The organism is Microbacterium sp. 10M-3C3 (assembly GCF_003931875.1).
Classification (GTDB): Bacteria; Actinomycetota; Actinomycetes; order Actinomycetales; family Microbacteriaceae; genus Microbacterium.
In genome coordinates, this window is record NZ_CP034245.1 from 2,435,841 (window position 1) to 2,489,557 (window position 53,717).

General features: G+C 72.2%; 63 protein-coding genes, 1 tRNA gene and 1 pseudogene (2 of these 65 cut by a window edge). 26 read left to right on the forward strand and 39 right to left on the reverse strand.

The window, feature by feature from the left end:
• The 8 genes from rho to EI169_RS11855 all read right to left on the reverse strand — a co-directional run.
• Positions 1-393, reverse strand: the beginning of a protein-coding gene (rho, locus tag EI169_RS11820) for a transcription termination factor Rho (protein WP_240640426.1). It extends 1,635 nt beyond the left edge of the window; the window shows 393 of its 2,028 coding nt (coding positions 1-393); the start codon lies at positions 391-393; its stop codon lies beyond the left edge, outside the window.
• Positions 394-564: 171 nt separating this feature from the next.
• Positions 565-1,521, reverse strand: a complete 957-nt coding sequence (thrB, locus tag EI169_RS11825) for a homoserine kinase (RefSeq protein WP_125132507.1) — start codon at positions 1,519-1,521, stop codon at positions 565-567.
• Positions 1,518-2,603: a threonine synthase gene (thrC, locus tag EI169_RS11830; RefSeq protein WP_125132508.1), complete on the reverse strand. Its 1,086-nt coding sequence runs from the start codon at positions 2,601-2,603 to the stop codon at positions 1,518-1,520. The genes thrB and thrC overlap by 4 nt, the downstream gene beginning before the upstream one ends.
• 1 nt (position 2,604) lies before the next feature.
• Entirely contained in the window at positions 2,605-3,945 is a 1,341-nt protein-coding gene (locus EI169_RS11835) for a homoserine dehydrogenase (protein WP_125132509.1), read from the reverse strand.
• Positions 3,942-5,387: a diaminopimelate decarboxylase gene (lysA, locus tag EI169_RS11840; protein WP_125132510.1), complete on the reverse strand. Its 1,446-nt coding sequence runs from the start codon at positions 5,385-5,387 to the stop codon at positions 3,942-3,944. The genes EI169_RS11835 and lysA overlap by 4 nt, the downstream gene beginning before the upstream one ends.
• A gap of 126 nt (positions 5,388-5,513) precedes the next feature.
• Positions 5,514-6,317 carry an LmeA family phospholipid-binding protein gene (locus EI169_RS11845; RefSeq protein WP_125132511.1) on the reverse strand — a complete coding sequence of 268 codons (804 nt, stop codon included), beginning with the start codon at positions 6,315-6,317 and terminating at the stop codon, positions 5,514-5,516.
• A gap of 2 nt (positions 6,318-6,319) precedes the next feature.
• Positions 6,320-7,984, reverse strand: a complete 1,665-nt coding sequence (argS, locus tag EI169_RS11850) for an arginine--tRNA ligase (protein ID WP_125132512.1) — start codon at positions 7,982-7,984, stop codon at positions 6,320-6,322.
• A gap of 44 nt (positions 7,985-8,028) precedes the next feature.
• Positions 8,029-8,841 carry a transglutaminase family protein gene (locus EI169_RS11855; RefSeq protein ID WP_125132513.1) on the reverse strand — a complete coding sequence of 271 codons (813 nt, stop codon included), beginning with the start codon at positions 8,839-8,841 and terminating at the stop codon, positions 8,029-8,031.
• A gap of 113 nt (positions 8,842-8,954) precedes the next feature.
• Between EI169_RS11855 and EI169_RS11860 the strand changes: the two genes are divergently transcribed.
• Complete coding sequence (locus EI169_RS11860) at positions 8,955-9,797, forward strand: SGNH/GDSL hydrolase family protein (RefSeq protein WP_240640428.1); 843 nt, start codon at positions 8,955-8,957, stop codon at positions 9,795-9,797.
• Here EI169_RS11860 and EI169_RS16625 read toward each other — a convergent pair.
• The 3 genes from EI169_RS16625 to EI169_RS11870 form a co-directional block, all read right to left on the reverse strand.
• Positions 9,778-9,936, reverse strand: coding sequence for a hypothetical protein (locus EI169_RS16625; RefSeq protein ID WP_164515493.1), 159 nt, complete (start codon positions 9,934-9,936; stop codon positions 9,778-9,780). The two genes, EI169_RS11860 and EI169_RS16625, sit on opposite strands and share 20 nt — an antisense overlap.
• 61 nt (positions 9,937-9,997) lie before the next feature.
• Positions 9,998-11,179, reverse strand: coding sequence for a GAF domain-containing sensor histidine kinase (locus EI169_RS11865; RefSeq protein WP_125132515.1), 1,182 nt, complete (start codon positions 11,177-11,179; stop codon positions 9,998-10,000).
• A 90-nt stretch (positions 11,180-11,269) separates the two neighbouring features.
• Positions 11,270-11,794, reverse strand: coding sequence for a MarR family transcriptional regulator (locus EI169_RS11870; protein WP_125132516.1), 525 nt, complete (start codon positions 11,792-11,794; stop codon positions 11,270-11,272).
• A gap of 85 nt (positions 11,795-11,879) precedes the next feature.
• Between EI169_RS11870 and EI169_RS11875 the strand changes: the two genes are divergently transcribed.
• The 3 genes from EI169_RS11875 (at position 11,880) to EI169_RS11885 (ending at position 12,823) form a co-directional block, all read left to right on the forward strand.
• Positions 11,880-12,209 carry a hypothetical protein gene (locus EI169_RS11875; RefSeq protein ID WP_125132517.1) on the forward strand — a complete coding sequence of 110 codons (330 nt, stop codon included), beginning with the start codon at positions 11,880-11,882 and terminating at the stop codon, positions 12,207-12,209.
• A complete protein-coding gene (locus EI169_RS11880) occupies positions 12,209-12,544 on the forward strand; it encodes a peptide ABC transporter permease (RefSeq protein WP_125132518.1) in 336 nt (111 codons plus the stop codon). Before EI169_RS11875 ends, EI169_RS11880 begins: the two co-directional genes overlap by 1 nt.
• Before the next feature lie 87 nt (positions 12,545-12,631).
• Entirely contained in the window at positions 12,632-12,823 is a 192-nt protein-coding gene (locus tag EI169_RS11885) for a hypothetical protein (RefSeq protein WP_125132519.1), read from the forward strand.
• Positions 12,824-12,831: 8 nt separating this feature from the next.
• Here EI169_RS11885 and EI169_RS11890 read toward each other — a convergent pair whose 3' ends face one another.
• Both EI169_RS11890 and EI169_RS11895 read right to left on the reverse strand, forming a co-directional pair.
• Positions 12,832-13,905 carry a crosslink repair DNA glycosylase YcaQ family protein gene (locus tag EI169_RS11890; protein WP_125133456.1) on the reverse strand — a complete coding sequence of 358 codons (1,074 nt, stop codon included), beginning with the start codon at positions 13,903-13,905 and terminating at the stop codon, positions 12,832-12,834.
• Positions 13,906-13,959: 54 nt separating this feature from the next.
• The gene (locus EI169_RS11895; RefSeq protein WP_125132520.1) at positions 13,960-14,295 is read right to left on the reverse strand and encodes a sugar ABC transporter ATPase; all 336 of its coding nucleotides are present in this window, start codon (positions 14,293-14,295) and stop codon (positions 13,960-13,962) included.
• Positions 14,296-14,493: 198 nt separating this feature from the next.
• Between EI169_RS11895 and EI169_RS11900 the strand changes: the two genes are divergently transcribed.
• On the forward strand, positions 14,494-15,285 hold the full coding sequence (locus EI169_RS11900) for an SDR family oxidoreductase (protein ID WP_125132521.1): 792 nt from the start codon (positions 14,494-14,496) through the stop codon (positions 15,283-15,285).
• Positions 15,286-15,333: 48 nt separating this feature from the next.
• Here EI169_RS11900 and EI169_RS11905 read toward each other — a convergent pair whose 3' ends face one another.
• The 3 genes from EI169_RS11905 to EI169_RS11915 all read right to left on the reverse strand — a co-directional run bounded on the left by EI169_RS11905 (position 15,334) and on the right by EI169_RS11915 (position 17,630).
• On the reverse strand, positions 15,334-15,771 hold the full coding sequence (locus tag EI169_RS11905; RefSeq protein WP_125132522.1) for a hypothetical protein: 438 nt from the start codon (positions 15,769-15,771) through the stop codon (positions 15,334-15,336).
• 75 nt (positions 15,772-15,846) lie between these two features.
• Positions 15,847-17,160 (reverse strand): hemolysin family protein, encoded by a 1,314-nt coding sequence (locus tag EI169_RS11910; protein ID WP_125132523.1) that lies wholly within the window; start codon positions 17,158-17,160, stop codon positions 15,847-15,849.
• Positions 17,161-17,318: 158 nt separating this feature from the next.
• On the reverse strand, positions 17,319-17,630 hold the full coding sequence (locus EI169_RS11915; RefSeq protein WP_240640430.1) for a hypothetical protein: 312 nt from the start codon (positions 17,628-17,630) through the stop codon (positions 17,319-17,321).
• Between the two features lie 116 nt (positions 17,631-17,746).
• On the opposite strand from EI169_RS11915, the gene EI169_RS16630 reads away from it, so the two are divergent.
• The 4 genes from EI169_RS16630 (at position 17,747) to EI169_RS11930 (ending at position 19,731) form a co-directional block, all read left to right on the forward strand.
• Positions 17,747-17,914, forward strand: a complete 168-nt coding sequence (locus tag EI169_RS16630; protein ID WP_164515494.1) for a hypothetical protein — start codon at positions 17,747-17,749, stop codon at positions 17,912-17,914.
• Between the two features lie 131 nt (positions 17,915-18,045).
• The gene (locus tag EI169_RS11920) at positions 18,046-18,765 is read left to right on the forward strand and encodes a hypothetical protein (protein WP_125132524.1); all 720 of its coding nucleotides are present in this window, start codon (positions 18,046-18,048) and stop codon (positions 18,763-18,765) included.
• Positions 18,743-19,156 carry a phage holin family protein gene (locus tag EI169_RS11925; RefSeq protein WP_125132525.1) on the forward strand — a complete coding sequence of 138 codons (414 nt, stop codon included), beginning with the start codon at positions 18,743-18,745 and terminating at the stop codon, positions 19,154-19,156. Before EI169_RS11920 ends, EI169_RS11925 begins: the two co-directional genes overlap by 23 nt.
• A complete protein-coding gene (locus EI169_RS11930; protein WP_125132526.1) occupies positions 19,153-19,731 on the forward strand; it encodes a DUF3618 domain-containing protein in 579 nt (192 codons plus the stop codon). Before EI169_RS11925 ends, EI169_RS11930 begins: the two co-directional genes overlap by 4 nt.
• 98 nt (positions 19,732-19,829) lie before the next feature.
• On the opposite strand, the gene EI169_RS11935 is transcribed toward EI169_RS11930, so the two are convergent.
• Complete coding sequence (locus EI169_RS11935; protein ID WP_125132527.1) at positions 19,830-21,131, reverse strand: cytochrome P450; 1,302 nt, start codon at positions 21,129-21,131, stop codon at positions 19,830-19,832.
• Positions 21,132-21,368: 237 nt separating this feature from the next.
• Between EI169_RS11935 and EI169_RS11940 the strand changes: the two genes are divergently transcribed.
• A complete protein-coding gene (locus tag EI169_RS11940) occupies positions 21,369-21,662 on the forward strand; it encodes a hypothetical protein (protein WP_125132528.1) in 294 nt (97 codons plus the stop codon).
• Positions 21,663-21,729: 67 nt separating this feature from the next.
• On the opposite strand, the gene EI169_RS11945 is transcribed toward EI169_RS11940, so the two are convergent.
• Positions 21,730-22,266, reverse strand: a complete 537-nt coding sequence (locus EI169_RS11945) for a G5 domain-containing protein (protein WP_125132529.1) — start codon at positions 22,264-22,266, stop codon at positions 21,730-21,732.
• Between the two features lie 283 nt (positions 22,267-22,549).
• On the opposite strand from EI169_RS11945, the gene EI169_RS11950 reads away from it, so the two are divergent.
• Both EI169_RS11950 and EI169_RS11955 read left to right on the forward strand, forming a co-directional pair.
• Positions 22,550-23,230, forward strand: a complete 681-nt coding sequence (locus EI169_RS11950; RefSeq protein WP_125132530.1) for a helix-turn-helix domain-containing protein — start codon at positions 22,550-22,552, stop codon at positions 23,228-23,230.
• Between the two features lie 11 nt (positions 23,231-23,241).
• A complete protein-coding gene (locus EI169_RS11955; RefSeq protein ID WP_125132531.1) occupies positions 23,242-23,637 on the forward strand; it encodes an arsenate reductase ArsC in 396 nt (131 codons plus the stop codon).
• Positions 23,638-23,699: 62 nt separating this feature from the next.
• Here the strand turns inward: EI169_RS11955 and EI169_RS11960 are convergent, their stop codons facing one another.
• From EI169_RS11960 to EI169_RS11970, 3 genes are read right to left on the reverse strand one after another with little or no spacing between them, the layout of a single operon-like run.
• Positions 23,700-24,869: a zinc-dependent alcohol dehydrogenase gene (locus tag EI169_RS11960; RefSeq protein WP_125132532.1), complete on the reverse strand. Its 1,170-nt coding sequence runs from the start codon at positions 24,867-24,869 to the stop codon at positions 23,700-23,702.
• Positions 24,866-25,333, reverse strand: a complete 468-nt coding sequence (locus tag EI169_RS11965) for a hypothetical protein (RefSeq protein WP_125132533.1) — start codon at positions 25,331-25,333, stop codon at positions 24,866-24,868. Before EI169_RS11965 ends, EI169_RS11960 begins: the two co-directional genes overlap by 4 nt.
• Complete coding sequence (locus EI169_RS11970; protein ID WP_240640431.1) at positions 25,330-26,394, reverse strand: glutathione-independent formaldehyde dehydrogenase; 1,065 nt, start codon at positions 26,392-26,394, stop codon at positions 25,330-25,332. The genes EI169_RS11965 and EI169_RS11970 overlap by 4 nt, the downstream gene beginning before the upstream one ends.
• A gap of 313 nt (positions 26,395-26,707) precedes the next feature.
• Here EI169_RS11970 and EI169_RS11975 point away from each other — a divergent pair, with 313 nt between their 5' ends.
• A complete protein-coding gene (locus EI169_RS11975; protein ID WP_125132535.1) occupies positions 26,708-27,718 on the forward strand; it encodes a helix-turn-helix transcriptional regulator in 1,011 nt (336 codons plus the stop codon).
• A 308-nt stretch (positions 27,719-28,026) separates the two neighbouring features.
• Here EI169_RS11975 and EI169_RS11980 read toward each other — a convergent pair whose 3' ends face one another.
• The 11 genes and pseudogenes from EI169_RS11980 to EI169_RS12035 all read right to left on the reverse strand — a co-directional run bounded on the left by EI169_RS11980 (position 28,027) and on the right by EI169_RS12035 (position 36,097).
• On the reverse strand, positions 28,027-28,425 hold the full coding sequence (locus EI169_RS11980) for a hypothetical protein (protein ID WP_125132536.1): 399 nt from the start codon (positions 28,423-28,425) through the stop codon (positions 28,027-28,029).
• 112 nt (positions 28,426-28,537) lie between these two features.
• Positions 28,538-28,954: a hypothetical protein gene (locus EI169_RS11985; protein ID WP_125132537.1), complete on the reverse strand. Its 417-nt coding sequence runs from the start codon at positions 28,952-28,954 to the stop codon at positions 28,538-28,540.
• Positions 28,951-29,265: a type II toxin-antitoxin system HicB family antitoxin gene (locus EI169_RS11990; RefSeq protein ID WP_125132538.1), complete on the reverse strand. Its 315-nt coding sequence runs from the start codon at positions 29,263-29,265 to the stop codon at positions 28,951-28,953. The genes EI169_RS11985 and EI169_RS11990 overlap by 4 nt, the downstream gene beginning before the upstream one ends.
• A 468-nt stretch (positions 29,266-29,733) precedes the next feature.
• On the reverse strand, positions 29,734-29,916 hold the full coding sequence (locus EI169_RS12000) for a hypothetical protein (RefSeq protein WP_125132540.1): 183 nt from the start codon (positions 29,914-29,916) through the stop codon (positions 29,734-29,736).
• Between the two features lie 21 nt (positions 29,917-29,937).
• Positions 29,938-30,417, reverse strand: a complete 480-nt coding sequence (locus EI169_RS12005) for a hypothetical protein (protein WP_125132541.1) — start codon at positions 30,415-30,417, stop codon at positions 29,938-29,940.
• 187 nt (positions 30,418-30,604) lie between these two features.
• Positions 30,605-30,680: transfer RNA gene (locus EI169_RS12010), tRNA-Arg, on the reverse strand.
• Positions 30,681-30,753: 73 nt separating this feature from the next.
• Positions 30,754-31,845: a hypothetical protein gene (locus EI169_RS12015; RefSeq protein WP_125132542.1), complete on the reverse strand. Its 1,092-nt coding sequence runs from the start codon at positions 31,843-31,845 to the stop codon at positions 30,754-30,756.
• Between the two features lie 73 nt (positions 31,846-31,918).
• Complete coding sequence (locus tag EI169_RS12020; RefSeq protein ID WP_125132543.1) at positions 31,919-33,205, reverse strand: hypothetical protein; 1,287 nt, start codon at positions 33,203-33,205, stop codon at positions 31,919-31,921.
• Between the two features lie 378 nt (positions 33,206-33,583).
• Positions 33,584-34,451 (reverse strand): annotated as a pseudogene (locus EI169_RS12025) (CPBP family intramembrane glutamic endopeptidase).
• On the reverse strand, positions 34,448-35,200 hold the full coding sequence (gene trmB, locus EI169_RS12030) for a tRNA (guanosine(46)-N7)-methyltransferase TrmB (RefSeq protein ID WP_125132544.1): 753 nt from the start codon (positions 35,198-35,200) through the stop codon (positions 34,448-34,450). The pseudogene EI169_RS12025 and the gene trmB overlap by 4 nt, the downstream one beginning before the upstream one ends.
• Positions 35,201-35,263: 63 nt before the next feature.
• Positions 35,264-36,097, reverse strand: a complete 834-nt coding sequence (locus EI169_RS12035; protein ID WP_125132545.1) for a DUF3097 family protein — start codon at positions 36,095-36,097, stop codon at positions 35,264-35,266.
• 115 nt (positions 36,098-36,212) lie between these two features.
• Here EI169_RS12035 and EI169_RS16930 point away from each other — a divergent pair, with 115 nt between their 5' ends.
• The 4 genes from EI169_RS16930 to EI169_RS12055 all read left to right on the forward strand — a co-directional run bounded on the left by EI169_RS16930 (position 36,213) and on the right by EI169_RS12055 (position 40,568).
• On the forward strand, positions 36,213-38,330 hold the full coding sequence (locus EI169_RS16930) for a TPM domain-containing protein (protein WP_164515495.1): 2,118 nt from the start codon (positions 36,213-36,215) through the stop codon (positions 38,328-38,330).
• A gap of 84 nt (positions 38,331-38,414) precedes the next feature.
• A complete protein-coding gene (locus EI169_RS12045) occupies positions 38,415-39,200 on the forward strand; it encodes a PspA/IM30 family protein (protein ID WP_125132546.1) in 786 nt (261 codons plus the stop codon).
• Between the two features lie 97 nt (positions 39,201-39,297).
• Entirely contained in the window at positions 39,298-40,119 is an 822-nt protein-coding gene (locus tag EI169_RS12050) for an arginase family protein (protein WP_125132547.1), read from the forward strand.
• Entirely contained in the window at positions 40,116-40,568 is a 453-nt protein-coding gene (locus EI169_RS12055) for a Fe-S oxidoreductase (RefSeq protein WP_125132548.1), read from the forward strand. Before EI169_RS12050 ends, EI169_RS12055 begins: the two co-directional genes overlap by 4 nt.
• Before the next feature lie 10 nt (positions 40,569-40,578).
• On the opposite strand, the gene EI169_RS12060 is transcribed toward EI169_RS12055, so the two are convergent.
• From EI169_RS12060 to EI169_RS12070, 3 genes are all read right to left on the reverse strand, one after another.
• Complete coding sequence (locus EI169_RS12060; RefSeq protein ID WP_125132549.1) at positions 40,579-41,040, reverse strand: SIP domain-containing protein; 462 nt, start codon at positions 41,038-41,040, stop codon at positions 40,579-40,581.
• A gap of 83 nt (positions 41,041-41,123) precedes the next feature.
• Positions 41,124-41,849: a tyrosine-protein phosphatase gene (locus EI169_RS12065; protein WP_125132550.1), complete on the reverse strand. Its 726-nt coding sequence runs from the start codon at positions 41,847-41,849 to the stop codon at positions 41,124-41,126.
• Positions 41,846-42,319 carry a carboxymuconolactone decarboxylase family protein gene (locus EI169_RS12070; RefSeq protein WP_125132551.1) on the reverse strand — a complete coding sequence of 158 codons (474 nt, stop codon included), beginning with the start codon at positions 42,317-42,319 and terminating at the stop codon, positions 41,846-41,848. The genes EI169_RS12065 and EI169_RS12070 overlap by 4 nt, the downstream gene beginning before the upstream one ends.
• A gap of 82 nt (positions 42,320-42,401) precedes the next feature.
• Between EI169_RS12070 and EI169_RS12075 the strand changes: the two genes are divergently transcribed.
• From EI169_RS12075 to EI169_RS12110, 8 genes are all read left to right on the forward strand, one after another.
• Positions 42,402-43,379: an alpha/beta hydrolase gene (locus EI169_RS12075; protein ID WP_240640432.1), complete on the forward strand. Its 978-nt coding sequence runs from the start codon at positions 42,402-42,404 to the stop codon at positions 43,377-43,379.
• Positions 43,380-43,531: 152 nt separating this feature from the next.
• Positions 43,532-45,049: an ABC transporter substrate-binding protein gene (locus EI169_RS12080; RefSeq protein WP_125132552.1), complete on the forward strand. Its 1,518-nt coding sequence runs from the start codon at positions 43,532-43,534 to the stop codon at positions 45,047-45,049.
• Positions 45,046-45,996: an ABC transporter permease gene (locus EI169_RS12085; protein ID WP_125132553.1), complete on the forward strand. Its 951-nt coding sequence runs from the start codon at positions 45,046-45,048 to the stop codon at positions 45,994-45,996. The genes EI169_RS12080 and EI169_RS12085 overlap by 4 nt, the downstream gene beginning before the upstream one ends.
• Positions 45,993-46,892: an ABC transporter permease gene (locus EI169_RS12090; RefSeq protein WP_125132554.1), complete on the forward strand. Its 900-nt coding sequence runs from the start codon at positions 45,993-45,995 to the stop codon at positions 46,890-46,892. The genes EI169_RS12085 and EI169_RS12090 overlap by 4 nt, the downstream gene beginning before the upstream one ends.
• Positions 46,889-47,692 (forward strand): ABC transporter ATP-binding protein, encoded by an 804-nt coding sequence (locus EI169_RS12095; RefSeq protein WP_125132555.1) that lies wholly within the window; start codon positions 46,889-46,891, stop codon positions 47,690-47,692. The genes EI169_RS12090 and EI169_RS12095 overlap by 4 nt, the downstream gene beginning before the upstream one ends.
• Positions 47,689-48,480, forward strand: coding sequence for an ATP-binding cassette domain-containing protein (locus EI169_RS12100; RefSeq protein ID WP_125132556.1), 792 nt, complete (start codon positions 47,689-47,691; stop codon positions 48,478-48,480). Before EI169_RS12095 ends, EI169_RS12100 begins: the two co-directional genes overlap by 4 nt.
• Before the next feature lie 82 nt (positions 48,481-48,562).
• Entirely contained in the window at positions 48,563-49,627 is a 1,065-nt protein-coding gene (locus EI169_RS12105) for a M4 family metallopeptidase (RefSeq protein ID WP_125132557.1), read from the forward strand.
• The gene (locus EI169_RS12110) at positions 49,608-49,964 is read left to right on the forward strand and encodes a protealysin inhibitor emfourin (protein WP_125132558.1); all 357 of its coding nucleotides are present in this window, start codon (positions 49,608-49,610) and stop codon (positions 49,962-49,964) included. The genes EI169_RS12105 and EI169_RS12110 overlap by 20 nt, the downstream gene beginning before the upstream one ends.
• Here the strand turns inward: EI169_RS12110 and EI169_RS12115 are convergent.
• The 3 genes from EI169_RS12115 to EI169_RS12125 form a co-directional block, all read right to left on the reverse strand.
• A complete protein-coding gene (locus EI169_RS12115; RefSeq protein ID WP_125132559.1) occupies positions 49,936-50,547 on the reverse strand; it encodes a GNAT family N-acetyltransferase in 612 nt (203 codons plus the stop codon). The genes EI169_RS12110 and EI169_RS12115 overlap by 29 nt on opposite strands.
• A gap of 94 nt (positions 50,548-50,641) precedes the next feature.
• Positions 50,642-51,334: a uracil-DNA glycosylase gene (locus EI169_RS12120; protein WP_125132560.1), complete on the reverse strand. Its 693-nt coding sequence runs from the start codon at positions 51,332-51,334 to the stop codon at positions 50,642-50,644.
• Between the two features lies 1 nt (position 51,335).
• Positions 51,336-51,830 carry a phosphoribosyltransferase gene (locus tag EI169_RS12125; protein WP_240640433.1) on the reverse strand — a complete coding sequence of 165 codons (495 nt, stop codon included), beginning with the start codon at positions 51,828-51,830 and terminating at the stop codon, positions 51,336-51,338.
• Positions 51,831-51,906: 76 nt separating this feature from the next.
• Here EI169_RS12125 and EI169_RS12130 point away from each other — a divergent pair, with 76 nt between their 5' ends.
• Positions 51,907-53,415: an MFS transporter gene (locus tag EI169_RS12130; protein ID WP_240640434.1), complete on the forward strand. Its 1,509-nt coding sequence runs from the start codon at positions 51,907-51,909 to the stop codon at positions 53,413-53,415.
• Between the two features lie 7 nt (positions 53,416-53,422).
• On the opposite strand, the gene EI169_RS12135 is transcribed toward EI169_RS12130, so the two are convergent.
• Positions 53,423-53,717: the 3' end of an SDR family oxidoreductase gene (locus tag EI169_RS12135; protein WP_205783796.1), read on the reverse strand. It continues 488 nt past the right edge of the window; the window shows 295 of its 783 coding nt (coding positions 489-783); its start codon lies beyond the right edge, outside the window; its stop codon occupies positions 53,423-53,425.

The following is a 53,717-nucleotide window of genomic DNA, read 5'->3' on the forward strand; positions in this document are numbered from 1 at the left end:
CGTCTCAGCGGCGGGGGCCTCGGCCGGCGCCTCGGCGGCGACGTCGGAGCTCTTGGCGCGGCGCGGCGCGCGCTTGCGCGGCGCCTTGGCGGGCTTCTCCGCCTCGGCCGGAGCGGTCTCGACCGCCGGCGTCTCAGCGGCGGAAGCGGCCGCCGGCTCGTCGGCGCGAGCCGCCTCGACGGCGTCGGCGGGCGCGTCGGCGGCCGGCGCGGCGTCGCCGGACGCGGCGGCGTCTTGGGGCGGAGCGGTGTCGCCCGCCGCGACGGCGTCGTCGGCCGGGGCGGCGTCCTCGGCCGCGGCGGCGTCGGCGACGGGCGCGGTCGTGTCGGTGGTGGTGGTGGCGTCGTCGCTGTCGGACGGCGCGTCGGTGTGGACCTCGGAGATGGACTCCACGAGTACTCCCTTGTGAAACGGATGATCAGACCCGCGCACGACGCTGTGGTGGATCGGGCGTCGTCCCGTCGACAGGCTTCGGGTTACGCACCGCGATTCACCGGCCGGACGGGCCGTGCGGGTTGCGGATGCGTGCGCTGGTGGTTCGCAGATTTGCGGCGGAGGCCAGACTCACGTTCGGAACGTGGAACCCCCCGCGTTGCCCCTCACTGTACCACCCCGCACATCGACGGCGAGCATGTGCGCCTCCCACGGGGTGTCGACGACAGACGCCGCCAGCCGCGCGGCCTCCAGGCGCCGACCCGGGCCGTCGGCGAGCACGAGGACGCTCGGCCCCGCCCCCGACACGACGGCGGCGAACCCCTCGGCCCGCAGGGCGCGCACGAGCCGATCGGTCTCGGGCATGGCCTGCGCACGGTAGCTCTGGTGCAGCTTGTCCTCGGTGGCGGCCATGAGCAGCTCGGGGCTCTGGGTGAGCGCGGCGATGAGCAGCGCCGACCGCGACACGTTGAACACCGCGTCCTCGCGGGGCACGTGCAGCGGCTGGAGGCTGCGCGCGACGGAGGTCGACATCGTGAACTCCGGGACGAAGACGAGCGGCGCGACACCGCGGTGCACGATGAGCTGCTTGTGCTGCGGCCCGGTCTCGTCCATCCACGCGATCGTCAGGCCGCCGAACAGGGCGGGCGCGACGTTGTCGGGGTGCCCCTCCATCTCGGTCGCCAGGCGCAGGAGCGTCTCGTCGCCGAGCTCGACCTCGGGGGCGAGGAGGCCCTTCGCGGCGAGCAGCCCCGACACGACGGCCGCGCCGGAGGAGCCCATGCCGCGCCCGTGCGGGATGACGTTGTGCGCCCGCAGCCGCAGGCCCGGGAGCGGTCGCCCCACGGCGGCGTAGGCGTGCGCGATCGCGCGCACGACGAGGTTCGACTCGTCGCGCGCGACGGATGCGGCGCCCTCGCCCTCGACGTCGACCTCGACGCCCGGCTCGGCACGCAGCGTCGCCTCGAGCTCGTCGTACACGCTCAGGGCGAGCCCGAGCGTGTCGAAGCCCGGTCCGAGGTTCGCGCTCGTGGCGGGCACGCGCACGACGACCGAGCGCTCGCTCCCGCTGCGGTCGTGTCCGGTCATGCCGCGGTGACGGGGACGAGTCCCAGCACGGAGGCGACCTCGGAGGTCGCCGCATCCACGACCGTCGGCTGCACGTCGGTGCCGTCGGCGTTGCGCAGGGCCCACTGCGGGTCCTTCAGGCCATGACCGGTGACGGTGAGGACGACGCGCGCGCCGGCGGGGATGACGCCCGCCTCGGCGCGGTCGAGCAGGCCCGCCACCGAGATCGCCGACGCCGGCTCGACGAAGATGCCGACCTCGCCCGCGAGGAGCTTCTGCGCGGCGAGGATGCGGGCGTCGTCGATGGCGCCGAAGTAGCCGTCGGTGGCGGCCTGCGCCTCGAGCGCGAGCTCCCACGAGGCGGGGTTGCCGATGCGGATGGCGCTGGCGACCGTCTCGGGGTTGCGCACGACCTCGCCGCGCACGAGCGGGGCGGACCCCTCGGCCTGGAAGCCGAACATGCGGGGAACGCGCGTGGCGACGCCGCGCTCGGCCTCCTCGCGGTAGCCGCGCGAGTAGGCGGTGTAGTTGCCCGCGTTGCCCACGGGGATGATGTGGAAGTCGGGCGCGTCGCCGAGCACCTCCACGACCTCGTACGCCGCCGTCTTCTGGCCCTCGATGCGGTCGGGGTTGACCGAGTTCACGAGGTGCACCGGATAGTGGTCGGCGAGCTCCCGCGCGATCTCGAGGCAGTCGTCGAAATTGCCGCGGATCTGGATCAGGCGGCCGTCGTGGGCGACGGCCTGGCTGAGCTTGCCCATCGCGATCTTGCCCTCGGGCACGAGCACGGCCGCGGTGATGCCCGCGTGCGCGGCATAGGCGGCGGCCGACGCCGACGTGTTGCCCGTCGACGCACAGATGACCGCCTTCGCGCCGTGCTCGACGGCCCGCGAGAGCGCGACGGTCATGCCGCGGTCCTTGAAGGATCCGGTCGGATTCATGCCCTCGAACTTCACCCACACGTCGGCGCCGGTGCGGCGCGAGAGCGCGGGCGCGGGCAGCAGCGGCGTGCCACCCTCGCCGAGGGTGACGACCGTCGAGGCGTCGGTGACCCCGAGCCGATCGGCGTATTCGCGGAGCACTCCGCGCCAGAGGTGGGCCATGTCAGTCTCCTTCCACGCGCAGCACCGACACGACGCGCTCGACGACGCCGCTGTCGGCGAGCCGCTGCACGGTCTCGCTCAGGTCTTGTTCGCGGGCGCGGTGCGTGCCGATGACCAGCCGCGCCGTGCCCTCCTCGTCGGGCCGGACGGCCCCGGCCGCGTCGCTCGATCCCACGACGGTCTGCTCGAGCGTCGCGATCGAGACGCGCCCGTCGCTCAGGATGCCCGCGACCGTCGCGAGCACGCCGGGCCGGTCATCCACTTCGAGGGTGATCTGGTAGCGCGTCGTCACGTGCCCGATCGTCACGATCGGCAGGTTCGCCCGCGTCGACTCCGCCACGCCGAGCCCGCCCGCGATGTGCCGGCGGGCCGCCGACACGACATCGCCGAGCACCGCCGACGCGGTCTGCACTCCCCCGGCTCCGGCGCCGTAGAACATCAGGTCGCCCGCGGCCTCGGCCTCGACGAAGACGGCGTTGTTCGCGCCGTGGACGCTCGCGAGCGGGTGCGAGCGGTCGACGAGCGCCGGGTACACGCGCACCGAGATCGCGTCGCCGCCCTCGCCCGCGCCCTCCAGGCGCTCGCACACCGCGAGCAGCTTGATGACGTAGCCGGCGTGGCGCGCGTCCTCGATCATCTGCGCGTCGATCGCGGTGATGCCCTCGCGGTGGACGGCCTCGAGGGGCACCGTCGTGTGGAACGCGAGGCTCGCGAGGATCGCTGCCTTCTGCGCCGCGTCGTACCCCTCGACGTCCGCGGTCGGGTCGGCCTCCGCGTAGCCGAGGCGCTGAGCGTCGGCGAGGACGTCGGCGAACTCCGCGCCCTCCCGGTCCATGCGGTCGAGGATGTAGTTCGTCGTGCCGTTGACGATGCCCATGATGCGGCGCACGCGGTCGCCGGCGAGCGAGTCGCGGAGGGGGCGGATGATCGGGATCGCGCCGGCGGCGGCGGCCTCGTAGTAGACCTGGGCGCCGACCTGGTCGGCCGCCTCGAAGATCTCGGGGCCGTGCGTGGCCAGGAGAGCCTTGTTGGCCGTGACGACGTCGGCCCCGGCGTTGATGGCCTGGAGCAGCCACGTGCGCGCGGGCTCGATGCCGCCCATGAGCTCGATGACGATGTCGGCACCGACGAGGAGCGGCTCGGGATCGGTCGTGAGCAGTTCGCGGGGCAGCTCGACGTCGCGGGGCGCGTCGAGGTCGCGCACCGCGATGCCGGCGAGTTCGAGCGACGCGCCGGCGCGGTCGGCGAGCTCGGCGCCGTGCTTGAGCAGGAGGGCGGCCACTTGCGAGCCGACCGCGCCGGCGCCCAGGAGCGCGACGCGGAGGCGGCGGTAATCGGTCACGGATGCTCCTGGAATCGCTCGGTCGGCACGGGGGTCGTCGTCCCTTCGATCGGTGCGGCGCCGGTGTCGCGCGCCAGCAGGTCGTCGATGCTCTCGCGGCGGATGAGCACGCGGGCGTCGCCGTCGCGCACGGCCACGAGGGCGGGCCGGGGCGTGTAGTTGTAGGTGCTCGCGAGCGACAGGCAGTACGCGCCGGTGGCGGGGACCGCCAGCAGGTCGCCTGGCGCGACATCGCCCGGAAGGTACTCGGCGTCGACCACGATGTCGCCGGACTCGCAGTGATGGCCGACGACGCGGGCGAGGGCGGGCGCCGCATCCGAGACGCGCGACGCGATGCGCGCGGAGTACTGCGCGCCGTACAGGGCCGGCCGGGCGTTGTCGCTCATGCCGCCGTCGACGCTGACGTACACGCGCGACAGGTCGTCGGAGACGCGGACGGGCTTGACGGTGCCCACCTCGTAGAGCGTGACCCCGGCGGGGCCGACGATCACCCGCCCCGGCTCGAACGCCAGCTCGGGCAGCGGGATGCCGCGGACGGCGCACTGGTCGGCCACGGCGTCGACGATCCCCGCGGCGATCTCCTCGATCGCGCGCGGCGCATCCGCCGCGGTGTAGGCGATGCCGAATCCGCCGCCGAGGTTCAGCAGCGGGATGTCGCCGCCGGCCAGGAGCTCGGCGTGGAGCTCGACCAGCCGTGCCGCCGACGCGCGGAAGCCGTCGGCCTCGAAGATCTGCGAGCCGATGTGGGCGTGCAGGCCCGCGAAGCGCAGGCCCGGGAGGGCCCGGATGCGGGCGACCGCCGCCGGCACGTCGTCGAGCGCGAACCCGAACTTCTGATCCTCGTGCGCCGTGGCCAGGAACGCGTGGGTCTCGGCGTGCACGCCCGTACGGACGCGCACGAGCACCGACTGCACGGCCCCGCGCCGGTCGGCGATCGCGGCGAGGCGCTCGATCTCGATCGGGCTGTCGACGATGACCGTGCCGACGCCGACCTCGACGGCCCTCTCGAGGGCGGGGACGGACTTGTTGTTCCCGTGGTAGCCGAGCGGACGCGCATCCACGCCGGCGGCGAGCGCGACGGCCAGCTCGCCGGCGCTGCACACGTCCACGCGCAGCCCTTCCTCCACCATCCAGCGGACGATGTCGGTGGTCAGGAGCGCCTTGCCCGCGTAGTAGACGCGCGCTCGGCCGCCGTGGCGGGCGGCGGCGGCTTCGAACGCCGCGCGTGTGCGGCGCGCCCGCGCGCGGACCTCGTCCTCGTCCAGCACGTACAGCGGCGTGCCGAACCGGGCGCGCAGCCGCTGCACGTCGACGCCGCCGATCGCGAGCACGCCGTCGCCGTCCCGCTCGGCGCCCGACGGCCACACACCGGCCTGCAGCGCATTGGCGTCGTCGGGGACGACGAGCCCCTCGGGCACGGGCGGAGCGGTCGAGGCGGACACGGGCGGGGACCAATCGGGTGGAGGCGGGTGCCGCGGAGCGGCGACGCCGTCGGCGGAGGGCTCACGCCGGGCGTGGTTGCAGTCTAGCCGGACGCCCTCACCCGCATTCCCGCGTGTGACGCGGCGTCAGCCGCACGTCCCGTTCGCCCGCAGCGCGGGGTCGACGACGACGGCCCCGTCGATGTCGAAGTCCGCGACCACGTGCGGGCCGTCGACCCGCGCGCCGGTGAGAGTGAGCGCGGCCGGCAGGTCGGAGGCGACGCACACGCTCCACGTGCGCAGGACTGCATCCGCGATGCCGCCGAACCGGGCCCGCAGCGCGTCGGCGTCCACGCGTGCTCCCGCCACGTCGAAGGACGCCGGTGTGAGCGTCAGCGCACCGCCCTCCGCGCCGGGAGCGAGCGCGAGGCCGACCGGCACGGCGGCGCCGAAGACGGACAGCTCCGTGGACACGGTGACGTCGGGGGCGGCGAGGCCGACGGTGTCGGCCGGGAAGCCGTCGATCCCCGCCAGCAGCGCACGCAGCTGATCCTGATCGAGCCGCACGGTCGCCGTGCCGGGGCCTGCGGCCGCGTCGGCGGAGAGCGGCACCTGCGCGAGCCGCACCGACACGTCGCCCGCGACCGGCCCGAGGGCGACGTCGTCCGATGCCACCTCGACGGCGTCGAGGCGCCCCGACAGCAGCTGCGGGATGACGAGCCCGGGCACCTCGACATCCACCTGCTGGTCGGCGGGGAGACCGAGCTGCGAGACCACGAGCTGGCGGACGCCGACCTGCACGACGGCGCGCGCGACGGCCTCCGCGCCGACGGCCGCACCCAGGATGAGCACGACGACGAACACGAGCGTGACGATCCACGGCCACGCCCGGCGGCGGCGCGGCTCGGGCCGGTACTCGGTGAACCCGAAGGGCAGCGCGTCGCCGGCCATGGTCACATCCGCTCGGGCGCGCCGACGCCGAGCAGTGTCAGTCCGTTGCGCAGCACCTGCCCGGTCGCGTCGTTGAGCCACAGGCGCGTGCGGTGCAGGTTCGTGACCGGCTCGTCCCCGAGCGGGATCACCCGGCAGTTGTCGTACCAGCGGTGATACAGACCCGCGAGCTCCTCCAGGTAGCGCGCGACGCGGTGCGGCTCCCGCACCTCGGCGGCGAACGCCACGACGCGGGGGAACTCCTGCAGGGCGCCGAGGAGCGCCGACTCGGTCTCGTGCGTGAGCAGCTCGGGCGCGAACTCCGAGCGATCCACGCCGGATGCGGCGGCGTTGCGCGCCACGTTGTGCGTGCGCGCGTGCGCGTACTGCACATAGAAGACCGGGTTGTCGTTCGTCCGCTTCTGCAGCACGTCGAGGTCGACGTCGAGGTTGGAGTCGGCCGAGCTGCGCGTGAGCGCATAGCGCGCCGCATCCACGCCGACGATCTCGACGAGGTCCTCCATCGTGACGACCGTGCCGGCGCGCTTGGACATCCGCACCGGCTGACCGTCCTTGACGAGGTTCACGAGCTGGCCGATGAGGATCTGCAGGTTCACGTAGGGCTCGTCGCCGAACGCCGCGCACATCGCCATGAGCCGCTGCACGTACCCGTGGTGGTCGGCGCCGAGCATGATGATGCAGCGGTTGAAGCCGCGCTCGCGCTTGTCGAGGTAGTAGGCGAGGTCGCCGGAGATGTAGGCGGGCTTGCCGTCGGATTTGATGACGACGCGATCCTTGTCGTCGCCGAACTCCGTCGAGCGCAGCCACGTGGCGCCGTCGGCCTCGTAGATGTGGCCGAGCTCGCGCAGGCGCTGCACCGCGCGCTCGACGGCACCCGATTCATGCAGGTCGTTCTCGTGGAAGTAGACGTCGAAGTCGACGCCGAACTGATGCAGCGACTGCTTGATCTCGTCGAACATGAAGTTCACGCCGAGCTCGCGGAACGCCTCCTGCTTGGCGTCGCCGTCGAGGGCGTCGATGTCGCCCTCATAGGCGAGCGCGACGCGGCGCGCGATGTCGCCGATGTAGGCGCCGCCGTAGCCGTCCTCGGGGGTGGGCCGGCCCTCGTGGGCGGCGACGAGGCTGCGTGCGAAGCGGTCGATCTGCGCACCGTGGTCGTTGAAGTAGTACTCGCGCGTGACCTGCGCGCCCTGCGCGGCGAGGATGCGGGCGAGGGAGTCGCCGACGGCCGCCCACCGGGTGCCGCCGAGGTGGATCGGCCCCGTCGGGTTGGCGCTGACGAACTCGAGGTTGATGACCTCGTCGCGGCGCGAATCGTTCGTGCCGAAGGCGGCGCCCTGCTCGACGATCGTCTTCGCGAGGGCACCGGCGGCCGCCGCCTCCAGGCGGATGTTGATGAAGCCCGGACCGGCGACCTCGACACTCGCGATCCCGTCGACGGCGGTGAGGCCCGCGGCGATCTCGTCGGCGAACTCGCGCGGCGGCGCGCCCACCTTCTTGGCGAGCTTCAGCGCGGCGTTGGACGCCCAGTCGCCGTGGTCACGGTTCTTCGGCCGCTCCAGGGGAAGGTCGGCGACGGTGAGCCCCGCGCTCGCCCCCTCTCGTCGCGCCTCTGCGATCGGCGTCACGACGGCGAGCAGGGCGGCGGAGAGGGCTTCGGGATCCATAACCGCACCATTCTACGGGCGGTGCGGCTCCGGCCCCGCCGTGCTCAGGCGATCTGGACGAGCGCGACGTGGTCGTCGGCGGAGGATGCCGCGTCCCCCGCATCCGGATCCACCCACGCGTCCACGCGCAGCCGTGTCAGCCCGACGTGACCGCCGTGGTAGCTGAGGAACGCGCAGTCGGCCGCATCGCGCCCGGTCGCGATGCGCACGAGCGAGCGGCGGTCGGACAGGCGCGTGGCGTCGACGACGTACCACGCGCCGTCGACGAACGCCTCGGCGACCGCGTGGAAATCCATCGGCTCGAGCCCGGGCGCGTAGCACGCGGCGTAGCGCGCCGGCACGTCCATCGCCCGCAGCAGCGCGATCACGACGTGCGCATAGTCGCGGCACACCCCCTGACCCGTCATGAGCGTCGTCACGGCGCTGTCGGTGCCGAGGCTCAGCCCCGGCGTGTAGGTGACGCTCGCGGCGACGAACGACGACACCGCCTCGACGAGCTCGAACCCCGACAGCCCGCGGAACTGGCGGCGCGCCTGCGCGAACACCTCGTCGGACTGGCAGTAGCGGCTCGGACGCAGGTACGTGATCGTCTCTAGGTCGCTCGTGCGCCCCGGCGCCGCCGGACCGGACACCGTCGCGCGGTACCGCACCTCCAGCGGGCCGGGCTCGCCGAGGAAGCGGTGCAGCCGGCTGCCGGACTGGTCCACGATCTCCGTCGCGGTGTACACCCGATCGCCCTGCGTGAACGTCAGCTGCTCCTCGCCCAGCGGCACCGGCTGCGCCGTCGCGATCTGGAAGACGAGGTCGACGGAGGCCGCGAGTTCGAGGTCGAGCTCGGCGGTCACGAGGCGCTGCACCGGGATATCCTCGCACGCGCTCGAGTGGCCTCGGCGCGGACCCGGAGCACCGTTCTCCCCCGGTCGGAGCAGCCGATGCGGAGGGTGCGAACGACGTGACATACACTCTGCGCGTGAGGACGCCCGATCCCGCCCGCCCGCGCCGCCCGCGCTGGCCTTTCGCCGTGCTGGCGCTGGCCATCGTGGCGATCTGCGCGTTCGCCGCGTGGCGGCCGTGGGCGCCCACCCCGGCGCCCGCCCGCGTGGCCGCCGCGGCGGCCTCCGACCCCGCGATCGCGCCGGCCCCGCTCGCGTTGCCGGATCAGCCGCGGGTGCTCATCTTCGGCGACTCGTGGACGTACGGCTCCGCCGCATCGGACCCCACCCTCGGCTACGCCTACGTGCTGGGCGACCTCATGGGGTGGCAGGACGTGCGCGTCGACGGCGTCCGGGGCAGCGGCTACCTCAAGCCGGGCATCGACGGCGGCTCGTTCGGCGACCGCATCGCGGCGCTCGACCCGACGTGGACACCGGACCTCGTCATCGTCGAGGGCTCCATCAACGACCGTCGCCTGCCCGCGGCCGGCTACCGCACCGCGGTGACCGCGGCGTGGGACACGCTGGCAGCCACCTATCCCGGGGCCGCCGTGGTCATCATGGGCCCCGCTCCGCAGGTCCTCCCGGTCGAGCCGGCCACGGCGCGCATCGATCGCGATCTCGCCGAGCTCGCGGCGGCGCGCGGATGGTGGTACGTCTCGCCCCTCGCCGACGCGTGGATCACGCCCGACAACTACGCCCGCGTGATCGACTCGAGCGACATCGGCCGCGACCATCCGTCGACGGCCGGCCACACGTATCTCGCCGAGCGCCTCGCCGCGGTGCTGCGCGAGCTGGCCGCGCCCGCGGACGTGGTCGCCGACGGCGGGGACGGCGGCTCCGCCGCGCGCGACCCCGAGGTCACACCTGCCGACGGATGAAGCGCATGAGCCACGCGATCACCGCGAGGACCAGGATCACGAGGCCGACCCACAGCAGGAACTTCACCGCCTGGACGAAGATGCCCAGCAGCAGCAGGACGACACCGACGACGAGCAGGATGAGCGCGATCACGGGCATGACCCCAGCCTGCCCGCGGGTCGCCGCGGTCGACAGGGCTTGACAGGCGCGCCGGCGCCGGTCAGGACGCTTCCGGCTTCGGCAGGACGAGCCACACGCTCGTGCCGCCCAGCGGCGAGGTCTCGATGCCCATCCGTCCGCCGTGCGCCTCCGCGATGCGACGGCACGTGGAAAGACCGATGCCGAGCCCCGGCACCTCGTCGGCCGTCGCACGCTCCATGAGCTCGAACACGCGCTCGCGCTCGGCGGCCGGGATGCCCGGGCCGTTGTCGTCGACGGTGATGCGCCATCCCCCGAACAGGGCGTGGCCGCGCACCACGACGTGCGGCTTCGTGCCGGCGGCGTGCGTGAACTTCAGCGCGTTCGCCACGACGTTCTGCAGGAGGACCCGCAGCAGGGTCTCGTCGCCCACGACCGCGGTGTCGCCCTCGACGTCGACGACCGCCCCGCTCTCCTTGATCGCGGCGTCGAGGTCGTCGGTCACGGCGGCCACGACAGCGCGCAGGTCGACGTCCTCGTGGCGCACGGCGGCACCGCCGATGCGCGCGTAGTCGAGCAGGTCCGTGATCATCGTCGCCATGCGGGCCGCGGCGGACTCGGCACGGGCGAGCGCGTACGCCGCGCGCGGGGCGTGCGCGAGCTCGGGGCTGTCGGCCGCAAGCTCGATGAAGCCGGACAGCGCGGTGAGAGGGTTGCGGAGGTCATGGCTGACCTGGCCGGCGAAGTTCTCCAGCTGGGCGTTGGCGTCTTCGAGCTCGCGCGTCAGTCGCCGCAGCTCGAGCACGTCGACCACCTGCCCGGCGAGCAGCCGCAACCCTTCGCTCTTCTCCGGGCTCAGCTCTCCCGCGGTCTCGTCGAAGACGCACAGAGTGCCGATCGGGACGCCGGTGGGCGTGATGAGCGGGCTGGAGGCGTAAAAGCGGACGTGGGCGATCTCGCCCGTCACGAAGGGGTTCCCCTTGAAGCGCTCGTCCTCGCTCGCGTCGCGGACGACGACGTGGCCGGGCTTCTGGAACACCCGGGCGCACATCGAATCCTCGCGCGAGCAGACGGCCGGCTCGAGCCCGACCGCCGCGATCTGGTGCTGGAAGCGGTCGTCGATGATGTTGATGACGGCGGTCGACACGCCGCATACGGTGGCCGCGAGCTGCACCAGCCCCTGCAGGTCGACGGTCGGCGGCTCGTCGATGAGCCGGTACTGCGCGATCGCCTCGAGGCGCGTCACGTCCTGAACGTTGGTCACTGAGCTCCCTCGCGATCGCAGGATCGCGTTCAGGATATCGACGCGCACGCGTGCGGGGCGCGCCGCGGGGCCGCGGACGCGGCGGGCGTCTCAGCCGGCCGCGCGCAGGCCCGCGGCCGGGTCGACCTCGTCCACGGCGGCGGCGACCCGCTCGAGGAATCCGACGATCGCGTCGGCCTCGGCATCGGAGAGGCCGGCCGTGGCCGCCATCATGCGCTCGTGCATGTCGCCGAGCTGCGCGCGCACGGCCGCGGCGGCGACCTCCGTGGAGCGCAGCGACACGCTGCGGCGGTCGGCGGCGCTGCGCATGCGCTCGACATGGCCGAGGCGCTCGAGGCGATCGAGCAGCGACGTTGTCGAGGCGGTGGAGATCCCGACGTGTCGTGCGATGTCGGTGGGCGTGACCTGCTCGCCGCGCCCCTCCGAGCGGATGAGGAAGCGCAGCGCGGTCATCTCGTTGTCGCCCATGTGCATGGCCTCCCGCGTGCGGCGACGCATGTCCGTCTCCGCCAGGTGATACAGGCGCAGCGCGTGCAGCACCCGCCGCCCGCGGTCGGCGTCGACCCCGGCTCCGTACCAATACGTCTGCGCTTTCACCACCGCCATGTTCTTCATCTTGACATCTTGTTCGGCTAATAGCTAGTCTGCCTAGTAATATCGCACTGAAGCAACCAGGCTGGCGAGAGAACGGGGACCGACGATGGCTTATCTCTTCTACGGAAACGGCGTCGAGCCGATCGAGATGCCCGACCGCCTCCTCGCGCACCTCAAGGTCGTCGTCGCGACGAAGCTGCGCCGCGGCGAGAGCTTCACCCTCTCGTGGCGCCATCCGCACGAGGCCGGACGTACGACGATCTGGCTCCAGCCGGCCATCCCCCTCCGCTTCGTCTTCTCGTCGTCCGAGCCGGAGATCCTCGACCCCGCGTGGTTGAAGGAGCTGGCCAACGCCGCGAACTCGTCGCGCGGCCTCAACGTCGACCTCGCCGAGCCCGTGGCGGCCGACGCGCGCGCCCCCCTGCAGGCGGCGTGATGACCGCCCTGCTCCCGCTCGAGGCCCCCGCGAGCGGACTGCGGTGGACGGAGGTCGAGCACGGCTTCCACGTCGCCCATCGCGGTGACGCCTTCGCCGGCTACGTGGACACGACGCCGGACGGATCGTTCGTGTCGTTCGACGAGTTCTCCACCCCCATCGGCCGCTACGAGACCCTCGCCTCAGCGCAGCGGTCGCTGCGCTCCACGACCTCGCCCGCCAACGCGCGCGCGCGACACCGGATGCAGCGCGTGCGCCGCCATGCCGCCGTCGCCGCCGGCGGGGTCGCCGGTGTGCTGCTGCTGACCGCGGGGGTCCTCGCCCCGTACCTGTGAGCCGGGAGCGTCTTCGCGGCCATGTCAAGACCGTGAGGAACCAGCGGCGCGCGACGTAGCGTGCACTCGAACCCCAAGGAGGCGGTCATGAGCGACAACGAAACGAACGAGGCTCGCGAGCGGGACGCATCCGGCGCGTACACGGACGCGGATCCCTCGGGTCGGCACCGCGACGAGCCGGGCGAGTACACCGACGTGGAGCGCGCCGACGGCACCGTGCACAAGCACGTCGAAGAGGGCGAGCCCGAGGGCCAGTACACCGACACCGACCCGGCGTGACCTGAGCCTCAGGGCATCACGACGGGAGCTCCGAGCCACGCGCCGAGGTCGTCGACCTCGGCGCGGAGGATGTCCCGCTCTTCGGGCTCGAGGGGTGCGAACTCGTGCACTGCGCGGACGCGCAGCACGTCCGCGTCGCGGTCGTGCTCGGCGTCGAGCATGCCGACGAAGCGGTCGCCCATGAGGATGGGGTGGGCGAAATACCCGTAGCGGCGTTCGGACGCGGGCTTGAACTGCTCGAGGACGTACGCGAAGCCGAAGATCTCCGCGAGGCGCGGACGGTCGAACAGCAGCGAGTCGTAAGGGTTCAGCAGCGCTACCCGGCCGTCGACCTCCTCATCGAGCGCCGCGAGCGCATCGGGGTCGACGCGCCACGCCCACCGCGACCCTTCGACCGTCGCCGGCTCGCCGGCCTCACCGACGGGGGTCCACGGGGATCGGCGTTTGGCGAGGCCCGCCGCCTGGAGCCGCCGCTCCTCCAGCAGGCGCGCGGCGTCGTCCGGCTCGTACTGCGGCAGGTCAGGCGGGTAGACCCGTTCGGCGAGATCCCACCGGCGGGTCCGGCCGTCGCGGCCGCAGACCGCGACGAGGCCCTGCCGCTGGAGGAACTCGAGCATGTGCGGCACCTGGTTCGCACCCGACCAGCCGTCGGGCGGGCGCGACACCTGCGCGGTGTCGGGGATGTCGGCAGCCGTCAGCGGCCCGTCGGGGCGCAGCCGGGCGAGGACGTCGCGACGGAAGCGGTCGTTCGCGGCGAGCCACTGCCTGCTGCTCTCCCGCTGCGGCCACTGCCGCATCGCCGGGAGCATCAGGGGCAGCAGCGACATGGGGCGGAAGGCACCGTCGAACTCGAAGAGCAGGCGGTCGCCCGCCACGGCCTTGCGCAGCTGTCCCGGCTCGTACGACCAGCCGATGCGCGACCACAGCACGGTGTGCTCGCACGGCGCGATCGTCGCGGTGGGGTCGATCTTGACGTAACCCAGTTGCTCGGCCACCTCGACGACGTCGCCGGGGCGGTCGGCGTCGAGGAGCTGCGCGCGGACGACGATGCGCCGAGCCTGGGCGGCGGTCAGGTGATGCACCACGCCTCGAGGCTAGCGACGGGCGCCCCCGGCTCGACCGGCCGGGGCGTCCGATCACAGGTCCTCGGGAGCGAGGTCGCCCTGACCGTCCTCTCCCAGATCGGCGATGACCGGGTCATCGCCCTGCGATTCCGGCTGCTGCCATCCCGCCGCGAGGTCTTCGGCGGGGATCTCGTCATCCGGCGCCTCGAGGTGCGCAGGGTCGTCCCCCGTCGCGGTGGCAGGGTCGAGCTCGTCGAGCGAGGCGCCCTCGTCCAGAGCGGTCGTCCGGTCCCATTCGGCCTGGGCGGGGTCGGCCGCCGGGTCGGGCTCGATGGAGGTGTCGCCGTCGCGCAGGGGCTGCACGCCGGCGGCGTCGGTCGTGGCGGGCGTGTCGCGGGAGTCGCTCATGCGGGATCCTTCGGTCGGGGGACGTCCATCCCACACGCCGGCCGCTGCGCACGCGCGACCCTTGACAGACCGCGGCGCGCTGTCAACCCCGATGAACTATCGCGCGGGGTGGGGTCGCATCGACGCGTCACCCCGACCGTGAAAGGCACCCCATGAGCCAGCCCGCCCAGCAGCAGCCCGTCCGGCACCGATCGCGAGATGGACCCGCCGCCCGACTATGGCGTCGACAGCTACCGCGGCTCGGGTCGCCTCACGGGCAAGGTCGCCCTCATCACGGGAGGCGACAGCGGCATCGGCAAGGCGGTCGCGCTCGCCTTCGCCCGCGAGGGCGCCGACGTGGCCATCAGCTACCTCGACGAGCACGACGACGCCGAGGAGTCGCGGCGGTTCGTCGAGGACGCCGGCCGGCGCGCGATCCTCCTGCCCGGCGACATCGCGGATGCGGCGCATTGCCGCGCCCTCGTCGAGCGGACGGTGAGCGAGCTGGGCGGCCTCGACATCCTCGTGAGCAATGCGGCCTTCCAGATGGACCATCCCACGCTCGAGGAGATTTCCGACGACGAGTGGGACCGCACGTGGGCGACGAACGTCAGCGCCTACTTCCACCTCGTGAAGGCCGCACTGCCCCATCTGAAGGAGGGGGCCTCGATCATCGGCTCGTCGTCGGTGAACTCCGACCAGCCCTCGCCGACGCTGCTCCCCTATGCGGCCACGAAAGCCGCGATCGCGAACATGACGGCCTCGCTCGCGCAGCTTCTCGCCGAGCGCGGCATCCGCGCGAACTCCGTCGCCCCCGGGCCGGTGTGGACGCCGCTCATCCCCGCGACGATGCCGCCAGAGAAGGTCGAGAGCTTCGGCCAGCAGGCGCCCCTGGGACGGCCCGCGCAACCGGCGGAGCTCGCGCCGGTCTACGTCCTGCTGGCATCGGATGAGGCCAGCTACGTCTCCGGTGCACGCATCGCCGTCACCGGCGGCACGCCCATCCTGTGAGGCCGGCCGGCGGCCGATCAGGTCGAGATCGGCCGCCGGCCTTGCGCGTCAGTCCTCGCTCGCGAGCGGTGTGGCACGCGGGTCGGCCGACGTGGGCAGGTCGTCGAAGGGCGCGACGACGACCATGCCCTCGGCCGCCTCGATGAGGACGGGGTCATCGGTGACGAGGACATCCGCCTGCAGCCGGGCGACCGCGAGGTACTCGGCGACGCCGATCCGCTCCCACCCTTGTTCGACCGCGATGTCCCAGGCTGCCGCGCGCGACACCCGGTCGCCGAGGAGGCGGATCGGCAGCTGCGCGAGCCGGTCGAGCAGCTCCCGCACGTCCGCGCGCGCCAAGCGGGCGCCGCGGGCCTCCCGATAGAGCGCGTCCAGGACGTCCGATCGCAGCACGGCCGGGCCGACCAGGCGATGGGGCTCGGCGACGGTCCGGCCCTCCCGGATGAGGCGGTGCGCGGTTGCGGCGTCGATGGCGAAGCGCGTCATGCGCTCATCCTGCCCGCACCCGCCGACACGCTGAGCCAGCGGACCCGGGGCGTCCCCCGCATGCGCGCGTCCGCGTCACGGACCAGGGGCAGCCGCGGCGTCCGCCGACTCGGCCGGGCGCGCCGACACGCGCAGCTCGGCGATGCGGCGGCGGTCCATCTGCGTCACCTGCAGCACGGCGCCCTCGACCTCGACGGTGTCGCCCACGCGCGCGAGGCGCCCGAGGCGCTCCACGACGAACCCCGCGACGGTGTCCGAGCTCCCGCGCGGCAGGGCGAGGCCGGTCGCTTCCTCGAAGTCCTGGAGGTTCAGGCGTCCGTCGACGAGGCCCCCCTCGGCCGTGAGATGCCCGGGCGCCGAATCGGTGTCGTACTCGTCGAAGATCTCGCCGACGACCTCCTCCACGAGGTCTTCGAGGCTGACGATGCCGTCGGTGCCGCCGTACTCGTCGACGACGACGGCGATCTGCTGCCCCGCCGCGCGCATGCCCGTGAGGGTCGGCAGCACGCGGGCGGTGGACGGCAGGTACGTGATGCTGCGGACGATCGTCGCGAGCCGCGCCTGCGGGTCGGAGGCCGCGGCCTCCAGCACGTCGCGCACGTGCACGAAGCCCGTGATGTCGTCGATCGACTGGTCGACGACGGGATATCGCGAGTACGGCAGGTCGCGGATGCGGTCGGCGGCCTCGCCGATCGTGCTCTGCCCGTCGAGCGCCTGCACCTCCGGGCGTGGGCGCATGACCTCGCTGATCTGGCGATCGCGCAGCGAGAGTACGTCGTCAAGGATGCGTCGTTCGTCCTCGGGCAGGCCCTGATGGCTGGAGACGATGTCGCGCAGTTCGTCGTCGCTGAGCTCCTCGCCGGTCTTGTCCGGGTCGCCGCCGAGCAAACGCACGAGAGCGTTGGTCGACACCGACAGCAGCCAGATGACCGGCTTCATCAGACGCGCGAAGCCGTTCAGCGGCGGAGCCACCGCATACGCGAACGCCGCGTTGCGCTGGATCGCGAGCCGCTTGGGCACGAGCTCGCCGAGCACGAGCGACAGATAGGCGATGACGAGGGTCAGCGCCACCGTGGCGACGGCGGAGGACACCTCGCGCGACCAGCCCCACGATTCGAAGAGGGGGGCGACGGCCGGCGCGATGGACGAGGCGCCGTAGGCCGCGGAGGCGAAGCCGGCGACGGTGACCCCGATCTGCACCGCCGAGAGGAAGGTGTTGGGGTTGCGCGCGAGGTCGGCGACCTTCTGGCCCCGCCTGCCGCGGGCCGCGAGGGCGTTGATCTGGCTCTCTCGGAGAGTGACGAGGGCCATCTCCGTCGCGGCGAAGACGCCGCCGACCAGGACGAACACGACGACGAGCGCGATGTTCAGGAGGAGGTCGCCGCTCATCGCCGGGCTCCCTCGGCGAGCGGGGACGCGCCCGCGGTCACGCGGGCGCCGGGACTATGGCAGTCGGACGAATCGTCGGAACGGCGGTTCATGATCCGAGCGTAGAGGAGGGGCGGCTGGGAGACCGCCGCGTTGACACGCCGGCGCGTGGCTCCCACTCACACGACGTCGAAGTGCTCCACCGTCTCGTCGCGCCCGACGAGGAAGCGGTCATCCTCCGGATAGAACACCGCGCGCTCGATGTCGGCCCCCGCGAAGGCCGCGATGTCCTCGCGGCTGCGCCACAGCGACAGCGTGCGCACCTCGGTGCGTCCGTCGTCGGCGTCGCGCATGACCGCCCATGCGCCGCGGTTGCCCTCGGTCGCGCGGTACGCCGCCATACCGGTGCGCTCGAGGTACGCGGCGTACGCGACCCGGTCCTCGTGGCGGATCCATCCCGTCCAGCTGCGCAGCCCCGTCGCATCGTCCATCCGCCCATCGTGCTCGGCCGCCGCCGCATCCGCCACCCCTCACCCGGGAAGCGCAACCCCCTGTGCGCGTGCGGGCGCGAGCGCTGGAGTGGGGCCGTCACGACGAAGGGACGCTGATGAGCGACGACACGGACACCGCAGCGGGCGGGCAGCAGGACGACGACGGCGCACGCGACACGAGCGCGGCGAGCACCGGATCGGAGTCGCCGGAAGAGGGCGGTGCCGCCGAGGACGCCGCGGAGGACGCCGTCGACGAGGGCAAGAACCCTGGCGACGACATCTGAGGGAACGGCCGCGCGGAGCCGCGCGTATGACACACCGGCTCCGGGCGGTCAACCCGCGCGACGATCGGTGCGCGGCGGACGTACACCTGTCGGACTCCGGTCCCCCCGACCGGCTCGTCGAGAGGAATGACATGTCCGAAAGCTATGGGAGCGGCGCCGGAACACCCGGCTCCGCGAACTCGCCCTCGTCGTCCGGCCCCGTCCGCACGGCGACCCATGAAGCGGGAGAGATCGCCGACACGGCCGCCGGTCACGCCGGCGATGTCGTCGGCACCGCGTCGTCCGAGGCGCGCGGTGTGGCCGCCGAGGCGAAGAGCCAGGCGAAGGATCTCTTCGCCCAGACGCAGCGCGAACTGAAGGAGCAGGCCGGCGTCCAGCAGCAGCGGGTTGCCGAGGGTCTGCGCAGCATCGGCGACGAGCTGCAGTCGATGTCGGGCGCCTCCGACAGCCCCGGCGTCGCGAGCGATCTCGTCCGGCAGGTCTCCACGCGCGTCTCGGATGCGGCGGGCTGGCTCGCCGACCGCGACCCGGCGTCGCTGCTGACCGAGGTCAAGGCGTACGCGCGTCGCCAGCCCGGCGTCTTCATCGCCGTCGCGGCGCTCGCGGGCCTCGCAGCCGGCCGCCTGACCCGCGCGCTCACGGAGGGCGCGAAGGAGAGCAGCGACTCGACCGAGCCGGTGGCGGCAGCGGCCGACGTGCCGCCGCCCGTGACCAGCGCCGTCACGCCGTCGGCCACGGAGGGCCTCGGCGCGAGCGACGTCGGCGCCCCGGTCTACGACCAGACGCGTGCGGCGTACGCGGAGGGTCGCACGGTCGAGGGGAGCGGCGATGTCCGATCCGACCCCCTCTGAGGCCAAAGCGGCGACGACCTCGCTCGGAGACCTCCTCGGCGAGGTGACGCGCGACCTGTCGACGCTCATCCGCCAGGAGGTCGAGCTCGCGAAGGCTGAGCTGCGCCAGTCGGCGTCGCGTGCCGGGAAGGGCGCAGGACTCCTGGGCGGGGCAGGGTACGCCGCGCTCATGGCCGTGTTCTTCCTGTCGGTCGCGCTGTGGTGGGCCCTGGGCCTGCTCGTGGGGCTGGGCTGGTCGGCCGTGATCGTCGCGGTGCTGTGGGGCGTCGTCGCCCTCGTGCTGTTCGTCATCGGACGCACCCAGATGAAGAAGATCGCAGGCGTCCCGCAGACGGTCGACACCGTCAAGCGCATCCCCGACGCCGTGAAGAGAAACGAGGAGAACAGATGAGCGAGTCACCGGAGCAGATCCGGGCCGAGATCGATCGGACCCGGGGCGAGCTGAGTTCGGACGTCGACGCACTGGCCGACAAGGTCACCCCGTCGAAGATCGTCCAGCGCGAGAAGAACAAGATCACCGGCGGGCTGCGGTCGATCCGCGAGCGCATCATGGGCGCCGCCGACGACGCCGGATCCTCGATCGCCGACCATGGCGCCTCCGTGGCGTCGGGGATCGGGGACGCCGGCCGCACGGTCGCCGACAAGGCGCAGGGCAATCCGCTCGCCGTCGGCCTGATCGCGTTCGGCGTCGGACTGGTCGCCGCATCCCTCATCCCTGCATCGAGCAGGGAGAAGGACGCAGCCGAGACGCTCAAGGAGCGCGCGCAGCCCCTCGTCCACGAAGCGGCGGACGCGGCGAAGGAGGTCGGTCAGCACCTGAAGGAGCCGGCGCAGGAGGCGGCGAGCGCCGTGAAGGACCGTGCTGCCGAAGCGGTCTCGGAAGTGAAGGACGAAGCGTCGGGCGCCGCATCCGACATCGCCGACCGTACGCGCGAAGCCCGCGAGAACGTGACGGGCCAGGCCTGACCACGCGGCCGACCGGCGTCGGGGGTCCGACGCGTCGACGAGGATGATGCCCCTCTCTCCGTCGACGCGGAGGACCCCCGACGTCTTTCGTTCAGCGGTCAGTGGAAGGGGCAGCGCCCGCCCGCGGCCGGTCCGACCCGGCCGCCCGACCGGGGCCGTGTCGGCATCCGTCGGCGGTCGACGCCGAGTCCCCGGCCCGCGATGCGCACGCCCGGGTCGCTGAGCGCGGCGACGGCGGCCGACAGGCCCGCGATGGCGAGCTTCTCGCCTGGGCAGCGGTGCCCGTCGGCGACCGTCGCGCCGCCGTGCGGGATGAACGCCTGCAGCTCTTCGTAGGCGGGGCCGACGCCGCGGAAGCGCTCGGGATCGAAGCGATCCGGATCCTCCCAGGACGCCGGGTCGGTGTCGGTGCCGAGGATGTCGAGCACGACGCGGCCACCCGCCCCGACGCGCTGGCCGTCGAGCTCGACGTCGACGACGGCCCACCCCGGCAGGAGGGGCACGAACGGCGCCGTGCGACGGATCTCCTGCGCGAACATCGTGGCGAGCTCGCCGCCCACCAGGCGCCCGCGCTCCGCCGTCTCGGCGGCGATGCGGTCGCGCCACGCCGGGCGGTCGTGCAGCTCCTTCGCGGCGAACGCGACGAAGCGGGAGACCGCGATCATGGGGCGGAAGCTGTTCTGCAGCTCCACCCCCGCGGTCTTCGACGGCAGCAGGCGCCCGACCCGGTCGCGGTGCCACGCCCACGCGTACATCGCCGTGCCGGGTTCCGGATGCAGCCGCCCGCGACGAACGGCGTCGATGAGACGCTCGGCGTGACGGTCGGACCACCGGCGGTTCGCGAGCGCGAGGAGGTAGCCGGGCGAATGGGGCCGACCGAAGCTGTCGACGATCTGCGCCTGGCGGCGCGCCCACCGCGCGTGAGCGGCGGGCGTGCCGGGGATCCCCGCCCAGCGCATCACGGCGCGCCCGAGGGCGTCGACGGCGGCGTCGTACGCGGACGCGGATGCTCCGGCACGCCATCCCTCGACCGCGGCGGCCCATTCCCGCTCGAGGTGCGGGACGAGCCGCTCGACCTCGGCGTCGTCGTAGAGCACCTCGACGAAGGTCGCCTTGCGGTGCCGGTGCGTCGGCCCGTCGAGGGAGTGCACCGACCCGTGTCCGAACAGGCTCTCCTGGATGAACGCGGGCATCGCCCCGTGACGGTGCACGCGCGACTCGTCGTAGAAGGTGTCGACGCCCTCCGCGCCGCGCACGAGCAGCGCGTCGCGTCCGAGCAGGCGGAACGGCACGGCCCGCGCGCCCGCCCGGGCCCGGCGCCACACGTGCGCGCCGAACCCGTAGCCGCGCAGCAGCAGGGAGAGGGAGTCGTCGAGGCGGAGGGGGCGGGGTGCGGTCATGCCGCACACTGTGCCACCGGTCCGCGCGGCCCGTGGAGGGGGCTCCCCTCGCACGCCCCCTGTGCTACGCCGCATCCGCCCCGGCCCGCGAGAGTCCTGTGCAGCCGGCGAGGATCCCGGTGCGGATGGATTCTCGCGCCTCAACTGGATTCGCGCGCGGGGCCGACGTCAAGCCGGTGCCGACCGGCGCGGTCGGGTGCGACGCTGAGCGCGGAACCACCGAGACAGGAGCACGCGATGAGCGACGAGCCCACTTCCGACCACTCCGCGCCGGAGGGCGCCGACGAGCAGTCGAGCACGGAGCAGCCGAGCACGGAGCAGTCGAGCACGGAGCAGCCGAGCACGGAGCAGCCGAGCACCGAGGCGCCGTCCGACGAGGAGCCCACGCCCGAGGAGCTCGAGGAGCCGAGCACGGAGAAGGACCCGGGCCAGGAGCCGAAGGCGCCGAAGCCCGACGACGCCGAGCCGGACCACGAGGCGGTGGGCATCGGCGTCATCGACAGCGGCGACGAGCGGCACTCCGCCTCCTGAGCCAGAGACTCCGCTCCCCGCGCGGGCATCCTGATCGTCACCGCCGCCGCGTGGATCGTCGTCCTGGTCAGCGCTCGCAGGCGTACCCGTCGCCGTCGCGGTCGAGGTCGTACACGTCGGAACCGACCACCCGCGCGACCCCGTCGAAGTACGCCGGGCCATCGCCGCTTCCCCACGCGCAGTCCACGTCGCTCGCGATCGGCACGCACGCGTCGGCGTAGTTCCCGTCGCAGCCGCTCGCGGCCTGCGCCGCGGGCGGTGGTGGCGGCGGGGCGACGTACGTGCCAATCGACGTCACCTGGGTCACGGGCGCGCGCGACACGACGTCGGAGACGAGCTCGCGCGACACCTCGACGCCGTCGACGGTGCGCACGCGGTACGTCATCGTGCGCTCACCGGCCTGCCCCGCCGTCGTGACCTGCTGCTGACCGGACGGCAGTGCGGCGTCCTCGACCGTCGTCGCTTCGAACGGCACCGGCTCGGTCGTCACGACGTCGGTCTCGATGATCGTCGGTGTCGGTGTCGGTGTCGGGCGCTCCTCGTGTGCGCCCGCCCGGCGCTCGCCGGCCGCCGAGAACGGATGGGGCTCCGCCGTTCGGCTCATCCCGCCGCATCCGGTGGCACCGACCGCGAGCGCCACCCCGGCACCGACGACGACCGTCCCCCGCCATCCCCGCCGAACGACCGACATCCACCCTGCATGCTGCTGCGCCACGTGCTTCCCCCCGGAACGGCCCGAGCCTAGCCACGAGTGCCAATGCGGCGCGCCCGCCCGTTGTGGGGGTTCCGAGCCGGTCAGCGCGGTCTCAGCGCCACGCGGTCATGTCTGACACGACGAAATGGAGCCGCATTGACAGCGCGCAGTTCAGTCAATCATCATTGAGTCTATGTCCAGTGAGCGCAAAGCGGGCTGTTCGCTCGCCGAGAGGGCGGCGGTCCATGCCGCCCTCTCCGACCCGACGCGCTTGCAAATCACTGACCTGATCGCTTTCAGCGACCTCGCGCCGAAGGAGCTCGAGCGCATCCTCTCGGTGCCATCCAATCTGATGGCCCATCACCTCAAGATTCTCCAGAACGCGGGCCTCATCATTCGCACCCGTTCCGAAGGGGATCGACGACGCACCTACGTGCGTCTCACGCCGTCCGCCACATCTTTCCTGAACCCCGACACCCCTTTCACGACCCGGCGCGTCGTGTTCGTGTGCACCGCGAACTCCGCCCGGTCGCAGCTCGCCGAGCGCCTGTGGCGCGACGCGAGCAGCGTCCCCGCCGCCTCTGCCGGCACGGTCCTGGCGGCTGCGGTGTCACCGGGCGCGCTCGGCGTCGCCCGACGTCATGGACTGGACCTGGACAACGCGCGTCCCCGGCTCCTCGACGACGTCCGCGAAGACGGCGACCTCTACGTCACCGTGTGCGACAACGCGCACGAGACGGCACTCACGGGCGACCTGCACTGGTCGATCCCCGACCCCGTCGCCGCGGCCGAGCCCGCCGCTTTCGAAGACGCCTACACCGAACTGCACCGCCGAATCAGCCTCCTCGCCCCGCACGTCGCGGCCGCCGCCTGAAACGAGAACCCATGAGCCGACCCACCGTCCTCTTCGTGTGCGTGCACAACGCCGGCCGCTCCCAGATGGCCGCCGGCTACCTGCAGCACCTCGCGGGCGATCGCATCGACGTGCGCTCCGCCGGGTCGGAGCCGAAGGACCGGATCAACCCGGTCGCGATCGAGGCCATGGCGGAGGAGGGCATCGACATCGCCGCCGAAGCGCCCAAGATCCTCACCATCGACGCCGTGCGCGCGTCTGACGTCGTCATCACGATGGGATGCGGCGACGCGTGCCCGATCTTCCCCGGCAAGCGCTACGAAGACTGGCAGCTGGACGACCCCGCCGGCCAGGGCATCGAGGCCGTCCGCCGCATCCGCGACGAGATCAAGGAGAGGGTCACCCGGCTCGTCGCCGACCTGACGTGACGAGGGATCGCGGTCGCACCGCGATCCCTCGATCCCCCGTCGCGCGGTTGCCCCGCGTCGACTCACGGCCGGAACACCGCCCGCACGCAGCCGTCGGTCTTCTGCTTGAACATGGCGTATCCGGCGGGACCGTCGTCGAGCGGCAGGACGTGGGTCGCGAGGTGCTCGGTCGCGATCTCGTCCCGGGCCATCCTGTCCAGCAGCATCGGGATGTAGCGATGACCATGCTGCTGCGCCGACCGGAGCGTGAGGCCTTTGTTCATCACCGCCCCCAGCGGGAACTTGTCGACGAAACCGCCGAACACCCCGAGCACGAAGACGCTTCCTCCCTTGCGTGCGGCGAAGATCGCCTCCCGGACCGCGGTGGGCCGGTCGGTCTGCAGCCGGAGCTGCTGCTTCAGCTGGTCGTAGGCGAAGTCGGGACCGTCGCGATGCGCTTCCATCCCGACCGCTTCGATGCAGACGTCGGGGCCGCGGCCGCCCGTCAGTTCGCGGAGCTCGGCGGTCACCTCGCTCGTCTCGTAGTTCATGATCTCCGCGCCGACGACATGTTCGGCCTGCGCGAGCCGTTCCTGGAAACGATCGATCACGATGACACGCTCGGCGCCGAGCAGCAGCGCTGCGCGCGCCGCCATCTGACCGACGCCGCCCGCGCCCCACACGGCGACGGTGTCCCCGGGCTTCACGCCGCCGAGGTCGGCTCCCATCCACCCGGTGGGGGCCGCATCGGAGGCGAAGAGGGCGCGTTCGTCGGTGACCCCGTCGGGGACCGGGAAGGCGCCCTGGTCGGCATAGGGCACGCGGATGAACTCGGCGTGGCTGCCGGCCCACCCACCGAGCGCGTGCGAGTAGCCGTAGCATCCGCCCGGGGCCTGACCCCACAGCATCTCGGGGATGCCCGCGTTCGGATTGCCGTTGTCGCAGAGTGAGAAGAGCTCGTTCCGGCAGTACCAGCACCGTCCGCAGCTGATGAACGAGCAGACCACGACGCGGTCGCCGATCTTGTGCGTGCGGACGTCCGAGCCGACCTCGACGATGTCTCCGATGAACTCGTGTCCGAGCACATCACCCGCTCGCATCGTCGGGACGTACCCGCCGAGGAGATGGAGGTCCGACCCGCACGTCGTACTGAGGGTCACCTTCACGATGGCGTCCTGGGCGTTGAGGATGCGGGGATCTTCGACGTTCTCGACCGACAGTTCGTTCACCCCGGTCCAGCACAGAGCTCTCACAGCACACCTTCGCCCTTCGCATCGTCTTCTGCCTCGTCGACCGCACTTCCCAGCAGCGTGCGTGGACGCTCGCCGTGCGGTCTCGGCGTCGCGCGGAGGATCTCGCCGGTCTCGAAGATCTGCTTGGCATCGCGCAGCGCTTCCCGCAATGCCCGGTTCGGATCGTCGTCCTGCAGCTCGGCGTCTTCGCGCACCCGGGCGTGCACCTCGAAGCCCTTGTCTCCCGGAGCGGGAACGATGCGGATCTCGAGGGCCTCCGCCAGACGCGCGAGCGGTGCGGGATACCCGTCGCGCTGGAAGTCCTCCGCATCACCGAGGACGCTGACCGCTTTCCACCCTTCGGGGTGCGGTCCGTCCCCATCGGAGTCGCGTTCTTTCTTGACCAGTGAGCGCGCGACGAGACCCACGGCGAGACCGGCCACGCCGACGCCGACGGCTGCCGCCGCTTTGCCCGCCATGATCATGCCGCCTTTCCTGGCTTCAGCACGATCTTGGTCCAGCCATCGTCGCGGTTGTCGAAGTGCTCGTACGCATCGGGAGCGGCATCGAGTGCCAGCTCGTGACTGACGATGAACGACGGCGACGCCTTGCCCGCCGCGATGAGGTCGCGCAGCTGCCGGTTGTACTTCTTGACGGGCGCCTGCCCCGTTCCCATGGTCTGCCCCTTGAACCAGTGCAGCCCGATGTCGAAGGCGACCTGTCCCTGCTTCGCGAGTTCGTCCGCCCCGCCCGGATCCTGGGGCACGAAGACACCCACCGTCCCGATGCGCCCGGTGAATCGCACCGACTCCACCAGGCGGTTGAGCGTCAGATTGGGCTGCTCGTCGCCCTGCGGGTCGTGTGCTTGATACCCGACGCACTCGCAGCCGTTGTCCGCGCCCAATCCCATGGTCTGATCCAGGACCGCCTGCACCGGGTCGACCTGCGAGTCGTCGATGGCTATCGCTCCGATGGATTCGGCGAGCCGGAGGCGGTCCGGGTGCCGGTCCACGACCATGACCTTGCTCGCCCCTCGGATCGTGGCAGACAGCGCGGCCATGAGGCCGACCGGTCCTGCACCGTAGATGACCGTCTGGTCTCCCGGCTTCACCCCCGCCATCTCGGTGGCGTGGTAGCCGGTCGGGAAGATGTCGGCGAGCATGACGTAGTCGGCCGACTTCTCCTCCGCGTCCTCGCCGAGCCGAAGGCAGTTGAAGTCTCCCCACGGCACGCGCAGCAGCTCGGCCTGGCCGCCGGCCCACGGCCCCATGTCCGCGAACCCGTAGGCCGCCCCCGCCCATTCCGGGATCGGCTGAGCGGTGAGACAGTAGTTGGTCAGCCCCCGCTCGCAGTTCTTGCAGTGACCGCACGCCACGTTGAACGGCAGGACGACGTGGTCGCCGACCTTGACCTTGTCGACGCCGTCGCCGACCTCGATCACCTCGCCCATGTTCTCGTGACCGAACCATCGACCGGTCTCGAAGCTGGTGCGCCCCTCGTACATGTGGAGGTCCGAGCCGCAGATGTTGGTCGTGGTGATACGCACGAGTACGTCCGTGGCGCGTTCTATCCGCGCATCCGGAACGTCCTTCACGGACACCTGCCGCGGTCCTTCGTAGACAACAGCTCTCATTCTCGCCTCCTCACGCGAGGGCCGCGCCCGTGCATGAGGCGTCGACATCCGATTCGTTGTGCTGTCCATGCCACTCCTCGGTGACCGGCTCGCACCATTGGCAGAACTGCCGATATGAGCTGCTGACCAGGAGGTCGCGAAAGGCGGGGTTGCCGTGGTAGGCCATGGCGCGACGGGGCCCGACGGCCCTGCGAACGTCGGCGTCGAACGAAAGGTGGACGATCCCGTGTCACACGATGCTGAACTGCAGCTGGCGGAGATCTCGGCCCGCCCGGGCCCCGTGCACCAACGCGCTCAGGCGCTGCTGGATGCGCTGCACCACCTCCTTCCGTTCGACGGCGCGTGGATGGCTCTGGCCGAACCCGGGGGCCGCGGGTACACGCCGCTCGCGAGCGCCGATCTCGAGGGGTCGAGCGTCCGCTCCCTGAGCGATCCGCACATGGCGCGACAGATGCGGGTCACCGGAGCGGACCGCGACCGGGCGCCCACCAGCCTCTCGGACCTGCCCTCCTCGTCGGCCGACCTGCGGGCATGGGCGGAGCACCTGCTGCCCGCAGGGTTTCGCGAAGCGCTGTCGCTCGCGCTGTTCGGGGAGGGGGGCCGGCACGTCGGCTTCCTCACGCTGCTGTTCCGGCGCGCGGATCCGCCGTCGCCGGCTCTGCGTCGACAGCTGACACGGTGGGCGCCGACGCTGGCGGCCGCCATCGACCCGGTCCGCTCGCTGGCAGCTCCCACCGCGGTGGTCCGAGGTGCCCGCGCCGGCGTCATCCTCCTCCGGGACAACGACGTCAGCAGGGTCCCGGGGCTGCGGGACGACCCGCTGCTCCGCGCCGATTCAGAACTGGTGGGTGTCGCTCGGGACGTCATCGGCGAGGGCCGGAACTACGCGACTTTCCTGTGGCCGCGCGGAGCACGGGAGTCGCCGGACGGATACGTCCGCGCCACCGTGATGGCGGGCGAGCAGGATCTCGAGGGCGTCGCGTGCGGGATTGCGCTGCTCTCCCCCGCGCCGCGTCTGCGGGGCCTCACACACCGCGAGCTCGAGGTGTTGGGGCATGTGATCGAGGGATGCTCCAACATGGAGATCGCCCGCGCGCTCGTCGTCTCCCCGCGCACGGTCGCCGCGCATCTCGAGCACGTCCTCGCGAAGCTGGATGCCCCCTCCCGGACGCTCGCGGCCGTGCGCGCCGAGAGGTCCGGTCTCTACATCCCCCTCCCGCCGCACCGGACGAGGTGAAAAGGCACGGTGTCCCACCGGTCGATGAAAGCGAGGATCTCGGCGATCGCCGGTCTCGTGGTCGCGCTGCTCGCCGGCTGGTGCCGGTCGCGATCAACCTCATCACCGGCCTGAGCCACGGAGGTGACGGGAAAGGGATCGCGGTCAGACCGCGATCCCTTATCTCTACTGGTGCCCCCGACAGGAATCGAACCTGCGACCTTTGGTACCGGAACTCTCCCTCGTCACCAGCGATCGCGCGGGTCTGGCCGGGTATCAGCGCGATTCCGGGCTGAGCCAGATCGTGTCGCCACCCTCTGGCGAGCGCGTCACGGCGTGCGGTTGACCGTGTCGTCCCGGAACGCCTGCAGCTTCCGGGTGTACGCGGGGATGTCCCCGCGGTTGGCCATCACGTCGTTGATGCGCGTCACGAACTGGTGCGCCCACATGTTGTATCGGTCGATGATCTGGGCACGCCAGCCAGCCTCGAACGGGTACGGCTTACCGGCTTGCTCGCCGCGCTTGTTCATCGTCGCCGCAATGGCGATCATGCTCCCGGCGGTGTGCTCGAGCTGCAGCCACATCGCGACCTCAGCGCTCGCTCCGGTGAGCGCCGCGATCTCCTCCCGTAGCTCAGAGAGAGCTGTGGTGATCGCGGGTGTCTCAACAGAGTCCTCCGTCAGTTCGAGAGCACGGGCATGGTTCAGGATCGACGCCAGATCTGTCATGCCCCGAACGGTAGCCCGGACCCCCGACACAGATTCCCGCGTGCGCGAGGCCGTGCGCCTCGTAAGTGTGCGTTTCGACCTCCCGAGGTCTTCTGACCCTCGCTCGGCAGACTCAGACCACCTGAATGACAGCGAAGCCTGCTGCGCTAGTGACTTCGCCCACAGAGACGCGGTACTCGTAGCGATGCCCAGCCGGCAGGGGCAATCCCCCTGGGATGTTGACCGCGAAGGCCTGGAACAGAGGCGTCCCCTTCGCCAACCCTGGCGGGCGACCAACCTCGAACCCACCCTCCAACCGCAAGGCGGGTTCGCCTGATTCGTCAAAGGATACTGGCTCGCCATCCTCGTCCAGCAGTTCGAGAACGAAAGACCGACGCTCATTAGCTTCGTGCCAGTCGACCTCGAGAATGATGGCGATGCCGTGTGGCGGGAGAGGGCTGCCCACCGTGCTCCAGGCCATCCCGATAGCGCTGAGCTTGCCTCGGTCGTCGACCTGCGCGAAGTCAGCGACGAAGACGCTTACCTTCACGCCAGCGCCAGCGGTGCATTCGTGCGCGGGCGTGCTGCCGGGCGCTTCTGCGGCACGTACCCGAACTGCTCCGTGAAGCTCGAAATGAGAGCCTGGCCACTCGAGGACGCGTCAGCCCACGGCTTCCACCCCTCGATCGAGGTTTCGACGATCGCGTGAGGCGCGTCGTCGAGCTCGAACGCGACGCCTTCCCGGATGTTCACACGGAGGTCATCGATCGAGTCGCCGGCAGCGTAGAAGCCGGGCAGGCTGGGTGAATCAGCCCACCAGGAATCGTCTTCCCGATGAATCGTCATGATGATCTGACGCATGTGGTCACCCTATCCCAAGCAATTCTGCGGCTTCCTCAGCCGACAGGCCGACCTCTTTGGTGAGGATTGTACGCACAAGACCTGGCGCAATCTCTACCCCATCGTGGAACGCAAAGGTGAGGTTCGGAAACCCCCTATCGCTCCGTAGCTTCTTGTGTGAGCCCTTCTGAGCGTGCACGCGGTAGCCAAACTCCCGCTCCAGAAGGCGCTGAAGATCCTGCGCCCTCATCGATGGGAACGTCGGCATGCGTGCGATTGTTCCACAACGACGAAACAGCCCCCGACCGCAGCCCAAGATGCAGTCGGGGGCCGTCGTGTTGGAGGGGTCAGGTGTCTCGCGACTCTGCGTTGACCGCTTCCCACACCTCGATCACGACACGAGTCCGCATGATGAAGTCCCCGATGGGGGTGATCGGCTCCATACAATCGGGCACGGGCGTCTGCGCGACCGTGACCTTGGCCGCGATGTCAGCTGCGTTCCCCGCGATCTCCGTCGCGTGCCCCGCCGAACCGGTTTCCGACGAGCATCCGCCGCACCTCATCCGCGGGTGCCGCACCGGGCGTGAGGATCAGCACAGCGAGCGCTCGAGCCTCGCCCTCGGCCTCGGCAGCTTCCTCGTCGACCATGAACAGATCGTCATCCGTGCTCACGGGCGCGACACTTCCTCGCGCCTAGCGGGCCTGCCCGGCCTCGTGGGTAAAGACGAGGGAGCTCGCCTGTGCCTGCACGTACGCATCAAACCGCTCACCTCCGACAACGAGCGACAACCGATCGCCGGCAGCCAGACCGTTCTCCTGCTGAACGATAACTTGCGGCGCCGAGGCCCTCGACATGTACTGCAGTTCGCGGTCGACGTACCCACCGCCCGCGAACCCACGAAGCGGAGGCATCACTCCGCCCTCGTTCATGTACTCCAGCCAGGCCCTGTTACGCGGCTCGGCGACCACACGCCACCGCGTAACGAACTCGCCAGTCCCCAGGGCGTAGACGACGTTGTCGCGCTCCGACGGGGCGCCCGGGATGATCCCAACGCCAGCCCGACTGGCACCTGTCCACTCCGCCGACCCCCGCACGGGTACAGTGATCGTCTTGCCGTCGAACGTCGTGATGAAGCGGCGCAGCGTCGCCTCCGCGCCCGCCGTGTCCGCCACGACCGAAGGTCACGGCTACCTCACGCACCAGCAGGTCGAGGCCCTTGCGAACGCCGCTCCCCCACAACGCGACGCTCGTGCTGTTCCTCGGGAACACCGGTGTCCGCTGGGGCGAAGCGACCGCCCTACGCCTACGGTACGTCGAGACGCAGGGGATCGCGGTCAGACCGCGATCCCTTGTTCCTACTGGTGCCCCCGACAGGAATCGAACCTGCGACCTTTGGTACCGGAAACCAACGCTCTATCCCCTGAGCTACGGAGGCGGACTGAACGAGGCTATCACCGCTCACGTGCGCGCCCCGACGCCGGCCGGGGCGCAACGGCGCGTGCCCGGCGTCAGCGGAACATCATCTTCTCGTACAGGGTCGTTCCGATGACGTGGTCGTCGATGCCCGCGACGTGGATGTCGACGTCGAGGTCGGCGGTGAAGTCGTAGTACTCCGGATGCTGCCCGGCGTGCAGCACCGCCGACACCGGCGAGCGGTGCGGCGCCATGTCGAGCGCCTCGATGAGGCGCGGGTTCGTGGCCGTGAAGCGGATCGTCTCGGCGCCGCGCTCCCACGTCCATTCGAGGCACGACGGGTATCTCTGGTGCCCCGGCCCTTCGACGATGCCGGTCGTCAGCAGCCGCAGCGGCAGCAGGTCGTCGGTGACGAGCCGGTCGCCCTTCGCGAGATAGAACGTGGGGATCTCGAGCTGCCCGAGGCCGAACAGGCCCTTCGTCGTCATCATGACGTAGACGAGCGTGTAGTCGCCGACGTGGGCTCGGCCCCAGTACCAGTGGTCGAGGAAGGCACCCATGACGTGGTTGCCCCAGTTGTGGTCGTGATACGCGGTGCCTCGCACGGTGCTCGTGACGCCGTCCTCCTCGATCGTCGCCGTCGCGGTGCCGTAGGGCACGGGCACGACCCACGCGAGGTAGTGCTTCTTGTGCGCGTCGAAGTAGGTGATGCCGGCGCCGGGGCGCCACGACGGCGCCTGCCGCTCGATGCGCACGTCGGCCCGGAGCCCGTCGACCTCGATGTGCAGATCGTACGCGTCGAGGTCGCCCGACACGGTGTTCGGGCCGATGCGCACGTCGCACCGGTCGGTGGCGGCGGCGAAGTCCGCCGCCGCGAACACCGGTTCGACGTGGCTGCGGGAGCCGTCGGCGTGGCGCCGGATCACGAGCACCGTCGGGGTGAGCGGCCCTCCCGGGTCGGTGTGCGGCTTGTTGGAGAAGGTCACGACGAGGGTCGAGCCGTCCTCGAACTCGCAGTCGAAGTACCACCACTCGAACGTCGAGTCGGCGGCGGATGCGGCGCGGTAGCCGTCCTCCCACACCTCGACCGTGCCCGCCTTCAGGCCGAGCGCGCTCAGGCCCTCCTGCTGCGCGAGGTCGAGCTGGGCTCGCACCTCCGGCGTGTCGGGGATGCGCTGCACAGCCACGGACGACCTCTCGACTCGGCGGATGCTGCCATCATGGCCGAGCGGCCGCGGCGCGCGCGAGAGGCGCGGGCGATCACGGGTGGTTGATCGCCCAGAGCGTCCAGACCGACACGACCTGGAGCACGATGCACCCGATGAGGATGCCGTTGCGTCGCCGCGGCGTGGAGCTGAACCGGTCGTCGCCGAGCAGCGGCGACAGCGGAACCATGAGCCGGAACGTGGAGTTCTGCGGCAGGAAGACCGCGAAGAGGTACAGGCCGTACATGAGCGTGTAGGACACGACGACGAGCCCGAGCCGACGCACCGGCCGCGACCACATGAGCAGCACGAAGCCCACCATGAGCGCGATCACCAGGACGACCCCGAAGACGCCGAGGTGGGTGCCGGCCTGGCGGAACCACGGCGTGAACGGCACGAACGGGTCGTTGCCGACCGCGCCGAGCCACCAGCCGAGCTCGGTGCGGATGTAGGCGTTGGGCACCCCGGTGACCTTCTCGGCGATGACGCTCCACGCACTGCCGGCCGCCGCCGTCACGAGGCCCGAGAACATCAGCCCCAGCACCTGCGCGGGCGGGAACGGATCGGTGCGGCGGCGCAGCATCCGCACGATGAAGATGACGGCGAGCGCGCCGGCCAGCGCGAGCGCGCCGGGCCGCGTGAAGGCGGCGAGTGCGCCGAGCGGTGCGATCCAGACGTACTTGCGGTCGATCGCGAGGATGAGGGCGGCGAAGGTGAGGAAGAGGGCGAGCCCCTCGCTGTAGCCGAGCACGTAGACGAACGACAGCGGCGCGAAGGAGAAGAACGTCGTACCCCACCAGGCCGCGCGGGGATTCGTGACGCGTCGCAGCAGGACGAACAGCATCCACGTCGCGCCGAGGCTCGCGAGGGTCGCGAGCGCGACGGCGACGAACTGGTCGGAGAGCCCCGTGACGTCGTGCACGAAGCGCGTGAGGTAGGGGAAGACCGGCAGGAAGGCCCAGTTGTTGGGGAGGATGTCGCCGAACTGGTTCACCGGCAGGCGGTCGGGATACCCGAACTGCGAGATCGTCAGGTAGCGGTCGGCATCCCACCCGGTGAGCCAGTCGAGGAACGTCTTGACGTGCTGGTCGTCCGACCCGAAACCCCACTTGGCGGCCTTCGAGATGACGTAGAAGCCCCACAGGATCGTGAAGTTGACGGCCCGGGCGACGACCCACAGCGTGAGCACGCTCGTGAAGTCGCGGCGGACGATCGGGACGACGCCGCGCGGGGCGCGGAGCACGTCGGCGAGCCACAGCTGCGCCAGCCGCACGATGCGCGGCGCGCGCGCCGGGCGCAGCGGGAGACGGATGGTCGCCGACCGGTCACTCGGAGCGCTCACTCGGAAACCTTTCGCGGGGCCTGGCTCGCATCGTGTCAGCGGAGGGTTCCCACGAGGTGAACCGCGTGTGACGCGCTGGTGACGTCGAACGCGGCCCGATCAGCGCTGGCGAGCTCGAAACCAATGGTGCACATGCCCGGTGCGCGCTTCGCAGCGTCTTGACAACTCGGCGCGACCGGCATCGGAATCATGGCATAGGGTGCGTGCGTGCCCGGGGCGACGCGAGGCGGACACGGTCGGAGCGCCCGCTCGCACCTCCACCCCGATGTCGCGGAGCCGCGTGATTCCGGGCCTCGCGGGCATGCCTTGGAAGTTCCTATCCGTTTGCCCAGCGATGCTGTTCGATCTCCTGTCCAGGCGCTCCGGACAGCGTGTGGATCACACGAGGAACAGCGGGACGAGCCCCGGGTTGTGCGCGTGGACCAGCACGCCGAACACGACGGCGTCGAAGAGGAGGTGGACGACGACGACGTAGCCGAGCGATTGCGTGCGCAGGAACAGGAACCCCTGGACGAGGGCGAACGGGATCGTCAGCGCCGGGCCCCACGCCTGATAGCTCCCACAGGAACGACACGAACACGATGGTCTGCAGCAGATTCGCCTGCCAGACCGGGAAGTGCCGGCGCAGCAGCGCGAACACGGTGCAGATGAAGAAGAGCTCGTCCCAGATGCCGACCGCGCCGACGCCGACGAACAGGCGCGCGATGAGGTCGGGCGTGTCCACGACCGGCCAGTTCTGGTAGACGCCCGACGTGATGAAGTAGAACGGCAGGATCAGCCACCCGAGCGCGAGGACGGCGACGAGCCACGCCCACTGCCACCGCGCCCAGCGCCCGCCGCCGCGCCACGGGAAGCGGATCGCGCGGTCGCGGTACACCCACCGCGACACGACGTAGGGCACGACGACGGCACCGCCCAGGGCGACCGTGAACCGCAGCATCGCGAGGTTGTCGAGTTCGGCCTTCAGCGGGATCGCGCTGACGATGAGCTGCCCGACCGCGATGAGCGAGAGGTCGCGCAGGAGGCTCGGCGGCTCGTCGTCGGCGTGACGGCGCAGCGCCGCCGCATCCGCCCGCCGGTCGACGAGCAGCGCGCCGACGAGCCCGGCCGCCAGCAGCACCCACCCGAGCCACGGCACGCGCACGACGAAGAACGCCGGCGCTGCGGCGCTCACCAGGAGCGCCGGGATCAGCCCCCACGCGCTCGTGCGGCGGTGCAGCCGCGGTGGCGCCGCGTGCGCGCTCATCCGTCCACGCGCCGGTACGCGAGGTCGCGGATGGCGCGCCCCGCCCGGATGCCCTTGCGCTCGAACGCGGTCATGACCCGGCCCTCGAAGCGGTCGGCCCACTCCCCCGCGAACGCGCGGGCGAACAGCGGCGACGCGTCGAGCACGTCGCGCATCTGCCGGGCGTAGTCCTCCCAGTCCGTCGCGAGGCGCAGCGTGCCGTCCGAGGCGAGGACGCGGGCCGCGAGCGGCGCGAAGTCGGGGGCGACGAGCCGGCGCTTGGTGTGCTTGTTCTTGTGCCACGGGTCGGGGAAGAACACCCACACCTCGGCGGCGGATGCGGCGGGCAGCAGGTGCTCGAGCACCTCGGGGGCGTTGGCCTCGACGAGCCGCAGGTTCTGCACCCCCGCACGGTCGGCGTCGAGCATCGTGCGGGCCAGGCCCGCCTTGAAGACCTCGACGGCGAGGAAGTCGCGGTCGGGGGTCGTGCTGGCCGCGTGCACGATCGCGTGCCCCTGCCCCGAGCCGATCTCCACGACGAGCGGGGCGCGGCGCCCCCACACGACGGCCGGATCGATCGTGGAGCCCGGGAGCACGCTGGTGGCCGCCGCATCCCGCGGGGCGTCGAGGAGGTACGTCGGCGACAGCTCCGCCCACGCGCGCTCCTGGCCGTCGGACATGCGGCCGCTGCGGCGGACGAACGACACCGGCTTGTCGCGGAAGCGCGGCGCGGCGAGCGCGCCGGGGGCGGCGTCGGGGGTGTCGGGCATGTGCTCCAGGCTACCCAGGAGCCGTGCCGGAGGCCGCGGCGGGCGCCGTGACGGGAGCGGCGGTCAGGCGGTGACGAAGTCGATGAGCTCCTCGACCCGGCCGAGGAGGGCCGGCTCGAGGTCGCGGTACGAGGTCACCTTGCTCAGGATGTGCTGCCACGCCCGCGCGATGTCGGTCTGGTCGCGCGCCGGCCATCCGAGCGCCCGGCAGACCCCGACCTTCCATTCCACCGATCGCGGCACGTCGGGCCAGCGCGGGATGCCGAGCGCCTGGGGGCGCACGCACTGCCACACGTCGACGTACGGATGCCCGACGATCCGCACGTGCGCGCCGTGCCGGCTGCGCAGCACCTCCTCGGCGATGCGCGTCTCCTTCGACCCGGGCACCAGGTGGTCCACGAGCACGCCGTAGCGGCGCTCCGCCGACGGCGGCTCGGCCTCGAGGAGTTCGGCGAGCAGGTCGACACCCTGCAGGAACTCCACGACCACGCCCTCGACGCGCAGGTCGTCGCCCCACACCTTCTCGACCAGCTCGGCGTCGTGCCTGCCCTCGACGAGGATGCGGCTGGGGCGCGCGACGCGCGCCCGGGCGTCCGCCACGGCGAACGAGCCGGAGGCCGTCCGGCGGGGAGCCGCGGGCGCGGCGGATGCGGGCGCCGCGAGCACGACCGGCTCGCCGTCCACGAGATACCCGCCGCCGAGCGGGAACAGGCGGCGCCGGCCCCGACGGTCTTCGAGCTCGACGGTCCCGGACGCGACCTTCGTCACCGCGCCGACCCAGCCGTCGCCCGCGACCTCGACGACGAGGTCGCGCTCGGCCGGCACGGTGGGGACGGTCTTCCTGCCCCGCTCGCGCCAACCCGCCGCGAGCACATCGCTCCCGTACCGATCGTCCATCGCGCCTCCTCGAACGACCGACCCTAACCCGCGCGGCGCGCGCCGCCCGTGGACCACGCCGGGGCCGCAGCGCAACGCCTATCCGCGTATGCGCGGCCCTGCATAGACTCGGACGGTGGCCGCTCACACGCCGAAGTCCGCCCGTCCCGGAGCCGGCGCGCGCGTGCTCGCGATCGTCGCGGTCGTCTTCGCGCTCGTGGTCGCACCGGCCCTGTCCGCCGCCGCGACGGAGCCGGTCCCGCTCGGCACCGGTTACATCCTCGACGACGCCGAGATCCTTTCCCCGGGCGAGGAGACGCAGGCGCAGCAGCGGCTCGAAGGCCTCAAAGCCGACACGGGCCTGGACCTGTGGGTGGTGTACGTCGACGACTTCACCGACCCGTCCTCCGCCGAGGACTGGGCCAACGACACTGCGCAGCTCAACGGGCTCGGCCCTACCCAGTACGTGCTCGCGATCGCCGTCGAGTCGCGGCAGATGTATCTCTCCGGCGACACGAGCGGGCCGGTGTCCGGCAGCCAGCTGGGCGACATCGAGCAGGACCGCATCATCCCCGCCCTGCAGGACGGTGCGTGGGCGGGCGCGATCACGGCGGCCGCAAACGGCCTGACGGCGGCGGTCGGCGGCGGGGGCGCCTCCGGCGCGGGCGGCGCGGGCGCGGGTGCGGCGATCAGCCCGCTGACGCTCATCCTCCTCGTGCTGGCCGCCATCGCGGTGATCGTCGTGATCGTGGTGCTGGTGCGCCGCCGCTCAAAGGCGCGCGTCGGCGCGGGCGGCACGGACGCGGCGGCCCCGCAGATCTCGACCGAGGACCTGCGCCGCCAGGCCGCGTCGGCCCTCGTCGCGACCGACGACGCCATCCGCGCCAGCGAGCAGGAGCTCGGCTTCGCCACCGCGCAGTACGGGGATGAGGCCACGCACGAGTTCTCGCAGGCGCTCGGCGCCGCGCGAGAGGCGCTCACGCAGGCGTTCACGCTGCAGCAGCAGCTCGACGACGGCACCCCCGACACCGAGGAGCAGGTGCGGGCGTGGAACGCCCAGATCGTCGAGCTGTGCCGCACGGCGAACGCGACGCTCGAGGAGAAGTCCGCGACCTTCGCGGAGCTCCGCAAGCTCGAGCAGGACGCGCCGGGCGCCCTGGAACGCGTCCGCGGCGATCGCGCGGCCGCCGCATCCGCCCTCGACGGCGCCGACGCGCAGCTGCGCGCGCTGGCCGCCGCGTACGCGCCGGACGCCCTGGCCGCGGTCGAGGGGAACGTCGATCAGGCACGCTCGCGCCTCGCCTTCGCCGACGAGCGGATCGCCGCCGCCGAAGCCGCGCTCGCCTCCTCCGACACCGGCGAGGCGGCGGTCGCCATCCGCGGCGCCGAGGAGGCCGTCGGGCAGGCGAAGCTCCTCGAGACGGCGATCACGACGCTCGCCACCGACCTCGCCGAGGCGGAGCGCCAGGCCGGCGCCCTCGCGTCGGCGATCGAGGACGACATCGCCGCCGCGCAGGCGATGCCCGACCCCGACGGGCGGATCGCGCCCGTCGTCGCGTCGACGCGGGACCGCGTCGACGCCGCGCGCGCCCGGCTCCAGTCCGCGCCGCGCCGCCCGCAGCAGACCCTCCAGGAGCTGCAGGAGGCCGACCGCGAGATCGACGGCGTCGTGCAGGCCGTCCGCGACGCGGCCGCCCGCGCGCAGCGCGTCGGGCAGCAATTGGACGCGACCATCGCGCAGGCGCAGGCGCAGGTCTCCGCCGCCGAGAGCTTCATCACCTCGCGCCGCGGGGCGATCGGAACGGAGGCGCGCACGCGCCTGTCGGAGGCCGGCGCGGCCCTCGTCCGCGCGCAGGGGCTGCGGACCGCCGACCCCGACGCGGCGCTCGCCGAGGCGCAGCGCGCCGACGACCTGGCGGCGCGCGCGATCCAGTCCGCGCGCAACGACGTCGGCGGCTTCGCGATGCCCGAGACGGGCCTGGGCTCGCGCGGCGGCGGCACCGACAGCTTCCTCGGCGCGGTGCTCGGCGGCATCGTCGGCGATGCGCTGTCCGGCGGGTCGTCGCGGCGCTCGGGCGGCTGGGGCGGCGGCTTCGGCGGAGGGGGCTTCGGCGGAGGGGGCTTCGGCGGCGGGTTCGGCGGCGGCTTCGGCGGTTCGCGGGGCGGCAGCCGCTCGCGCAGCGGCGGCGGCAGTTTCCGCGCCGGCGGCTTCGGCGGCGGATCGCGGTCGCGGCGGGGAGGTGGGCGCTTCTGAGGTCCGCCGCATCCGTTCCGACACAGACAACTCGTAGCTAACCTCGAAAGACTCGGATCCCGAGGTCCACAGGAAGGAACCCCGATGGCCAAGCAGTCCATCTTCGGTCGTATCTCCACGCTCATGCGCGCGAACATCAACGCGCTCCTCGACCAGGCCGAGGACCCGCAGAAGATGCTCGATCAGCTGGTGCGCGACTACACGAACTCCATCGCCGACGCCGAGTCGGCCATCGCCGAGACGATCGGCAACCTGCGCCTGCTCGAGCGCGACCACCAGGAGGACGTCCAGGCGGCGGCCGAATGGGGCAACAAGGCGCTCGCCGCCAGCCGCAAGGCCGACGAGCTGCGCTCGGCGGGCAACGCCGTCGAGGCGGACAAGTTCGACAACCTCGCCAAGATCGCGCTGCAGCGGCAGATCACGTCGGAGAACGAGGCGAAGACCGCCGAGCCGACGATCGCGTCGCAGACCGAGGTCGTCGACAAGCTCAAGGACGGCCTGAACGGCATGAAGGCCAAGCTCGAGCAGCTGAAGTCCAAGCGCAGCGAGCTGCTCGCCCGCGCGAAGGTCGCCGAGGCCCAGAACAAGGTCCACGACGCGGTCAAGTCGATCGACGTGCTCGACCCGACCAGCGAGCTCGGCCGCTTCGAGGACAAGATCCGTCGCGAGGAGGCGCTCGCCGCCGGCAAGCAGGAGCTGGCCGCCTCGACGATCGACGCGCAGTTCAATCAGCTCGAGGACGTCGGCGAGCTCACCGAGGTCGAGGCGCGCCTGGCCGCGCTGAAGGCGGGCTCGTCGGGCGGGCAGCTGACCGCCGGGCAGCAGCAGGCGCAGCCGCAGGCGCTGAACGCCAGCCCCGACCAGGTCTGATCCGCGAAAGTGCACCCTCGCGCCGAGACCGCTCCCCCGACGGAGCGGTCTCGGCCGCAGGGTGCACTTTCGGCGTTCCGGAAGAGAGGATGAGCGGATGACGCGCTTCGTCGTCGTGCCGCAATGGCAGGGCTCCCCCGCACCGCGCGCGATGCTGCTGCGCGACGGGGCCGAGGCGATCGCGGGCGACCTGCCCCGCGGCGCGACGATCGTGCTGGACGTGCCGCTGGAAGCGGGCGACGCGCAGGGCACCGGCATCCATCGCATGAGCGCGGTGCGCCGCATCGCCGCCGCCGTCGAGGACGCGCTGGCGTCGTCGTCCGATCGTGTCGTGCTCGTGGGCGGCGACTGCAGCATCACCCTCCCGGGCGTCGCCCACGTCGCCGGAGATGACGGCGCCGACGACCTCGCGGTCGTGTGGATCGACGCCCACCCCGACCTCAACGACGCCGAGAGCTCGCCCTCGGGCGCCCTCGCGGGCATGACGCTGCGCGCGCTGCTGGGCGGCGTGCCGGATGCGGCGCCCCGCGCGCTGGTCGCGCCCGAGCGCGTCGTGGTGGTCGGCGCCCGCGAGCGCGACCCGGCGGAAGAGGTCGAGCTCGCCACCTCGCCGCTGCGCGACCTGCCGGCCGACGCCCTCGCCGACCCCGGCGCGCTCGCGCGGGAGGTCGCCGCGACCGGCGCCTCCCGCGTCTACGTGCACATCGACCTCGACGCGCTCGACCCGGCCGAGTTCACCGGATCGTCGTGGGCGATCCCGTTCGGCGTGCGCGTCGCAGACCTCGTCGCGTCGCTGCAGCGGCTGAAGGCCTCGGTGCCGATCGCCGGCGCGACGATCGCCGGGTTCGCCCCGCCCTCCCCCGACGCCGCCGTCGACGACCTCGGCGCGATCCTGCGGCTCGTGGGAGCCGTCGCATGATCGCCGCTCCCCCGCCCGGCTGGCGCGAGGAAGCCGAGCGCGCCGTGAAGCGCGGCCGCGTCATCGAGAACCTCATCCCCGGACCGCTGCTGGACTCCCCGATCAGCCTCGCGGGCTACATCTACGGCACGGTCGTGGGGTTCGTGTGGGGCGGGCTGTGGAGCACCGGCCGCGTCGAACGCCGCGACGGCATGTGGATCTTCCGCGGGATGCCGTCGTGGACCTACCCGCGCGGCGGCACGACCGTCGGCGCGTGCTTCCTCACCGGCGACGCGCCGGTTACGCGCGCCCTCCTGCGCCACGAGCGGGTGCACGCACGCCAGTGGCGCCGCTTCGGCATGCTCATGCCGCTGCTGTACTGGGTTGCCGGGCGCGATCCGCTGCGCAACCGCTTCGAGATCGAGGCGGGACTCGCCGACGGCAACTACGTGCCACGCGACGCCGTGTGAGAGGGGCGGGTCAGCGCGCGGTGGCGAGACCGAAGCGCTCGGGAGTGTGGATCGCCTCGCGCGCCATGCCGCGACGCTCGACGAGCTCGTCCACGATGTCGGCCGTGCCGAGGTAGCCGCCGAGGAGGATGACGCGCGTCGCGTCGCCTTCGTCGAGCATCTCCTGCGCCCACGCGGAGACGGCGCGTGCGACGGCCTGGCCGGGCGCGCAGCCGCGACCGCTGCCGGGGGCGCCGCTGCGCCGCGAGCGGTCGAGCCACGTCACCGTCATGCGCGCCGGCGCGGCGATCGTGCCGATCCACGACGCATCCGGCACCTCGATGAACACGCGGCCGGTCGAGCACAGCGGGAGCGTTGCGAGCACGGCCTCGAGCTCGGCGAGCGAGCCCTCATCGGCGGTCACGAGGTGCTGCACGCGGCGGTGGCGCGGCGCGCGGCAGGCGGCGGGGTCGTGCTCGGGCTGAGGGGACATGACACGTCGATGATACCCGATGGATAGGCTTGCCTAACCTGATCTCTCGCTCGCGAGAGATCGAGCCCCGGCGACAGCGCCGGTCAGGCGGGGGCGATCAGGATGCGGCGGAGGTGCGCGATCTCGTCGTCGGCGAGCCCGTTCGCGCGCAGGTAGTCGGCCGGCGAGCCGAAGACCGCATCCAGGTGCTCGAGCATCGCTCGCATGACCGGCGCCGGCGATCGCGTCGCGAGCTCCTCGAGGTTGACGGCGTCGGGGTGCATCGTGCGCAGCTGACGCAGGACGGCGGCGTTGCGTTCGGCGGGCAGCATGCTCTCGGTGCGCGCGTAGTCGGCGATGACGGCCTCCGTCTCGACACCGGCGGCGGCGAGGGTGAGCGCGACCACGACGCCGGTGCGATCCTTGCCCACCGTGCAGTGCACGAGCACCGGCTGGGCCTCGATGATGCCGCGCACCACCTCCACCACCTGGTCGGCCGACTCGTCGATCAGGCTCGAGTACAGGCCCGCCAGGTTCACATCGGCCGCGAAGAACGACGCCACCGAGCCGGTGAAAAGGGGCACGCGCTGCGTCTCCAGATCGAGGCCGTCGATGCGGCTCGGCTCCCACCGCACCTCGACGTCGTCGCGCAGATCGATGATGCGCCGCAGGCCCAGCCCGCGGAGGGCCGCGCGCCCCTCATCGGTGACCGCCGCGAGGTTGCCGGAGCGGTAGAGCACCCCCGAGCGCGTGACGCCGCCGGCCGCGGGCAGCCCGCCCACGTCGCGGAAGTTCATCGCGCCCGGGACGAGCGTGCCCGATGCGGTCATACGTCGACGTCGTCGCGCGAGGGCACGGGGTACCGACCGGCGATCGCGACCCGGTTGAAGGCGTTGATGGAGACGAGGATCCAGCTGAGGGCGACGTACTCGTCCTTCGTGAACAGCTCGGCGGCGGTGTCGTACACATCGTCGGGCACGCCGTCCTCGGAGATGAACGTGAACGCCTCCGTGAGCTCGAGCGCGGCCCGCTCGCGGTCGCTGAAGACGCCGGACTCCCGCCACACCGACAGCTGCATGAGCGTGTCGGACGACACGCCCGCCGCCTGCGCGCGGTCGACGTGCACGCGCACGCAATAGGCGCACCCGTTCAGCTGCGACGCGTGCACCTGCACGAGCTCCTTCAGCCGCGCGTCGATGCCGGCGTCTGCGGCGACGGCGCCGACCGACTTCGCGAACGCGTCGAGCGCCTTGTAGGCCGTCGGCGCCGACTTCGACAGATGCACACGATGCTCGCCCATGCCGACAGCGTAATCTTCCCGGCGCCGCCGGGATCAGGCGGGATGATGAACGAAGCCTTTCCCCACCGCTGGAGGATGCCGCGTGTCCGAGCCCCTGCCCTCGTCCTCGATCGACGCGTTCGACGAGTTCTCGTTCCTGCCGGCGCAGGCCGCCGACATCGGGGTCGCCGGCCCGCTCCCCCGCGCCGAGCGGCTGAGCCTCGCCCTCGCCGACGGCCGCACGCTCAGCGCGCTGCGCTACGGCGACGCGCCGCCGGTGGTGACCTTCCTCCACGGCGCCGGCCTGAACGCCCACACGTGGGACACCGCCGTCCTCGCCCTCGGGCTCCCCGCCCTCGCGATCGACCTCCCCGGGCACGGCGACTCGTCGTGGCGGCCGGATGCGGCGTACGTCGGCCCGGTGCTGGCCGCAGACGTCGTGACGGGCCTGGAGCGCTGGACCGACCGACCGCAGGTCGTCGTGGGGCAGTCCCTCGGCGGCCTGACCGCCGCCTCCCTCGCCGCGACCCGGCCCGACCTGGTCGCACGTCTTGTGATCGTCGACATCACCCCGGGCGTGGACCCCGGCGCGGGGCCGTCGCAGATCCGGGCGTTCTTCGCCGGTCCGACCGACTGGGCCTCGCGCGACGAGCTCGTGGACCGCGCCCTGGCCTTCGGCCTCGGCGGGGGCACGCGCCGCACCGCCGAGCGCGGCGTGTACTTGAACTCCCGCGTCCGCGCCGACGGCCGGGTGGAGTGGAAGCACCACTTCGCGCGCCTCGCGGCGGCCGCCGCATCCGCCGACTCCGCGGCCGCCGCGCCGCAGCCCGACGACGCCGTGCGCAGCGCGCTGTCGGCGGCCGGATGGGACGACCTCGCTCTCGTCACGGCGCCGATCACCCTCGTCCGCGGCGAGCGCGGCTACGTCACCCCCGACGACGCCGCCGAGTTCGCGCGCCGCCTGCCGCACGCCGAGATCCGCGCCCTCGACGGCGCCCACAACCTTCAAGAGGACGCCCCCGTCGCGCTCGCCGGGCTCATCCGTGCGCTCGCGACATCCGAGCCGGCCGGCGGGCGATGACCGCGGGCCGGGAACATGACGCGCGCCCAGGTGTTGCAGGTAACACGACGACGCGGATTCCGCCCCGACAATAGGCTGTTACCGCACCGAGTTGCCCCAGCGGCACCGACAGCATCGATGATGCCGCTGGCCTGCGAAAGGATCACCCACCCATGTCGCGACGCACCGCGCTCGCCGCCTCCGCCCTGCTGCTCACGAGCGTGCTCGCCCTCGCCTCGTGCACGGGAGGCGGATCCCCCGCCCCCACCGCCGGGGGCGGCGAACCCGACCCGGACGGCACCCTGACGGTGCGCCTCGCTCTCGAGCCGACGAACCTCGACATCCGCCACACCGCCGGGGCGGCGCTCGAGCAGGCGCTCGTGGACAACGTGTATCAGGGGCTGGTCACGCGCGACGCCGACAACGAGGTCGTCGGCGCGCTGGCATCGGACTGGGAGATCTCCCCCGACGGCCTCACGTACACGTTCACCCTCCAGGACGGCGTGACCTTCCAAGACGGCACGGCGCTCACGGCCAACGACGTCGTCACCTCCTACACGGCCGCGCGCGACGACGCGACAATCGTCAACGGCAGCGACCTGGCCGGCGCGACCTCCATCACCGCGCCCGACGACAAGACCGTCGTCATCACCCTCGCCGCACCGAACGCCGACTTCCTCTTCGCGCTGACCGGCCGCGCGGGGCTGGTCTTCAAGACCGGCGACACGGCCGACCTGCAGACCACCGCCAACGGCACCGGACCCTTCACGGTGTCGGAGTGGAACCAGGGCGACAGCCTCGTGCTGGCCCGCAACGACGCGTACTGGGGCGAGAAGGCGGGTGTCGCCGAGGTCGTGCTGGACTACATCCCCGACCAGAGCGCCGCCGCCAACGCCGCGACCGCCGGCGACGTCGACGTCGTCACGGAGGTCGACCCGGAGTTCCGCGACCAGATCGAAGGCCTCGGCACGTTCGCGCTCCAGACGGGACAGACCACCGACAAGGGCACGCTCGCGTTCAACAACGCGCGCCCGCCGCTGAACGACCCGCGCGTGCGCGAGGCGCTGCGCTCCGCGATCGACCACGACGCGCTCATCGAGGCGCTCGGCGGTGCCGCGGAGCCGCTGTCGGGCCCGATCCCGCCGCTGGACCCGGGATACGAGGACCTCTCCGACACCGTGTCGTACGACCCCGAGCGCGCCAAGGAGCTGCTCGCCGAGGCCGGCCAGGAGGACCTCGAGCTCACACTCACCATCCCGTCGGTGTACACCTCGACGATCCCGACCTACCTCGTCTCGGCGTTCGACGACATCGGCGTCACGCTCAAGGTCGACAGCGTCGAGTTCCCCGCGTGGCTGCAGAACGTGTACACGAACAAGGACTACGACCTGAGCTTCGTGCGCCACGTCGAGGCGCACGACTTCGGCAACTGGGCGAATCCGGACTACTACTTCGACTACGACAACGCGCAGGTGCAGGAGCTGTACGCGCAGTCGCAGGCGTCGACCGACCCGCAGGAGACCGACCGCCTCCTCGCCGAGGCCGCACGCATCGTGGCGGAGGACGACGCCGCCGACTGGCTGTTCCTGGCCACGCCGATCACGGCTGTCGGCACGAACGTGTCCGACTTCCCGGAGAACTCGCTCAACGTGCGCATGCCGCTGGCGGGTGTGACGGTGTCGTCGGAGTGATCCGCTACGCGCTGACACGGCTCGCCCTGCTCGTGGTGGGGCTCGCCGTGGCCAGTGTGCTGATCTTCCTGTCGCTGCGGGTGCTGCCCGGCGACGTCGCGCAGCTCATCGCGGGGACGGATGCGACGCCCGAGGCCGTCGCCGCCATCCGCGAGAGCCTCGGGCTGAACGCGCCGCTGTGGCAGCAGTACGGGGCATGGATCGCCGGCGTCTTCCGCGGCGATCTCGGCACGTCGCTGCTGACCGGCTCGTCGGTCGGGGCCGAGCTTGCCGACAAGGCGCGCGTGACGGTGCCGCTCGGCCTCCTCGCGCTGCTCGTGGCCCTGCTGATCGCCGTGCCGTTCGGCGTGCTCGCCGCCCTCCGCCGCGGACGCCCCGGCGGCGCGGCGCTGAGCGTGGGGGCGCAGGCCCTCGCCGCCGTGCCGGTGGTGTGGGCGGGCATGATGCTCGTCGTCGTGTTCGCGGTGTGGCTCGGCTGGCTGCCCGCGCAGGGCTTCCCCCGCGCGGGCTGGGCGCAGCCCGCCGATGCGCTCCGCGCCCTCGTACTGCCCGCCGTGACGATCGGGGTCGTCGAGGGTGCGATGCTCATGCGCTTCGTCCGCAGCGCGACGCTGCAGGCCATCGGGCAGGACTATGTGCGCACCGCCGCCGCGAAGGGGCTCACCCGCACGCAGGCGCTCGTGCGCCACGGGCTGCCCACCGTCGCCCTCTCGGTCATCACCGTGCTGGGCCTGCAGATCGCCGGGATCCTCGTGGGCGCCGTCGTGATCGAGCAGCTGTTCACCCTCCCCGGCATCGGCCGCATGCTCGTGAGCGACGTGGGCAACCGCGACCTGCCGAAGGTGCAGGGCGAGCTCCTCGCCCTCACCGGGTTCGTGCTGATCATCGGGTTCGTCGTCGACCTGCTGCACCGCAGCCTCGATCCGCGCCAGCGGGACGCCGCATGAGCGCCCCGGCGACCGCGCGGTCGCGACGCCGCTGGCCCGCGCGCCTGTGGCGCCTGGGCACGGGGCGGTTCGGGCTCATCGTGGTGGGCGTGATCGTGCTCGCCGCGCTCGTCTCCCTCGCATGGACGCCGTTCGACCCGCAGGAGGTCGACCTCGCCGGCCGTTGGGCCGATCCGGGCTGGCCGCATGTGCTCGGCACCGACAACAACGGGCGCGACATCGCAAGCCTCCTGCTCGCCGGGGCGCGCACGACCGTGCTCGTCGCGGTGGGCGCCGGCGCGGTCGCGACGGTGCTCGGGCTCCTCCTCGCCGCCCTCGGCGCGCTCACCACACGCTGGGTGCGCGAGTCGGTCGCCGTGCTCGTCGACATCCTCATCGCGTTCCCGGTGCTGATCATCGCGATGATGATCGCGGCCGTGTGGGGCGGGTCGCTGTGGGTCGTGGTGTGGGCCGTGGGGATCGGATTCGGCGTCAACATCGCACGGGTGACGCGGCCCGAGCTGCGGCGCGTGCTGCACAGCGACTATGTCCTCGCCGGTCGCGCTGCGGGCCTCACCCCCGCGCAGAACCTCGTGCGCCATCTCCTTCCCAACGTCGCCCCGGTGTTCATCGTGCAGCTCTCGTGGGGCATGGCGGTGGCGGTGCTCGCCGAGGCGGGCCTGTCCTACCTCGGCGTCGGCGCGCCGCGCACCGAGCCGTCGTGGGGCCTGCTCCTCAGCGACCTGCAGGCCTACATCACGGTGCACCCGCTGTCGGTGGTGTGGCCGGGCCTCGCGATCACCGCGACGGTCCTGGGGCTCAACCTGCTGGGCGACGCACTGCGCGAGGCTACCGACCCGACGCTCGGCGAGCGCACCCCCGCCGCGCGCCTGCACGTGCCGGGGGTGGTCTCGTGAGCGCCCTGTCGGTGCGCGACCTCGTCGTCGAGATCGGCGGTCGCCGCGTCGTGGACGGCATCTCGTTCGACGTGCCCGAGGGCGGGCGCGTGGGGCTCATCGGGGAATCCGGATCGGGGAAGTCGCTCACGGCCCTCGCGATCCTCGGCCTCCTGCCGGAGGGCGCCATCGCGCACGGCAGCGTCTCGTGGCGCGGCCGCGAGATCCTCGGCCTTCCCGACCGCGAGCTCGCCGGCATCCGCGGCGACGAGATCGGCATGGTGTTCCAGGAGCCGGCGACGGCCCTCAATCCCATCCGCACGGTCGGACGGCAGATCGCCGAGTCGATCCGCATCCACGAACGCGTTCCTCGCGCGCAGGCGCGCGCCCGGGCGGTCGCGGAGGCCGAGCGCGTCGCCCTCCCCGATCCCGCCGCGATCGTGCGGCGGTACCCGCATCAGCTCTCCGGCGGTCAGCGGCAGCGCGCCGCGATCGCGGCGGCCCTGGCCGCCCGTCCGCGACTGCTCATCGCCGACGAACCCACCACGGCGCTCGACGTCACGATCCAGGCGGGCATCCTGCGCCTCCTCGCCGACCTGGTCTCCGACTCCGGCATGTCGCTCGTCTTCATCACGCACGACCTCGCCGTGCTCAGCGAGATCGCCGCGGACGCCGTCGTGCTCGAGCACGGGCGCGTGGTCGAGGCCGGCCCGCTGTCGCAGCTGCTCAGGGCGCCGGAGTCCCCCGTCACGCAGGCCCTCCTGCGGGATGCGACGGCGACCCTGTGGCGACCCGAGCCGGATGGGGGCGGCCGCGCATGAGCGACATCCTGCTCCAGGCGCGGGGTCTGTCGCGCACCTACGTCGCACCGCGGCGCACGCTCTTGGGGCCACGGCCGCGCACGAGCGCGCTCGGCGACGTCGACCTCGACGTCGCCGCCGGGTCGGCGCTGGGCGTGATCGGCGAGTCCGGTTCGGGCAAGTCGACGCTCATGCGGCTGCTCCTCGCGCTCGACGTCCCTGACGCGGGCACGGTGAGCTTCGACGGCCGTCCGGTCGACGCACGCCGCGGAGCGCGCGCGCTGCACTGGCTCCGCCGGGAGACCGGCGTCGTCTTCCAGGACCCGTACGCGTCGCTCGATCCGCGCATGAGCATCGGACGCATCGTCGGCGAGCCGCTGTGCGCGCTGGATGTGCCCGGCGACCGCCGCGCCCGCGTGCGCCAGGTGCTCGAGCAGGTGGGACTCGAGGCCGACATGGCGGCGCGCTTTCCGCACGAGTTCTCCGGCGGGCAGCGCCAGCGCATCGCGATCGCACGCGCGATCGTGCACCGCCCGCGGCTGCTGGTCGGCGACGAGCCGCTGTCGGCCCTCGACGTGACCGTGCGCGCGCAGATCCTCAGGCTGTTGCGCGACCTGCGCCGCGGCGAAGGCCTCACGCTCGTGCTCGTCAGCCACGACATCGGCGTCGTCCAGAACCTGTGCGACGACGTGGTGGTCATGAAGGACGGGCGCGTCGTCGAGGAGGGCCCGACTGAGAAGGTGCTCCTCCAACCGCAGGCGGCCTATACGCGCACGCTCCTGGCGTCCGTGCCGACGATCCAGCCGTAAGAGCACAGGCGGCGCGGCGACGGCCGCATCCGTCCGTCGCGCGTCGCCCCTGCACGTCGGCGGGGCCCTCTAGGGTCGGACCATGACCCCCCGGCACGCGATCGTCCCCCCGTTCCTCCTCGCGCGCATCGCCGAGTCGGCGCCGTCCACGATGGCGCGCGCGGCCGCCGCCGCCGCACGGACGCTCGCCGCGCCGCGACCCGCGCGCGGCCGGTCGCGCCTGCGGCTGTCGATCGAGCACGGCGCCCTCGTCGCCGAGACCTCGCCCGCGCCCGATCGCGTCGTCTCCGACGCCGGCGGCGTCGAGCGCCTCCCGGGGCGGCGCGTGCGCGGCGAGGACGAGCCGCCCACGGGCGACGCGGCCGCCGACGAGGCCTTCGATGGCCTCGGCGCCACGTTCGACTTCTTCTGGGACGCGTTCTCCCGCAACGGCATCGACGGCGCCGGCGGCTCCCTCCTCGCGACCGTGCACTACGGCCGCGACTACGACAACGCGTTCTGGAACGGCGAGCGCATGGTGTTCGGGGACGGCGACGGCGAGGTGTTCGCGGGGTTCACGCGGTCGCTCTCGGTCATCGCGCACGAGCTCGCGCACGGCGTCACCGACGCGGAGGGCGGACTCGAGTACGAGGGGCAGTCCGGCGCGCTCAACGAGTCGCTCTCCGACGTGTTCGGAGCCCTCGCCGAGCAGCACGCGGCGGGCCAGACCGCGGCCGCCGCGTCGTGGCTCATCGGCGAGGGGATCTTCACCCCCGCCGTGCAGGGCGTCGCCCTGCGCTCGATGAAGGCCCCGGGCACCGCGTACGACGACGACGTGCTCGGCTCCGACCCGCAGCCGGCCCACATGCGCGACTACGTCGAGACGACCGAGGACAACGGCGGCGTCCACATCAACTCCGGCATCCCCAACCGCGCGTTCTACCTCACGGCGACGGCGCTCGGCGGCCGGGCGTGGGAGCGCGCGGGCCTCATCTGGTACCGCACGCTCGAGGGCGACCTGTCCCCCACAATCGACTTCGCGGGCTTCGCGCGGGCGACGCTGGCGACGGCGGCGACGGAGTACGGTGAGGACTCGGAGGAGGTCGCCGCGGTGCGCTCCGGATGGAGCGGCGTCGGCGTGCTCGAGGATGGATCAGCCGGAGCCTGACCGCGACGACGCGCACCCGCTCACGGTGAGCGTCGTCCGCTCGGGCGGCATCGCGGGCATGCGACGCGAGTGGCGCGCGCGACCCGACGCCGCCGATGCCGACCGCTGGCGGCGCATGCTGTCGTCGTGCCCGTGGGACGAGGACGCCGCGACCGGACACGGCACCGACCGATCCGCCGACCGCTACGTGTGGCGCATCCGGGTCGACGACGCCGACGCCGACCCGCGCATGGCCGACGTGCCCGACTCGGCCCTCGACGGCGCATGGCGAGAGCTCGTCGACGCGGTGCGGGAGGCCGCATCCGCCGTCAGCCGAGCAGACCGCGCTTCTTCTTGAGCTTCGGGATGCTCTTCTGCAGGTAGACGACGCCCAGCCAACGCCCGAACTTGAACCCGACCCGGCCCATGCGGCCGACCTCGGTGAAGCCGAGCTTCTCGTGAAGGGCGATCGAGGCGTCGGCCCCCTTGTCGCTGATCGCGGCGACGACCTCGCGGATGCCCGCCTGCTGCACGGCATCCAGGAGCGCCTCCAGCAGCGCCCGGCCGAGTCCCTTGCCGGCGGCCGCCTGGCCGAGGTAGATCGAGTCTTCCACCGTGTAGCGGTAGGCCGACTTCGACTTCCACGGCTGCACCAGGGCGTAGCCGAGCACCTGCCCCGTCGGCGACTCGGCGACGAGGAACGGCATGCCGAGCTTCTGCAGGTGCGCGAACTTCTCCCGCCACTGCGCGATCTTCCACGGCTTCTCGTCGAACGTGACGACCGAGTTCGTGACGTAGTAGTTGTAGATCTCCCGGATGTCGGGGATATCCTGCTCTTCCGCGGGGCGGATCGTGTACGAGAACGGCCGCTCGGGCTCCGGGCGACGCCGCAAGTGCAGCGGCAGACGCCGCCGGCTCTTGTCGTATTCGTCCTCCAGCACGCGCCCAGCCTACGGCGTGCGCCGAACCCGCACCGTGCGAGCGAGACGGCACGTTCGGGCGTGCACTCTCGGCGCGCCGGTGCACTCTCGACGGTCAGGCCGGGATGCGCCAGTCGACGGGGGTCGCACCCTGCTCCTCGAGGAGCGCGTTCGTGCGTGAGAACGGCCGCGAGCCGAAGAAGCCGCGCGATGCGGACAGAGGCGACGGATGCGGCGACGCGACGACGGGCGTCGACGCCAGGAGCGGCTGGAGCCCCGCCGCATCCCTCCCCCACAGGATCGCGACGAGCGGCGCGTCGCGCGCCACGAGTGTGCGGATGGCGTGCTCGGTGACCGCCTCCCACCCCCACCCTCGGTGGGATCCCGGCGCGCCGGGGGCGACGGTGAGCACGCGATTGAGCAGCATGACGCCCTGGTCGCTCCACGCCGACAGGTCGCCGTGCGGCGCGGGCGCGATGCCGAGGTCGTCGTGCAGCTCGCGGTAGATGTTCGACAGGCTCCGCGGCAACGGCCGCACGTGGGCGTCGACGGCGAACGACAGTCCGATCGGGTGCCCGGGCGTGGGGTACGGATCCTGCCCGACGATGAGCACGCGCACGTCGGCGAGCGGCCGCTGGAACGCCCGCAGCACACGGTCGCCCGCGGGCAGGTACATGCGGCCGGCGGCGACCTCCGCGCGCAGGCGGTCGCCGATCTCGGCGATCTTCGACCCCGCCGGGGCGAGGGCGTCCGCCCACCCCTCGTCGATCAATCTCGCGGCGGCGAGCTCGGCGAGGCTCTTCGCCACGTCAGGCGGCGTCCTCGTCGAGCACCGAGCCCTGCGCCGACCACGGGAAGTCGATCCACAGCGCGGTGTCCTTCCACGAGTAGTCGGGGCGCACGATCGTGGTCGGCTTCGTGTAGATGACGACCGAGCGCATGTCGGCACCGCGGTCCTCGAGGAGCTTCACAGCGAGCGCGAGGGTGCGGCCGCTGTCGGCGACGTCGTCCACGAGCAGCACGCGCCGGCCCTGCAGGTAGTCGATGTCCAGGAGGGGCGGCAGCACCTCGGGCGCGTCCAGCACCGTGCCGATCCCGGTGTAGAACTCGACGTTGAGCGCGCCGCAGTTCTTCACGCCGAGTCCGTACGCGATGGCCCCGGCCGGCAGGAGTCCCCCGCGCGCGATCGCCACGACCACCTCGGGCACGAACCCGTCGGCGAGGATGCGGCGGGCCAGATCCCGCGACGCCTGCCCGAACTGGTCCCACGTCAGGATCTCGCGCTCACCGACTGCCTCGCCCACGAGCTCTCCTCTCACCGGGATCCCCAGCCTAGAGCCGCTCCCGGGCGCGACCGAAACGCCGGTGTAGTCTCGGCGCGTGACCCGAGCCCCCGCCCCCGCGCACGGGCGCGCCGGCGCGCTGCGCTCGTCGGCGCTCGGGGTCACGGCGGGCCTCATCGGCTGGTTCATCGTCGTCGAGCTCGTGAGCGGCATCCTGCAGGGGTACTACGTGCCCCTGTTCAGCGACATCGTCGTGCACCTGGGCATCCGCGACGCCGACGTGAACTGGTTCGAGGCCGGGCAGCTGCTGCTGTCAGCCCTCGTGCTGCCGATCCTCGCGAAGCTCGGTGACATGTTCGGGCACAAGAAGATCCTGCTGATCTCGGCGCTGCTGACGGCCGCCGCCAGCTGGGGACTGGTCTTCGCCGACTCGTTCTGGACGTTCCTGCTCGCGTGGTCGCTGCAGGGGTTCTACGTCGTGTGGCTGCCGCTGGAGATCGCGCTCATCTTCGAGCGCGGTCGCCGGCAGGAGCGGGGCGTGTCGCAGACGCGCCGCGCCGCGGGCCTGCTCGTCGTGGGCCTGCAGGCGGGCGCGATCCTCGGCGCCCTCGCGGCCGGCCGCCTGTTCGCGGCATCCGGCGGGAACCTCACGGTCGTGCTCATGGTGCCCGCGATCGCGGTGACGCTCGTGTCGCTCGTGATCTGGCTCGGCGTGCCGGAGTCCGAGCCGGTGCCCGGTCGCCGGCTGGATGTCGGCGGCTTCGTCATCCTCGCGTTCGCCCTCCTGCTCGTCACGGGCGGCCTGTCGTTCCTGCGGGTGCCCGCGGGACCCGGGCCGGGCGTCGTCGTGGCCCTCGTCGTCGCGGGGATCGCGGTGCTCGCCGCGTTCGTCTGGTACGAGCTGCGCCAGCCCGACCCCGCCGTCGACATCCGCGTGCTCGTGAAGCCGCAGATGTGGCCCGTGCAGGCGACCGCGTTCCTCGTGGGGATCAGCCTGCTGGGCGCGCAGGGACCGCTCGCCACCTACGCCGGCACCGACCGGTCGCTCGGCTACGGGTTGGGGCTCGACGCGACCGACCGCTCGAACGTCATCGGCGTCTATCTCGTGTCGCTCATCGCGGGAGCGGTCGTCTTCGCCGTCACGTCGCGCCGGTGGAATCCTCGGGTCGTGCTCATCGGCGCGGCCGTGCTCGTCGGCGTCGGATACACCCTCTTCGTGCCGTTCCACCGCGAGCTGTGGCAGGTGCTGCTGAACCTGTCGATCGCGGGTATCGGGTCGGGCGCGCTGGTGGGCGCGATGCCGGCCGCCGCCGCCGCGGCCGCGCCGCGCGGGCAGACCGGCATCGCCTCGGCCCTCACGAACACGACCAAGACGATCGGCGGCACGTTCGCGTCGGCGGTGTTCGGCGTCGTCCTCGCCGGTGCGGCGGGCGCCGCGGTGGCCTCGACCGCCGCCCCGCTCGTCGGCTACATCACGGTGTGGATCGTGTGCGCGGCGGGCGGATTCCTCGCGGCCGTGCTGCTGCTGTTCGTGCCCGGAGTCGCCTTCGCCGACAGCCTTCCGGATGCCGCGGCCGCCGCATCCGGCGCCTCGCCCACCCGCTGACCGGGCGTCAGTCCTCGACGCGCCGCACGCGCAGCGGCCCGCGCGCGAGGAGGTGCTGCGCCGACTGGGCGACGGGGCGCATCGTGACGAGGTCGAGGTTCACGTGGCCGGGCGCGTTGAGCGCGTACGCGATCACGTCGGCGACGTCGCCCGCGGTCAGCGGCGCCTCGACGCCGTCGTACACGCTGTCGGCGGCGCTCCGGTCGCCGCGCAGCCGGTTGAGGGAGAACTCCTCCGTCTGCACCATGCCCGGCGCGATCTGGATGACGCGGATGGGCTCGCCGTTCAGCTCGAGGCGCAGC

What these genes read in the sequence shown, in the direction of transcription:
- thrB (WP_125132507.1), bottom strand. Translation starts at nt 1,521, where the DNA reads ATGACCGGACACGACCGCAGCGGGAGCGAGCGCTCGGTCGTCGTGCGC.
- thrC (WP_125132508.1), bottom strand. Translation starts at nt 2,603, where the DNA reads ATGGCCCACCTCTGGCGCGGAGTGCTCCGCGAATACGCCGATCGGCTC.
- EI169_RS11845 (WP_125132511.1), bottom strand. Translation starts at nt 6,317, where the DNA reads ATGGCCGGCGACGCGCTGCCCTTCGGGTTCACCGAGTACCGGCCCGAG.
- argS (WP_125132512.1), bottom strand. Translation starts at nt 7,984, where the DNA reads ATGGATCCCGAAGCCCTCTCCGCCGCCCTGCTCGCCGTCGTGACGCCG.
- EI169_RS16625 (WP_164515493.1), bottom strand. Translation starts at nt 9,936, where the DNA reads ATGCCCGTGATCGCGCTCATCCTGCTCGTCGTCGGTGTCGTCCTGCTG.
- EI169_RS11870 (WP_125132516.1), bottom strand. Translation starts at nt 11,794, where the DNA reads ATGAAGAACATGGCGGTGGTGAAAGCGCAGACGTATTGGTACGGAGCC.
- EI169_RS11875 (WP_125132517.1), top strand. Translation starts at nt 11,880, where the DNA reads ATGGCTTATCTCTTCTACGGAAACGGCGTCGAGCCGATCGAGATGCCC.
- EI169_RS11880 (WP_125132518.1), top strand. Translation starts at nt 12,209, where the DNA reads ATGACCGCCCTGCTCCCGCTCGAGGCCCCCGCGAGCGGACTGCGGTGG.
- EI169_RS11885 (WP_125132519.1), top strand. Translation starts at nt 12,632, where the DNA reads ATGAGCGACAACGAAACGAACGAGGCTCGCGAGCGGGACGCATCCGGC.
- EI169_RS11895 (WP_125132520.1), bottom strand. Translation starts at nt 14,295, where the DNA reads ATGAGCGACTCCCGCGACACGCCCGCCACGACCGACGCCGCCGGCGTG.
- EI169_RS11900 (WP_125132521.1), top strand. Translation starts at nt 14,494, where the DNA reads ATGGACCCGCCGCCCGACTATGGCGTCGACAGCTACCGCGGCTCGGGT.
- EI169_RS11905 (WP_125132522.1), bottom strand. Translation starts at nt 15,771, where the DNA reads ATGACGCGCTTCGCCATCGACGCCGCAACCGCGCACCGCCTCATCCGG.
- EI169_RS11910 (WP_125132523.1), bottom strand. Translation starts at nt 17,160, where the DNA reads ATGAGCGGCGACCTCCTCCTGAACATCGCGCTCGTCGTCGTGTTCGTC.
- EI169_RS11915 (WP_240640430.1), bottom strand. Translation starts at nt 17,630, where the DNA reads ATGGACGATGCGACGGGGCTGCGCAGCTGGACGGGATGGATCCGCCAC.
- EI169_RS16630 (WP_164515494.1), top strand. Translation starts at nt 17,747, where the DNA reads ATGAGCGACGACACGGACACCGCAGCGGGCGGGCAGCAGGACGACGAC.
- EI169_RS11920 (WP_125132524.1), top strand. Translation starts at nt 18,046, where the DNA reads ATGTCCGAAAGCTATGGGAGCGGCGCCGGAACACCCGGCTCCGCGAAC.
- EI169_RS11925 (WP_125132525.1), top strand. Translation starts at nt 18,743, where the DNA reads ATGTCCGATCCGACCCCCTCTGAGGCCAAAGCGGCGACGACCTCGCTC.
- EI169_RS11930 (WP_125132526.1), top strand. Translation starts at nt 19,153, where the DNA reads ATGAGCGAGTCACCGGAGCAGATCCGGGCCGAGATCGATCGGACCCGG.
- EI169_RS11935 (WP_125132527.1), bottom strand. Translation starts at nt 21,131, where the DNA reads ATGACCGCACCCCGCCCCCTCCGCCTCGACGACTCCCTCTCCCTGCTG.
- EI169_RS11940 (WP_125132528.1), top strand. Translation starts at nt 21,369, where the DNA reads ATGAGCGACGAGCCCACTTCCGACCACTCCGCGCCGGAGGGCGCCGAC.
- EI169_RS11945 (WP_125132529.1), bottom strand. Translation starts at nt 22,266, where the DNA reads ATGAGCCGAACGGCGGAGCCCCATCCGTTCTCGGCGGCCGGCGAGCGC.
- EI169_RS11950 (WP_125132530.1), top strand. Translation starts at nt 22,550, where the DNA reads ATGTCCAGTGAGCGCAAAGCGGGCTGTTCGCTCGCCGAGAGGGCGGCG.
- EI169_RS11955 (WP_125132531.1), top strand. Translation starts at nt 23,242, where the DNA reads ATGAGCCGACCCACCGTCCTCTTCGTGTGCGTGCACAACGCCGGCCGC.
- EI169_RS11965 (WP_125132533.1), bottom strand. Translation starts at nt 25,333, where the DNA reads ATGATCATGGCGGGCAAAGCGGCGGCAGCCGTCGGCGTCGGCGTGGCC.
- EI169_RS11980 (WP_125132536.1), bottom strand. Translation starts at nt 28,425, where the DNA reads ATGACAGATCTGGCGTCGATCCTGAACCATGCCCGTGCTCTCGAACTG.
- EI169_RS11990 (WP_125132538.1), bottom strand. Translation starts at nt 29,265, where the DNA reads ATGCGTCAGATCATCATGACGATTCATCGGGAAGACGATTCCTGGTGG.
- trmB (WP_125132544.1), bottom strand. Translation starts at nt 35,200, where the DNA reads ATGCCCGACACCCCCGACGCCGCCCCCGGCGCGCTCGCCGCGCCGCGC.
- EI169_RS12035 (WP_125132545.1), bottom strand. Translation starts at nt 36,097, where the DNA reads ATGGACGATCGGTACGGGAGCGATGTGCTCGCGGCGGGTTGGCGCGAG.
- EI169_RS12045 (WP_125132546.1), top strand. Translation starts at nt 38,415, where the DNA reads ATGGCCAAGCAGTCCATCTTCGGTCGTATCTCCACGCTCATGCGCGCG.
- EI169_RS12050 (WP_125132547.1), top strand. Translation starts at nt 39,298, where the DNA reads ATGACGCGCTTCGTCGTCGTGCCGCAATGGCAGGGCTCCCCCGCACCG.
- EI169_RS12055 (WP_125132548.1), top strand. Translation starts at nt 40,116, where the DNA reads ATGATCGCCGCTCCCCCGCCCGGCTGGCGCGAGGAAGCCGAGCGCGCC.
- EI169_RS12060 (WP_125132549.1), bottom strand. Translation starts at nt 41,040, where the DNA reads ATGTCCCCTCAGCCCGAGCACGACCCCGCCGCCTGCCGCGCGCCGCGC.
- EI169_RS12065 (WP_125132550.1), bottom strand. Translation starts at nt 41,849, where the DNA reads ATGACCGCATCGGGCACGCTCGTCCCGGGCGCGATGAACTTCCGCGAC.
- EI169_RS12070 (WP_125132551.1), bottom strand. Translation starts at nt 42,319, where the DNA reads ATGGGCGAGCATCGTGTGCATCTGTCGAAGTCGGCGCCGACGGCCTAC.
- EI169_RS12080 (WP_125132552.1), top strand. Translation starts at nt 43,532, where the DNA reads ATGTCGCGACGCACCGCGCTCGCCGCCTCCGCCCTGCTGCTCACGAGC.
- EI169_RS12090 (WP_125132554.1), top strand. Translation starts at nt 45,993, where the DNA reads ATGAGCGCCCCGGCGACCGCGCGGTCGCGACGCCGCTGGCCCGCGCGC.
- EI169_RS12100 (WP_125132556.1), top strand. Translation starts at nt 47,689, where the DNA reads ATGAGCGACATCCTGCTCCAGGCGCGGGGTCTGTCGCGCACCTACGTC.
- EI169_RS12105 (WP_125132557.1), top strand. Translation starts at nt 48,563, where the DNA reads ATGACCCCCCGGCACGCGATCGTCCCCCCGTTCCTCCTCGCGCGCATC.
- EI169_RS12110 (WP_125132558.1), top strand. Translation starts at nt 49,608, where the DNA reads ATGGATCAGCCGGAGCCTGACCGCGACGACGCGCACCCGCTCACGGTG.